This window comes from Streptomyces albireticuli (assembly GCF_021228125.1).
Classification (GTDB): domain Bacteria; phylum Actinomycetota; class Actinomycetes; order Streptomycetales; family Streptomycetaceae; genus Streptomyces; species Streptomyces albireticuli.
The window spans coordinates 1-57,671 of sequence record NZ_JAJQQS010000022.1 but is presented as its reverse complement, the minus strand read 5'-3'; the positions used below and the strand labels follow the sequence as shown (position 1 = coordinate 57,671).

Sequence of the window (57,671 nt, the reverse complement as noted above, 5' to 3'; positions counted from 1 at the left end):
TGTTCCGGAATCAGTGGGACGGATCGCGGCATGGGCGGTGCCCGGAAGGAGAGCGGAGGGAGAAAGGTCACGTCGGGAGGCGGGAGGGCGGAGCGCGGGACCGGCGCCGTGATCCCTCGCCCGGCGGCGGTACGGGCGCGGTACGGGCGGTGCCGCGCGATCTCCGCCCGTACGAGTGAGCGGAAATCGGTCCCGGACGCCCCGAGTTGCTCCGGCCGGGGTGTCAGAGGAGCGCGCGCAGGGCGCGGTCGCGGATCATCAGCGCCGCGCGCTTCCCCGGCAGATCGATCTCACCGGTCAGCCGGAAGCCCGCGCTGAGGAAAGCCGCCACGCAAGGGGTGTTGCGCAGGTCCGGCTCGGCCACGACCCGGGCGCAGGCGGGCCGGTGATCCAGGATGTGGTCCGCGACGGCCCGCAGCAGCCGGCTCCCGATCCCGCGGGCCCGGTCGGCGACCCTGCCGATCAGGAGGTGGACCCCGGTGTCGTGCGGCCGGGCGGGGTAGTGGCGGGCGAGGGGGTCGAGGTCCGCGCGGTAGATCTCCCAGTAGCTCATGGGGACGCCGCCGACCACGCCGAGGCAGGGGAGGCTGCGGCCGTCCCCGTCGAGCTGGGCGCGCAGATGGGCCTCGACGACGCTCTCGGGGCCGTCGAGCGCCCAGAAGGCGGCGACCGCCGGATCGTTCATCCACCGGGCGAGCAGCGGGAGATCACGCTCCAGCCGGACGGGGACGAGCTGGAAGCCGCCCACCGGGGTGGCGACCGGGCCCCATTCGGCGAGGGAGTCGAGGAGGTCGTGGCCGCCACGGCCGGGCCCTCGGCCGGGCCCGCCCGGGAGCCACCCGCCGGGCCCGCCGGTGGGCGCCTCCGGCTGTTCGCAGGCGATGAGCTCGACGAAGTCGTCCGGAAGCCTCAGATCGAGGGTGTCCTCGGTGCTGGAGTGGACACTGGGGTCGGTGGGTTGCACGGCACACGCTCCTTTCGAGGGCTTCCCGTCGGTCCGGAAGCCGTCGTTCCCCGGCGCGCCGGGGACCCGGGCTCCGTTCACCCGGGTCCCCGGACCGCGTTCGCCCGGGATCGGAGGCCGCCGGTCATCCGGTGGACGTGACCAGGGGGTTGGCGATGGTGACGTAGACGGACTGGGTGTCGACCGGTCCGACGAGCTCGTCGAGCCCGTGCAGTCTGGTCAGCAGATTGGCCTTGCAGCGCAGGGTGGGCGCTTCCAGGAGGCGGGCGGGCAGGGGCGAGCGGGTCGCGGCCGGTCCGGTGGCGGCACCCTTGAGGAAGCGCCGGAGCGCGGCGAGCAGGATCCGCTCGTCGGCGAGACGCTGGGCACCGAAGGCGCCGATCAGCCCGAGGACGTTGTTGATGCCGAGGTAGTAGGCGAACCTCTCGTCGGTCACCTCGTCGGAGACGAAGGTGTCGCTCTCGGTGCCGATCCCGGGGAGCAGCCGGTCGAGCGGCTCGCGGTGGGACTCGCGGAAGTAGTAGCCCTGGTTGTCGCGGTAGCGCCCGCCGACCGGCCAGCCGTCCCGGTCCAGGAGCACGAGGATGTTCTGCTGGTGGGCCTCCAGGGCGATGCCGGCCTGGCCGTCGAGCCACAGGACGGGGCGGACGACGGCTTCCAGATAGCGCAGGAACCACTCCGCGGAGACGGCTCCGGCGGGCCGGCCGGTACGCAGGACGAGCCGGGCGACAAGATCGGCGAGCCGTGAGTGCATGGTGAGGTGTCCCGCGGGGCCCGGTGGTTCGGGGCCGTCCGCCCAGGGGCGCGGCGAGACGATCCCGGCCAGGCAGGCGGCGTCGTCGCCGGGGCCGAAGGGGTTGTGCCGGATGACGGCGTCGAGGCCGGTGAGCGGGGTGCCGTCCGGGGCGTCGACGGCGAGCCAGGCCGGGTCGCGGACGATGTCGAAGCCCAGCCCGCCCGCGCAGGCCGCGCGCCAGCGCTCGGCGAGCCCGCTGCGCAGCAGCCGGTGCACCTCCACGCCCCGCCACAGCTCCTTACGGAGGTTCTCCCTGCGGGAGTTGGTGATGCGCAGCCCCAGGGAGAGCTTGAGCATGGCGGGCGCGCCGGGGCGGTGCACCGTGCGAACGGAGGAGGTGGGGTACCAGGACTCGCCGAAGGGGCCGAGGTCGCGGAGGAGTCCGGCGTCCATGAGCGCGGTCACGGCGGGACGGCTGTGGAGGTCGCGCGCCTGCCAGGGGTGGAGCGGCAGCGGCACGGTGTCCGGGGGCACGCGCAGCCCCGGGCCCGCGAGCCGGACGGCCAGGGTGACGGCGTCCACGGCGCGGCCGCGCTCGGTCCAGGCCGAGTCGGTGGCGAGCAGGGAGCGGTGGACGGCGAGCCAGTGCAGCGGGAAGGACCCGCGCGCCTCCGGGGAGAAGCGGTGGGACTCCGCTTCGGAGAGCCCTTCGCGGCTCTTGGGAGCCGGGTGGAGGGGATGCCCCAGGAGCAGGGACTGCTCGGCGTGGAGGAAGAGGTCCCTGGTGTCGGGGTCGGCGGGCCGCTCACGGCGGGCCGCCAGGAATCCGGCTGTCCTGCGCGCCGAGTCCGCGACCCGGCCGACGAGTTCGGCGCCGTCCTCGGTGGGGGTGCCGCCGGCGCGCGTGGCGTGGTGCGCGGCCTCGCGGGTGAGGAGGGCGGCCAGAGTGACGGCGTCGACCGCCGGGGCGTCGGCGGGGCCGTCCGCCAGGGCGGGCGGGCCGAAGCGGTGCCAGCCGACGGCGGACCAGTGACGCACGGGCACGCGCAGAGTGGTGCCGCTGGCGGTGAGGGGCACCGTAAGGGCGTCGCCGTCGGGACGGGCGAGGTCGTTCTCCCGGACCCAGCAGCGCAGGAGGCCCTCCACCGTGGCGGCGTCCGCGGCGGTCTTCGGATCGGGGTGTTCCAGGGGGTCCGGGGCGGCCTTGGGGGGCTCGCCGGGGTGGCCGCTCTGGCGGGGCAGCGCGGGGGCCACGGGCCCGGGCGGCCGGCCCGGCTCGCGCTCCTGGCCGGCGGTGGACGCGTCCGTCCCGTGGGGTGCGTTCATGCGGTGTGCGGCGGGCATGCCACGGCGTCAGGCCGGGTATGCGGCGCCTGCCTCCTTCGGCGTGCTCAGGGTGGCTGCGCGGTGGCCCGTCCGGCAGACCGCGGCGATGGCGTCGGCGAGCCGGTCGAGGACCGCTTCGGCCTGCTCGTCGGTCAGGGTGAGCGGGGGCAGGAGGCGTACGACGCAGGAGTGACGGCCGCCCAGCTCCACGATCAGGCCCCGGCGCAGGCACTCCCGCCGTACGGCGGCGGCCAGCTCCGGGGCGGCGGGCAGCGGGCCGGGCCGGGTGGCCGCGCGGAAGCCGGCCTGCTCCGCTCCCGGGCCGCCCGCGCACCCCGGCCGCCCGTCGGTCTGCGGCGGCACGGCCGGGGCGGACTGCCCGGCGCCGCCCGGCGGAGGGCCCGCCAGCCAGAGGCCGTCCGCGAGCAGATCGGACTCCGGACGCCCGCTGTCCGCGCCGCGGCCGGTCGCACCGCCGCGCTCACCTTCGAAGGCCGTCCGACCGGCGGAGCCGTCGGGGCGCACGAACTCGACGCCGATCATGAGCCCGAGGCCGCGCACGTCGCCCACGCAGTCGTGCTCGCGGCCGACCTCGCGGAGGCGGCGGAGCATCCGCTCGCCGAGGACCGCGGCGCGCTCGGCGAGGCCGTTCTCCCGGACGTGGCGCAGGGTCGCGGTGCCGGCCGCCATCGCCAGCTGGTTGCCCCGGAAGGTGCCCGCGTGGTCGCCGGGCTCCCAGGCGTCGAGGTCGGCGCGGTAGACGACGACGGCGAGCGGGAGGCTGCCGCCGATCGCTTTGGACAGCACCATCACGTCGGGCACGATCCCGCTGTGCTCGACCGCCCAGAACGCCCCGGTGCGGCCCACGCCCGTCTGGACCTCGTCGGCGATCAGGGGGATGGAGCGGGCGGCCGTGAGGGCGCGCATCCGGCGCAGCCAGCCGTCCGGCGCGGGGATGACCCCGCCTTCGCCCTGCACGGGTTCGACGACCATTCCGGCGGGGACCCGGACGCCGCTCTTGGGGTCGTCCAGCAGGCTCTCGGTCCAGTGCGCGGCCAGGCGCGCCCCGTCCTCGCCACCGACGCCGAACGGGCAGCGGTAGTCCTGCGGGAAGGGCAGCCGCGTCACCCGGACGCCGGGCGCGCCGCCGGAGGCGGCCATCGCCCCTTCCGTCATGCCGTGGTACGCGCCGGTGAACGCCAGCAGGCCGTCGCGGCCCGTGGCGGTGCGGACGAGCTTGAAGGCGGCCTCCACGGCGTCCGTGCCGGCCGGGCCGCAGAACTGGATACGGGCGGAGTCGGCCAGCTGACGGGGCAGGGTGGCGAACAGCTCGCTGGTGAAGTCGTCCTTCACGGGCGTGGCCAGGTCGAGGACGTGCAGCGGCGCCCCGGAGTCAAGGACGGCGCGGATGGCTTCGAGCACGACCGGGTGATTGTGCCCCAGCGCCAGCGACCCGGCGCCCTGGAGGCAGTCCAGATAGCGGCGTCCGTCGGCCCCCTCGATCGTCAGACCCCGGGCGCGCACCGGCACGATGGGGAGGGAGCGGGCATACGTCCGAGCGGCCGACTCCCGCGCCGACTGCCGCCGGAGAATGCCCTCGTGGGCCGTGGACGACGGTGCCGTCGGCGGTAGCTGGGTCACGGCCACGGCTTCGGATCCTCCTGCTGCTGAACGCCGGTCGGTTCTCCCCCGTACGTACCAACGACGCCGCGAGCCACGGAACACGGCTCGAGGTCAAGATCCTTCCTTGCGGAACCGGGGACCCGGCCTCCTCCGTCTCCCCTTCCACCGGCATAGTGGGGCCCTGCTCCTCCACTGGGGCGGTGCATGACAACTTCATAGGGTGTTCCGCGCAGAACGGGCACACCGTCACACAGCAGAACGATCAGGGGGAACCCACTCCATGCCTTCCATCCGTCGGCCCGCGCTGGCAGCGGCCGCTCTGTCCGCCGCGCTGGCCCTGACCGCCACCGCGTGCGGCCCTTCCGAGGACAAGGCCGCCGGCGGCGACAAGCCCAGCGCCTCGGCCGCGCAGCCGGGCGACGACGTCATCCAGCTGCCCAAGAACCTCCCGTCCTCCCTCAAGGACCTGGACAAGTGGAAGAACGGGGCCTGGAAGAACTGGGACAAGGAGCAGTGGCTCCGTGAGGCACGCGACTTCATCAACCCGATGATCAAGGGCCACTGGAAGCCCGACACGATGAAGGACGCGCGCTCCAGCGACAAGACGCTCGCCGGCAAGGGCGCCCCCGGTACGGCCCCGGGCGCCTCGGGCGACCAGGGCGTCACCGACCCGGAGCCAGCCCCGGTCAAGGCCAAGTCGGTCAACCTGCCGTACCACAACTACGCCGCCCCGGTCGGCAAGGTCTTCTTCGACAGCCCCCAGGGCCACATGGTCTGCTCGGCCACCGTCGTCAAGGACCCGGCGCACCCCGGCAAGTCCAACATGGTGTGGACCGCGGGCCACTGCGTGCACGCGGGCAAGAAGGGCGGCTGGTACCGCAACATCGCCTTCGTGCCCTCCTACAACGACAAGGGCCTCTCCGGCGCGCAGGTGAACACCGCCCCGGTGCAGGACGTCGCCCCGTACGGCGTGTGGTGGGCGGACTGGGCGCAGACGTCCGGCCAGTGGATCACCCAGGGCTCGGAGACCGGTGGCGCGGGCGCTCCTTACGACTTCGCCGTGCTGCACGTGAAGCCCGAGGCCGGGTCCGGCAAGTCGCTGGAGGAGACCGTCGGCAACGCCCTTACGGTCGACTTCGACGCCCCGCAGGTGAAGTCCATCCAGTCCATGGGCGCGTGGGGCTACCCGGCCGCGCCGCCCTTCGACGGCCAGAAGATGTACGACTGTGTCGACCGGCCGGGCCGGCTGACGATCGAGCCGTCGCAGCCCACGATGTACCGCATCGGCTGCACCATGACCGGCGGTTCGTCGGGCGGCGGCTGGTTCGCCAAGCGCGACGGCAAGGTGGTGCTGGTCTCCAACACCTCCATCGGCCCGTCCGACAGCACCTGGCTCGCGGGTCCGCGGCTCGGCACCGAGGCGAAGGGCGTCTACGACGCGCTCAGCCAGAAGTTCGCCAAGCGCTGAGGAACCGCTCGGAGCCTGCCGCGCGGTCCTGAGCGCCGGCCGCGGAAGCGGCCAGGCGAAACGATCATCCCAAGGCCGAAGGCCCGCCCCCGGGACCGGGGGCGGGCCTTCGCGTACTCGACGCCCGGGAGGGACCGGTCAGTCGCCGGCCGTCCCGCAGCGCTGGAGCTCGGCGGCGAGCTCCTCGTGCACCCGCGCCTTGATGAGGGTGCCCTCCTCGGTGTGCTCCTCGGAGATCACCTCACCGTCGGCGTGGACCCGCGCGATCAGCGAGCCCTGGGTGTAGGGCACGAGTGTCTCGATCTCGACGGCCGGCCGGGGCAGCTCGGTGTCGATCAGGGCCAGCAGCCGCTCGATGCCCTCGCCGGTGCGCGCCGAGACCGCGAGGGAATGCTTCTCGACCCGCAGCAGACGCTGGAGGACCAGCGGGTCCGCGGCATCCGCCTTGTTGATCACCACGATCTCGGGCACGTCGACCGCGCCGACCTCGCGGATGACCTCGCGCACGGCCGCCAGCTGCTCCTCCGGCGCCGGGTGCGAGCCGTCCACCACGTGCAGGATCAGGTCGGAGTCGCCGACCTCCTCCATCGTGGAGCGGAAGGCCTCGACGAGGTGGTGCGGCAGGTGCCGGACGAATCCGACGGTGTCGGCCAGGGTGTAGAGCCGGCCGGTGGGCGTCTCGGCCCGGCGCACGGTCGGGTCCAGGGTGGCGAACAGGGCGTTCTCCACCAGCACGCCCGCGCCGGTGAGCCGGTTGAGCAGCGAGGACTTGCCCGCGTTGGTGTAACCGGCGATGGCGACCGACGGGATCTTGTTGCGGCGGCGTTCCTGGCGCTTGATGTCGCGCCCGGTCTTCATCTCCGCGATCTCCCGGCGCATCTTCGCCATCTTCTCGCGGATCCGCCGGCGGTCCGTCTCGATCTTGGTCTCACCGGGGCCACGCGTGGCCATGCCACCGCCGCCGCCACCACCCATCTGCCGGGAGAGCGACTGACCCCAGCCACGCAGCCGCGGCAGCATGTACTGCATCTGGGCGAGCGCGACCTGGGCCTTGCCCTCTCGGGACTTGGCGTGCTGGGCGAAGATGTCGAGGATCAGGGCGGTGCGGTCGACCACCTTGACCTTGACGACGTCCTCGAGGTGGATGAGCTGACCGGGGCTGAGCTCACCGTCGCAGACCACGGTGTCGGCGCCGGTCTCCAGGACGATGTCCCGGAGCTCCTGGGCCTTGCCCGAGCCGATGTACGTGGCCGGGTCCGGCTTGTCGCGGCGCTGGACGACACCGTCGAGGACGAGGGCACCGGCGGTCTCGGCGAGGGCGGCGAGCTCCGCGAGGGAGTTCTCCGCGTCCTGCACCGACCCGGAGGTCCAGACACCGACCAGCACCACGCGCTCCAGGCGCAGCTGGCGGTACTCGACCTCGGTGACGTCCTCCAGCTCGGTGGAGAGACCCGCGACGCGGCGCAGTGCCGCGCGCTCGGAGCGGTCGTACTGCTCGCCGTCGCGCTCCCCGTCGATCTCGTGGCTCCAGGCGACGTCCTCTTCCATCAGGGCGTCGGCCCGAAGGCTGTCCGGGAGGCTCTGCCGGTCCTGGGGAAGGGAAGAAGAGGAGGTCATTTGATCCTTACGTCGTTGGGAAGGGGTGGCGCCTGACCGGAGCCACACCGTCGACAACGCGTGACGACGCCCGGAGATTCCCGGGCCGGCGGCCGCGCCGACCCGTCGATCGTGCCACGCCGTGGCCTGGTCGTCACGCGGATTTCGAGACGGGCTTCCAGTCCGGGTGACCAGGCATGGGCGGGGTCGTTGGTTCGTACAACCACGCCCTCAGGAACTGTGTCAGGTCCTGGCCGGAGACCTGCGAGGCGAGCGCGACGAAGTCGGTCGTGCCGGCCGTGGAGTCGCGGTGGCCCGCGACCCACTCCCGCTCCAGGCGTTCGAAGGCGGGTGCGCCGATCTTCTGCCGCAGGGCGTAGAGCACCACGGCCCCGCCGTCGTAGACATTGGGACGGAAGATACTGGTCTTCCTCCCCGGCTGGGGCACCTTGGGTGCGGCGGGCGGGCCGCCGTCGGCGCGCCAGGTGTCCGACTGCTCGTAGGCGGAACGCATCCGGGTGGTGAACCGGCGGCCGCCCTTCTCCTCGGCGTACAGCGCCTCGTACCAGGTGGCGTGGGCCTCGTTGAGCCAGAGGTCGGACCAGGCGCGCGGGCTGACGCTGTCGCCGAACCACTGGTGGGCGAGCTCGTGGACCATGATGGACTCGAGGTACCAGTCGGGGATGTCGGTCCTGGTGAACAGGTCCCGCTCGAAGAGCGAGAGGGTCTGGGTCTCCAGCTCGAAGCCGGTCGAGGCGTCGGCCAGCAGCACCCCGTAGGTCTCGAAGGGGTACGGGCCGACCTTCCGCTCCATCCAGGTGAGGTGGGCGGGCGTCCTCGCCGTCCACTTCTCCACTTGGCGGCTGTCGGCGGCGGGCACGACGTCACGGAGGGGCAGCCCGTGCGGGCCGGTGCGGCGGGCGACGGCGGAGCGGCCGATGGAGACCTGGGCGAGCTCGGTGGCCATGGGGTGCGGACTGCGGTACGCCCAGGTGGTCTGCGCGCCCCGGGTCGAGCGGCCGTCGGGCAGCCCGTTGGCCACCACGGTCAGGTCCTTCGGCGCGGTGACGCGGAAGGTGAAGCGGGCCTTGTCCGAGGGGTGGTCGTTGCCGGGGAAGACGCGGTGGCCCGCGTCGGCCTGATTGGCCATGACCAGGCCGTCGCTGGTGGGGACCCAGCCGCTGCCGGCGACGCGCGGATCGCTGGTGTGGTGGACGGTGACGGTGAAGTGCCCCTCGTCGGGCAGGGTCACGGCCGGTGTGACGGCCAGGTCCTCCTTGACGGGGGTGTACTCGGCGGGCAGGCCGTTGACCGTGACGGACCGGACGGTGCCGCCGGCGAAGTCGAGGTTGAAGCGCTCCAGCCGGTCGGTGGCCTCGGCCTGGAGGGTGGTGACGGCGTCGAGCGGCTTGTCATTACCGTGATAGGTGAAGGCGATGTCGTAGGCGATGACGTCGAAGCCGGGATTGCCGAGCTCCGGGAAGAGCCGGTCGCCGATGCCCTGCGAGGTCGCGGACGGCGGCGCGGCGGCGCCCAGGAGGAGGGCCGAGACGGCTGCGGCGAGGGCGGCCCGGCGGCTCGCGGACCGCCAGGGGATCGGGGAGCGTCTCCCGGGTGTGTGGGGCATGCGTCCACCGCTACCAGCGCCGGGGCCCCCGCCGTCGGCGGCACGACGCCGCCCCACCCGTATGAGCGTTCCGGAAGGATGTGCGGCCGCCGGGCGGGCGGTCGGGCCGCCCCCGGGTCACAGGGGAGCGCCCGCGACCGCCCGTCCGGCCCGCTCGACGTCGTAGACCCCCGGTACCCGGCGCATGGCCCGCATCAGCTCCGGCAGCCGGCCGGCGTCGGTGAGCTGGAGGGTGTAGGTGTGGCGCACCCGCTGTTCGTGCGGCGGCTCGACGGCGGCCGAGATGACGGCCGCGCCCTCGGCGGCGATGGCCTCGGTGAGGTCGGCGAGGAGGTGCGGCCTGCTGAACGACTCGGCCCGGAGCGTGACGCGGTAGTCGCAGGCGCCCGCGCTGTCGGGCGCGCCCCAGCGCACGCCCACGGGCTCGCGCCCCGAGGCGGTCATGCGCTGCACCGCCGGGCACTGCGCGCGGTGCACGGTGACGTTGCCGCCGCGCACGGCGAAGCCCGTGACCTTGTCGGGCGGCACGGGCGTACAGCAGCCGGCCAGCCGGACGCTCGCGGCGGCGAGGTCGGCGCCGTCGGCCGCGACGACGACCGGCCAGCGCAGGGCCGGGGCGGTCGAGCGCGGCGGCGGGCACGGGCGGTCCGCGGCCTGCGGCACCGGCGGGGTGGCGGGGTCCGGCGCCGGGTGGGTGGCCAGCCAGCGCTCGATGGCGATCCGCGCGGCGGGCGTACGCGCGTGCTCCAGCCAGTCGGGAGAGGGGCCGGACACGGTGTCCCGGGACATCAGCAGGTGCAGGGTGTCGCCGTCGCGCAGGACGGTGCTGAGGGTCGCCAGGCGGCCGTTGACCCGCGCGCCGATACAGGCGTGCGCCCCTTCCCCGTGCTGGGCGTAGGCGGCGTCGACGCAGCTCGAACCGGCCGGCAGGCCGATGGTGCCGCCGTCGGCGCGGAAGACGGTGACCTCACGGTCCTGGGCGAGCTCGTCGCGGAGCGAGGTCCAGAAGGTGTCGGGGTCGGGGGTGGCGCGCTGCCACTCCAGGAGCCGGGAGAGCCAGCCCGGGCGGGTCGGGTCGACACGCTCGCCGTCCGTCGCGTCGGGCGTCTCGGGTGCCGCGTAGGGGTTGCCGAGGGCGACGACGCCGGCCTCGGCGACCCGGTGCATCTGATGGGTGCGGATGAGGACCTCCGCGGGCTCGCCGCCCGGGCCTGCCACCGCGGTGTGCAGCGACTGGTAGAGGTTGAACTTCGGGACGGCGATGAAGTCCTTGAACTCGGAGACGAAAGGCTGGAAGCACGTGTGCAGTTCGCCCAGGACGGCGTAGCAGTCGGCGTCCTCCCCGACGAGGACCAGGAGTCTGCCGAGGTCCGATCCGGTCACCTTGCCGCGCTTGAGGCGCACCCGGTGGACGGAGACGAAGTGCCGGGAGCGGACGAGGACGTCGGCGGCGATGCCCGCGTCACGCATGACGGAGCGGATCCGCTCGGCGGTCACCTCCAGGGGGTTCGGCCCGGCCACGTGGGAGAGGACGAGGTCGCGGGTGCGGGCGTACTCCTCGGGGTGGAGGATCGCGAAGACGAGGTCCTCCAGCTCGGTCTTGAGGGCCTGCACGCCCAGCCGCTCGGCGAGGGGAATGAGCACATCGCGGGTGACCTTGGCGATGCGTACCTGCTTCTCGGGGCGCATCACGCCGAGGGTGCGCATGTTGTGCAGCCGGTCGGCGAGCTTGATGGACATCACCCGGACGTCGTTGCCGGTGGCGACGAGCATCTTGCGGAAGGTCTCCGGCTCGGCCGCCGCGCCGTAGTCGACCTTCTCCAGCTTGGTCACGCCGTCGACGAGGAAGCGGACCTCTTCACCGAACTGGCCGCGCACCTGATCCAGCGTCACCTCGGTGTCCTCGACGGTGTCGTGCAGGAGGGAGGCGGTCAAGGTGGTCGTCTCGGCGCCCAGTTCGGCGAGGATCAGGGTCACGGCGAGCGGGTGCGTGATGTACGGCTCGCCGCTCTTGCGCGTCTGGCCGCGGTGCGAGGACTCCGCGAGGAGGTAGGCGCGGCGGAGGATGTCGAGGTCCGCCCCGGGGTGGTGGGCGCGGTGGACCTTGGCGACGTGGTCGATCGCGTCCGGCAGCCGGCCCCGGGAGCCGGAGCCGCTCAGCGCCGCCCGCCCCAGCCGTCTCAGGTCGAGACGGGCCCGGCCGCGCCAGCGGCCGGGAGCACCGTCGTTCGGGGCGTCTGCGCTCATGGGCACCTCCGGCAGCGTCGACCGGCGGTCGGCTCACGCCTCCGGACCGGTGCTTGATGCTACCGAGCCCATCACGCGCTGCTCGCCCGCTCTCGCCCAGAGTGAAACGGATCACCCATTCGAGCGAGCCACGCTGCCGGTCGTTCGGCAAACGGTCCCGGTCCGGGGTAGTGCGCCGGTGGCGGGTGGGCCTCAGCCGAGGACGGTGCGCAGCCAGGACGCGTCGAACACGCCCTCCGCGACGATCACCGCGGGTCCGGTCATCTCGACGGAGCCGTCGGGCGTCTCTGATATCTCCAGGCGCCCGCCGGGGAGGTCCACGGTGTACGTGACGGGCAGGCCGGTGACCGCCGGGTCGAGGCCGTCGCGGCGTGCGGTCGCGACCATCACGGCGCAGGCGCCGGTGCCGCAGGAACGGGTCTCGCCGGATCCGCGCTCGTGCACCCGCATGGCGACGTGACGCGGGCCGCGGTCCACGACGAACTCGACGTTGGCGCCGTCGGGGTACGCGCCCTCCGGGGCGACGGCGGGGGCCGTGAAGAGGTTGCCGGCGTCGGCGAGGTCCTCGACGAAGCAGACCGCGTGCGGGTTGCCCATGTTGACGTGGAGGGCGGGCCAGCTGCGGGCGCCGACGGTGACCGTGACGGGGCCCGCGGGCAGCAGGGCCTTGCCCATGGAGACGGTGACGCCGCCGCCGGCGCTCTCCTTGGCGATGTGCGCGCGGCGGACGCCGGCGCGGGTGGCGACGGCGAGGTCGCCCTCCTCGGCCAGGCCCGCGTGCCGGAGGTAGCGGGCGAAGACGCGGACGCCGTTGCCGCACATCTCGGCGACGGTGCCGTCGCTGTTCCGGTAGTCCATGAACCACTCGGCCTCGTCGGCCATGGCGCGCGCCTCGGGGTGGGCCGCGGAACGGACGACGCGCAGCACGCCGTCCGCGCCGATGCCCGCCCGGCGGTCGCACAGGCGGGCGACGGCGGCCGGCGACAGCTCGATCCGGCCGTCGTAATCGGGGACGATCACGAAGTCGTTCTCCGTGCCGTGGCCCTTGAGGAAGGCGATCTGTGTGCTCACGCTTCGATGGTACGGGGCCGGTGTGACATCCCTCCTGGCCAGGCCCCCGGCGGGGGCCCGTCGCCCGCTAGCGCAGGCGGGCGACGCGCCAGACGGCGAGGACGACCACCAGGGCGACGACGGCGGTGTACCCGGCGACGTACCGCCAGTCGGGGCGGCTGCCGGAGCCTCGGGGCGGCAGGCCGGGCCAGGTGTAGCCGACGCGGCGGGCGGCCATCACGCCCCAGCCGGCCGCGCAGCAGCTGATCAGCAGGCCGAGCATGGCGACGACCGGGCCGCCGTCGCCGAACTCGAAGGCGAGCGGGAAGGCGAACATCAGCGAGCCGACGGCCGCGAGGACCACGATGGGCGCGATCTGCCAGACCCGCATCCTGCGCTGCGGGCGGAGCTCCCGGAAGGAGGCGGGGGCGGCCGTGTCAGGGGTGACGCCGTCCGTCTCCCCGGTGTCCTCGGGGCCATCCGGAGTCAGAGCCTCCGAATCTCCCCCGGCCACCGCCGGGAGGTGTCCCCTCCGGGGCGGCTGCTGCGGTCTGTCACGAGGGCCGGCCTCCATCGCCACGCGCCCTCCCAACTCGGACTTCACGGCTCGATCGAAGCTTGATGATGGCACGCTCCCGCAGGCCGCAAGGGCGTGCATAGCGTCCCGATGCCATCACGTGATCAGGCTGTGACCGCCCGTTCGACCAACCTCAGCGCTTCCCCGGGGAGTTCCGCCCGGTGGCCGGCCGCGCCGCTCAGCCAGTGGACGCGCTTGTCCTTCCGGAACCACGAATCCTGCCGGCGCGCGAAGCGCTTGGTGGCCCGCACGGTCTCGAGGCGCGCCTCCTCCTCCGTGCAGTCCCCGGCGAGGAAGGAGAGCACCTGCTGGTACCCGAGCGCGCGGGACGCCGTACGCCCCTCGCGCAAGCCCTCGCGCTCCAGCGCGCGCACCTCGTCGACGAGCCCCGCCTCCCACATGCGGTCCACGCGGACGGTGATCCGCTCGTCGAGCTCGGGGCGCTCGACGTCGACACCGATCTGCAACGCGTCGTACACGGGCTCCTCACCCGGCAGGTTGGCGGTGAAGGGCCGTCCGGTGAGCTCGATGACCTCCAGGGCGCGCACGATGCGGCGGCCGTTGCCCGGCAGGATCGCGCGGGCGGCGGCCGGGTCGGCGGCGGCGAGCCGGGCGTGCAGCTCGCCGGGGCCCCGCTCGGCCAGTTCCTCCTCCAGGCGGGCGCGTACGGCCGGGTCGGTGCCGGGGAAGTCGAGGGCGTCGATCGTGCCCTTGATGTAGAGCCCGGAGCCACCGACGAGCACCGGGGTGCGGCCCTCGGCGAGCAGCTTGTCGATCTCGGCGCGGGCCAGCCGCTGGTACTCGGCGACGCTCGCGGCCTCCGTGACGTCCCAGATGTCGAGCAGGTGGTGCGGCACGCCCTGCCGCTCTTCCGGCGTCAGCTTGGCCGTACCGATGTCCATGCCCCGGTAGAGCTGCATGGAGTCGGCGTTGACCACCTCACCGCCCAGGTGCTGGGCGAGGGCGACGCCGAGATCGGACTTGCCGGCCGCCGTGGGGCCCACGACGGCGATGACCCGCGGTACGGGAACTGCGTTTTTCACCGGGTTTCTCACCGGATCAGTCTCGCAAACCTTTGCAGTACCCCACGAACGAGCGACGTGACGCGACGCTGCCGGTTTCGTTGCCTGTTGCGAGGTTCCGAGAGCCGGTTCACAGGTCGGTGTCCGGAAGCGGCGCAATGGACCGCCCCGGGCGACGCGGGATTTCGCTCACACCAGTAAGGTAATGGAGTAGATATGGGCGTGTTTTCAAGGTTTCGCCGTAAGAAGGCCGAAGCGTCAACCGAAGAGGCGGCGACAGCCACTCTGACGACGGAATCGGCCGACGACGCCGGGACCACCGAGACCGCCGAGGCCGAGCCGGAGCAGTCCGGCGAGGCCAAGGCGGAATCCGCGGCGGCCGAGGGAGTCGAGATTCCCAAGCAGCAGTCCGCGGAGAAGGCGGCCGACAGCGAGGCCGGTGAGGGCGCCCGTAAGTAGCTTTGACGAGGAAAGACGAGGGAAGACGCCATGGGCCTGTTGGACAATCTCAAGGCCAAGCTCGGTCCGGTGAAGGACAAGGTCGGCGACCTCGCGCAGCAGCACGGGGACAAGATCGAGCAGGGGTTGGAGAAGGCCGCCAAGGTCGTCGACGAGAAGACCAAGGGCAAGTACAGCAGCCAGATCCAGACGGGCACCGGCAAGGCCAAGGACGCGATCGACCGCCTCGCCGAGAAGGACGGCAAGGACGGCGGCACGGGCTCCACGGCCCACTGAGACCTCGTCGGCGACGGGCCGCGGAGCGGGTGCTCCGCGGCCCGTCGCCGTTCGCGCCCCCGAGCCCGTGTACGCCGCTCTGACGGCCGTACGGGCGCCAGGGTGCCGGGAATGAGTCCGGGCGCCCGGTGGCCGCCCAGAAGGGTCGCGAAGGGGGTTCGCGGGGGCTCTCAGGACCAGGTGGCCACGAAGTAGCCGACGCCGTAGGGCGCCTCGTCGTAGAGCAGCTCGCCGGTCAGATCCGCGGCCTCGCCCGCGCCCGCGAGCACCTGCCAGGGCGTCCGCCCCGCGGCCTTCAGCTCGTGGGCCAGCTCGCCGTCCATCGCCGCCAGGGCGGCGCTGTCGGCGGCGCCCAGCGCCCGCGCGGCCGCCGCGTCGAAGCCCTCGGCCCGTGGATCGAGGTAGCCGGGCGCCTTGAGGGTGCGGCAGGCGCTGCCGTCGCCCATCACCAGGAGCGCGAGCCGCTCGTCGGTCGCGGCCAGCTCGCGGCCGACGGCCAGAGCGCGGTCGGACTCCAGCGGCTCGCCGACGCCCAGGCCCTCGACGGGCGCGGCGGCCCAGCCCGTACGGCCCAGCAGCCAGGCGGCCACGGCCAGGGACTGCGGCAGCGCCCTCTCCCCCGCGACCCCGCCCCGCCCCAGCCGCACGTCGACGTCCACGCCGAAACCGCGGAACGATCCGGCGGCGCCCTGCGGGTGCGGGCCCAGGCCGGAGACGCCGGCCGGGCCGATGACGACGAGCCGGTCGGGCCGGGCGGCGGCCAGCACGCCCACGGCGTCCAGGCAGGCGGCGCGCAGGCCGTCCAGCTCGGGTGCGGCCCCGGCGGCGACCTCGGGGACGAGCAGCGGCGGACAGGGGCATACGGCGGCGGCGACAAGCATGATCCGCAGCCTAGTGGGGCGGCGGGTCCGGGTCGCGGCGGGCACCCGGGGCGCCGGGAGGTTCCCCGGGGGCGCCTCCGGACGGATGCGGCCCACGGGCGGACGGACGCGGGTCCGGAAGCGGTCGTGGCCGCCCCCGGACCCGGGTCACGTCAGACGATGCTGCAACCGCCCGTCGGCGCCGGCAGCGGGGCCGGGACGCCGATGCCCGGAAGGCCCAGCATGACGCCCGCGCCCTTGTCGGCCTGGGCGGCGTTGCGCTTCTCCCAGGCGTCGCCCGCGCGCGTGCGGCGCACGCCCTTGGCGGGGCCCTCGGCCAGCAGGTGGTGCGGGGCGGCGTAGGTGATCTCGACGGTCACCACGTCGCCGGGGCGCACGTCCTCGTCCGGCTTGGTGAAGTGCACCAGGCGGTTGTCGGGGGCGCGGCCGGACAGGCGGTGCGTGGCGCCGTCCTTACGGCCCTCGCCCTCGGCGACCATGATCTCCAGGGTCCGGCCGACCTGCTTCTTGTTCTCGTCCCAGGAGATCTCCTCCTGGAGGGCGACGAGACGCTCGTAGCGCGCCTGCACGACCTCCTTGGGGATCTGGCCCTCCATGGTCGCGGCGGGGGTGCCCGGGCGCTTGGAGTACTGGAACGTGAAGGCGTTCGCGAAGCGGGCCTCGCGGACCACGTGCATGGTCTGCTCGAAGTCCTCCTCGGTCTCGCCGGGGAAGCCCACGATGATGTCGGTGGAGATGGCGGCGTCCGGCATGGCGGCGCGCACCTTCTCGATGATGCCCAGGAAGCGCTCCTGGCGGTACGAGCGGCGCATGGCCTTGAGCACCGGGTCCGAACCGGACTGGAGCGGCATGTGCAGCTGGTGCATCACGTTGGGCGTCTCGGCCATGGCGGCGATGACGTCGTCGGTGAAGTCGCGCGGGTGCGGCGAGGTGAAGCGGACGCGCTCCAGGCCCTCGATCTGCCCGCAGGCGCGCAGCAGCTTCGAGAACGCCTCGCGGTCGCCCATGTCGGAGCCGTAGGCGTTCACGTTCTGCCCGAGCAGGGTGATCTCGCTGACGCCCTCGGCGACGAGCGCCTCGACCTCGGCCAGGATGTCGCCGGGACGGCGGTCCTTCTCCTTGCCGCGCAGTGCCGGGACGATGCAGAAGGTGCAGGTGTTGTTGCAGCCGACGGAGATGGAGACCCAGGCCGCGTACGCGCTCTCGCGCCGCGTGGGCAGCGTCGAGGGGAACGCCTCCAGCGACTCGGCGATCTCGACCTGCGCCTCCTCCTGGACGCGGGCGCGCTCCAGCAGGACGGGCAGCTTGCCGATGTTGTGCGTACCGAAGACGACGTCGACCCAGGGGGCCCGCGTGACGATGGTGTCACGGTCCTTCTGGGCGAGGCAGCCGCCGACGGCGATCTGCATCCCGGGCCGCTTCGTCTTCATCGGGGCCAGCCGGCCGAGATTGCCGTACAGCTTGTTGTCGGCGTTCTCCCGCACCGCGCAGGTGTTGAAGACGACCACGTCGGCGTCGCCCTCCGGGGTGCCTTCGGGCGCGCGGACGTAGCCCGCGTCCTCCAGCAGGCCGGACAGCCGCTCGGAGTCATGGACGTTCATCTGGCACCCGTAGGTGCGCACCTCGTATGTCTTCGCACTCATCTCAATCGACCAGGGTACGTGGTCACCCGGACAGACCGCCTCTTCCCTTCCCTTTCCCGCCTCCTTCCCGCACGCCCACCCCACGTGCGGCGCCCCGCGGCCCGTCCACCGGTCCGGGTGGAGTCCTGTGTCAAGGCACTGCCCAAGCCCGGCCGGGCCTGGCAGTATCCGCCCATGGTTCCCCGACTCCCACGCCTCGGCGGGCGCCGTGCCGTACGGGCCGGCGCGGCGGCGGCCCTCACGCTCGCGCTGTTCCTGTGGTGGCTCGTGTCCCTGCACGGCACGTCGGCGCCCACGGGCCGGCTGTCGTTCGCGACGGGGGTCCCGACCGGGGTGTACGCGAAGTACGGCGACCTCCTGAAGGAGGACCTGGGCCACGACATGCCCGACCTGGAGGTGCGGCTCAGGGGCAGCCAGGGGTCGCTGGACAACCTCCAGCAGCTCACGTCAGGCAAGGCCGACTTCACCCTGGCCACCGCCGACTCGGTCGCCACCTACCAGGACCGGAAGCAGCCGGGCGCGGAAGGGCTGCGGGCGTGCGCGCGGCTCTACGACGACTACATCCAGCTGGTGGTCGAGAAGGAGTCCGCGGTGCGGTCGGCACGGGACCTCAAGGGGCTGCGGGTCGGCGTCGGCACCGACGACTCGGGCGTGCAGCTGATCACGCGGCGGCTGGTGAAGGCCGCCGGGCTCGACTTCGACAGGGACATCACGCCGGTGCGGGTCGGCATCGACCGGATGCCCGGCCTGCTGGAGAACGGGGAGCTCGACGCGTTCTTCTGGTCCGGCGGCCTGCCGACGAACGCCGTGTCGGCGCTCGGCCGGCGGCTGTCCATCCGGCTCGTCCAGCTGGGCGACCTGGTCGGCCCGCTGCACGCGCTGGGGCCGGAGACGCGCTTCTACCGGGCGGCGGTCATGCCGGTGGACGCCTATCCGGAACTGCGGGCCTCGCAGTCGGTGAAGACGATAGCGGTCGCGAACCTTCTGATGACCATGGACAGCGCGGACCCGGAGCTGGCGGAGAGCGTCACCCGGTCGGTGATGAACAGTCGCGACCGCATAGGGCAGAAGGTGCACGCCGCGCAGAAAGTGGACCTCCGGACGGCGATTTTCACGGACCCCCTGAACCTCCACAAGGGAGCCCGCCGCTACTACCTGTCGGTGAAGCCTTAGAGGGCCGTGAAGCCTTAGAGGGCCGTCGGCTCGGCTTCACCGGATCACCGCCCCACAGCCATGCCCGGCGATGTTCACTTGCGCGAAGATGGGCCTTTGCTCCCCTTACCGGTCTCGCCGCCGTCGCGCGGCACCCTGATCACCGCCCGCAGCCCCCGCGGCTCGTTCGGCGCGTAGGAGAGGGTGGCGCCGCCGGCCGCGAGGAGGGCGCGGGAGATCGACAGTCCGAGACCCGAGCCCGAGACGTTCTGGTGCCGGCCGCTGCGCCAGAAGCGGTCGCCGATCCGGGTCAGCTCGTCCTCGGTGAGGCCGGGGCCGCCGTCGGCGACCGTGATGCCCACCGTGTCGCCCTCGACGGCGACGCTGACCTCGACGTGGGCCTCCGCGGGCGTGAACTTGAGGGCGTTGTCGACCACGGCGTCGAGGGCGCTGGAGAGGGCCACCGGGTCGGCCCAGCCGGTGGCCGCGGCCGGGCCGCGGTAGGTGAGGGTGACCCGCTCCCGGTCGGCGACCGGCGACCAGGCGCCCACCCGGTCGGTGACGATCTCCGCTATGTCCGCGAGCTGGAGGTCCGCCGCCGCGTGCTCGGCCAGGGCCAGGTCCAGCAGGTCGTCGAGGACGCGGGCGAGGCGGTTGCCCTCGGTCCGGACGGAGGCGATCTCCTCATGGTCGTCGGGCAGGTCGAGGGCGAGCAGCTCGATGCGGAGCAGCAGGGCGGAGAGGGGGTTGCGCAGCTGGTGCGAGGCGTCGGCGACGAAGGCGCGCTGCTGCTCCAGGACCGTCTCGACGTTGTCGGCCATCTCGTTGAACGACCGGGCCAGGCGGCGCAGCTCGGGTGGCCCGCTGTCCACCGCGACGCGGGAGTTCATCCGGCCCGTGGCTATGCCGTGGGTGGCCGCGTCGAGCGTCCGTACGGGCCGCAGCACCCAGCCGGTGAGGCGGAAGGCGGCTGCCACCGCGACGAGCATGGCCGCGGTCTCCCCGGCCACCAGGAGCAGCCAGGAGTGCAGGATCCTGGAGCGCAGCGCCCCGGTCGGCGAGTCGGTGACGACGACGGCGACCACGTCGCCGTCGCGGATGACCGGCGAGGCGACGGTCAGCCGGGTATGCCGTAATGGCCAGACCTGGCTGGGGTCGTGGCTGCGCCGTCCCGCCAGGGCCTCCTGGAAGGCGCGCTGTCCCTCGCCCTCGGGAGGTACGGACCAGCCCGCCGGGGCGACAGCCATGGCCCGCCCTTCGCGGTAGAAGATGCCCACCTTGATGTCGTAGACGTCCTCATAGCGCAGGAGTTCGTCGCGCAGGGTGTTGAGCCGCTCGTCGTTCCCGGCGTCGGGGTCGAAGGGCCGGGCGGTGACGTACTGGGCGAGCGAGGCGAAGCGGGCCGTGTCGTCGATGCGGTCGACGACCAGCCGCTGCTGCTCGGCCGCGGCGATGCTGCCGGCCAGCGGGAAGCCCAGGGCCAGCAGGACGCCCGCGAGCAGGATGATGAGGAGCGGGAGGAGTCGGGTGCGCACGGGTCGGGCCGGCCCCTCACGCGGCCGGGACGACGATTTTGTAGCCGACGCCGCGCACCGTCTCGATGAGGGCGGGCATCCGCAGCTTGGCGCGGAGCGAGGCGACGTGCACCTCCAGAGTGCGCCCCGTGCCCTCCCAACTGGTGCGCCAGACCTCGCTGATGATCTGTTCCCGGCGGAAGACGACGCCCGGGCGCTGGGCGAGCAGGGCCAGCAGATCGAACTCCTTACGGGTGAGCGGGACGGTGGCGCCGCCCACGGAGACCTGGCGGTTGGGGAGCTCGATGGTGAGCGGGCCCAGGCGCAGGGGCTGCGGCTCCTCGGTGCCGCGCTGCTCCTCCGGGCCGCCGCTGTCGGTGGGCGGGGTGCGGCGGGCCACCGCGTGGATGCGGGCGAGGAGTTCGCCGGTGTCGTAGGGCTTCACCACGTAGTCGTCGGCGCCGAGGTTGAGGCCGTGGATCTTCGACCGGGTGTCGGCGCGGGCGGTGACCATGATGACGGGCGTGGTGGTGCGCTTGCGGATCTTGCCGCAGACCTCGAAGCCGTCCTGGTCGGGCAGGCCGAGGTCGAGCAGGACGACGGCGAACGGCGCGCCCGCGTCGGGCAGCAGCGCGCGCAGGGCCTCCTCGCCGCTGCGGGCGTGCGTGACGTAGAACCCGTGCCGGGCGAGGACGGCCGCCAGCGCCGCGGCCACGTGATCGTCGTCCTCCACGAGCAGAAGTCTCATCCGCCTCCCTCCGTACGGCCCGCGTGCGGTTGTGGCAACGCTGTGGCAACACCGCATCCACGCTGATGGACGCCCACCTCGTCAAGGGGGTTGTAGGTGTGAGGGCGCTTCCGTTATGCAGCCGGTACGCCCGCACAACCCTTGTACACACCGTGCGCCCCCTTCACGCAGTGTGTCCCTTTGCGGCCGGATCGTTATGCTCAATTTCAGCTCAGATGTAATGACGCTGGTAGTTCACGCTCATTAGGGTCCTCCCCAACCGAGGAGGATGGAGCGAGGAACGCCGATGAGCGAAGTATCGGTGACCAAGGACGCCGCGGCGGCCCCCGCGGACCCGCTGGTCGTCCTGCACAACGTGAACAAGCACTTCGGCGCGCTGCATGTGCTCCAGGACGTCGACCTGACGATCGCGCGCGGCGAGGTCGTCGTCGTCATCGGGCCCTCGGGCTCCGGGAAGTCGACGCTGTGCAGGACCATCAACCGGCTGGAGACGACCGATTCCGGATCGATCACCATCGACGGCAAGCCCCTGCCCCAGGAGGGCAAGGAGCTGGCGCGGCTGCGCGCCGACGTGGGGATGGTCTTCCAGTCGTTCAATCTCTTCGCCCACAAGACCGTCCTGGAGAACGTCACCCTGGGGCAGGTCAAGGTCCGCAAGACCGACCGCAAGCAGGCCGAGCAGAAGGCCCGCGCCCTGCTCGACCGGGTCGGGGTGGGCGCCCAGGCGGAGAAGTACCCGGCGCAGTTGTCGGGTGGTCAGCAGCAGCGGGTGGCGATCGCGCGGGCGCTGGCCATGGATCCGAAGGTGATGCTGTTCGACGAGCCGACGTCGGCGCTGGACCCGGAGATGATCAATGAGGTGCTGGAGGTCATGCAGCAGCTCGCCCGGGACGGCATGACGATGGTCGTGGTCACCCATGAGATGGGCTTCGCGCGCTCCGCCGCGAACCGGGTGGTCTTCATGGCGGACGGCCGCATCGTCGAAGAGGCGCGGCCGGACCAGTTCTTCAGCAACCCGCGCAGCGACCGGGCCAAGGACTTCCTGTCGAAGATCCTTCATCACTGACCGGCCACGCGCCCTCTTATCACCACCCGACGGACCGCCCGGCTCCGGAGGTGTCCGACGCCTGCCGGCCCGGCGGCCACCCGCCGCCGCACCGGCCGTCCCGTCATACCCGTAGACGCAAAGGATGTTCACCATGAAGCTCCGCAAAACCGCCGCAGCGGCCGCCGTGGTGCTGGCGCTCACCGCGACCGCGACCGCCTGCGGCAAGTCGGGGAGCCCCGACGACAAGAGCGACAAGGCCGGCGACAACAAGTCCGCGCCGCCCACGCCGACCTACAAGGTGAACACCGCCGCCGACGTCAAGGACTCGCCCGTCTTCGAGAAGATCAAGGGCAAGACCATCACCATCGGCACCAAGGCCGATCAGCCCGGCCTCGGTTACGAGAACCCCGGCACCAAGAAGCGCACCGGATTCGATGTGGAGATCGCCCGCATGATCGCGGCCGACCTCGGCTTCGACGAGGCGCACATCAAGTGGCAGACGATCCCCTCCGAGGCCCGTGAGACGCAGATCGCCAGCGGTGGCGTCGACCTCTATGTCGGCACGTACACGATCAACGACGAGCGGAAGAAGCAGGTCGGGTTCGGCGGCCCGTACTACATCGCCGGACAGGACCTGCTGGTGAAGGCCGACAGCGACATCAAGGGCCCGGACGACCTCAAGGGCAAGAAGGTCTGCTCGGCGAGCGGTTCCACACCGCTCAAGCGGATCAAGGAGCCCAAGTACGGCGTGGCCGAGGCCAAGGCGCAGCAGACCTACCAGCTCTGTGTGCAGGAGGTCGTCAACGGCACGGCGGACGCCCTCACCACGGACGACTCGATCCTCAAGGGCTACGCCGCGCAGAACAAGGGCGCCTTGAAGGTCGTCGGCAACCCGTTCTCCAAGGAGCCCTACGGCGTCGGCCTCAAGAAGGAGGACAAGGCGCTGCGGAACGCCGTCAACGACGCCCTGGAGGCGCACATGAAGAACGGCGACTGGAAGAAGGCGTACGACGCCACGCTCGGGCTCTCCGGCGTCGCGGCCTCGAACCCGCCGGCGGTCGACCGCTACTGACCTGCGGTCGGCGTCCGACCGGTCCCGCGGCGGCGGCCGGAGCCCTGGATCCTCCCGGTCCACGGGGCTCCGGCCGCCGGGGCCGCTGATACCCGCCTCGCGATTCCCGGAGACTTGACTTGAACGTTTTGTCGGACAACTTTGCGATGTTCCGCGAAGGCTTTCTCGGCACCGTGGAGCTGACGGCGCTCAGCGCTCTGCTCGCCCTCGTGCTGGGCACCTTGATCGCGGCGTTCCGCGTCTCTCCGGTGCCCGCCCTGCGCGTCTTCGGCACCGCCTGGGTGACGTTGCTGCGCAACACCCCACTGGTGCTGCTCTTCCTCGTGGTCACCCTGGGCCTGCCGGCCCTCGGCCTCAAGGGGTGGGACTCCTTCTGGCTCGCCGTGATGGCGCTGGGCTGCTACACCTCGGCGTTCGTCTGCGAGGCCATCAGGTCCGGCATCAACACGGTGCCGGTGGGGCAGGCGGAGGCGGCCCGTTCGATCGGGATGACCTTCAGCCAGACGCTGGGCCAGATAGTGCTGCCCCAGGCGGCCCGGACGGCGATCCCGCCGATCGGCAGCCTGATGATCGCGCTGGCCAAGAACACCGCGATCGCCTCGGGCTTCAACGTCACCGAGCTCGGCTCGGTGCAGAAGACCCTCAACGCCGACGCCGGCTACAACATCTACGTGATCTTCGCCTGGATCGCGGTCTGCTACATCATCATCACTTTCGCGATCAGCGGCCTCTTCCGGCTGCTGGAGAACCGGCTGGCGGTGGCCCGATGAGTGCGAGCGTCCTCTACGACGTACCCGGTCCGAAGGCGAGGGTGCGCAACCGGATATACGGCGGGCTGTCCACCGTGGCCCTCCTCGGGCTGCTGGGCTTCATCGTCTACAAGCTGGACGACACCGGTCAGTTCCAGGCGGAACTGTGGGACGACTACGAGTACAGCAACACCCACGAGCGGATCCTCGACGGCCTGCTGACCACGCTCAAGACCTTCGCCGTCGCCGCCGTGCTCTCGCTGGCGCTCGGCGCGGTGCTGGCCTCGGCCCGGCTCTCCGACCACCGGCCGGTGCGCTGGCTGGCGACCACGGTGGTGGAGTTCTTCCGCGCCATGCCGCTGCTGATCATGATCTTCCTGCTGTTCGCGGCGGTGTTCACCTCCGAGCCGATGTGGGCGCTGGTCATCGGGCTCACGCTGTACAACGGCTCGGTGCAGGCGGAGATCTTCCGGTCCGGCATCAACGCCGTGCCCAAGGGGCAGAGCGAGGCCGCGTACGCGCTCGGCCTGCGCAAGACCCAGGTGATGACGAGCGTCCTCATCCCGCAGGCCGTGCGCTCGATGCTGCCGTCGATCATCAGCCAGCTCGTGGTGACCCTGAAGGACACCTCCCTCGGATTCATCATCCTGTACGAGGAGCTGCTGTTCGTCGGCCGCGCGTTCGCCCAGCAGACCGAGCCGGTGAACGGCGTCTACGCCTTCATCCCGATGGTCATCGTCTTCGGTTCGATCTACATCCTGCTGTGTCTGGCCCTGTCGTCGCTCGCGACCTGGGTCGAACGGCGCACGAAGCGCTCGCGCAAGGGCGCTCCGCCGGCCATGCCCGCGAACGACGCCGCCCTCGTCGCGGACGCCGGACAGGGCGGATGACCGGTTCCGGTCAGGGCGCCTCCGGCGTGCGGGGTGCCCTGACCCGCCGGGCGCCCCGCGCCTGACGCCCCGTCGGCCGGCACGGCCTACGGGGCGCGCCCGCTCCGGCGCACCTCGGCCGGGCGCCTGATCGCTTGACGCGGGCACCCGCAGTGGGTTGCATACGTTCTGTGATCGAGCCCCGTGTTCCCTCCTCCGGCGACCGTACGCCCCACGCGTCGCGTACCGCGCGTACGCGACGCGGCGCCCGTGGCGGAGCCGCCCGCAGGCCGGGGACGGCGCGGTGAGCCGTGTCGTGGATCCGGTGATCGTCGTCGGGGCCGGCCCGGTCGGCCTCACGCTCGCACTCTCCCTGGCCCGGAACGACGTGCCGGTGGTCGTCCTCGACGAAGCCTCCGGGGAGGGCGGGACGGAGGAGCGCCTCGCCCGTAGCGCCGTGCTGCGGCCGGACACCGCCGCCCTGCTGGAGCGGCTGGGGTGCGCCACGGCCGGGGGGACCCGCTGGACGGGCTGGCGCACCCTGCGCCGCCGCGCCGAGGTCGCGCGGGTGCCGTTCGCGGCTCCGGCCGCGGAGAGCCGGGTGTCCGAGGAGGAGCCCGGCGAGGAGTACGAACGGCAGGACGGCGCCGTACCTCCGCTGCACCTGCCGCAGCACGTCCTGACGCGGGAGCTGCGGGCCGGGCTCGCCCTCCACGAGAAGGTGCGGATCGTCCCCGGCACCCGGGTGGACACCCTGCGGCAGGACGTGGCGGGGGTCAGCGTGCACACCCGGGGGGACGAGGGCTCGCACTGGCGGGGCAGCTATCTCGTCGGCTGCGACGGCGCCCGGTCGACCGTCCGCAAGCTGCTGGGCGCGCGTTTCCCGGGGCGTACGGCCGTCGAGCGGTACGCGGTCGCCGCGCTCCGCGCCGAACTGCCCTGGCCCGGCGAGGCGGTGCTGCACCGGTCGCCGCCGCGCGGCCCGGAGGTGACGGCGCGTCCGCTGCCGGACGGGGTGTGGCGGCTGGACTGGCTGCTGCCGCCGGGCGGCGACCTGGTCACCCCCGACGCCCTCCTGACGCTGGTGCGCGACACCCTGACCTCGTGGTGCGGCGAACCGCCGCCGTACGAGCTCCTGGACACCGGCGTGCACGCCGTGCACCACCGGCTCACCCGCAGGATGCGCACGGACCGGGCCTTCCTCGCCGGGGACGCGGCCCATCTGCTCGGCGCGCTCGGCACCCAGGGGCTCGACGAAGGGCTGCGGGACGCCGAGAACCTCGCCTGGAAGCTCACCCTGGCCTGGCACCAGGGAGCCTCCGAGACCCTGCTCGACAGCTACGAGACGGAGCGGCGCGGCGCGATCGTGGCCCGGCTGCGGGCCGCCGACCGGGCGCTGCCGGCCCTGCGGGGCGAGGGCGGCTGGAGCGCGGTGCGGCGCACTCTGGTGCCGGGCGCCGTGCGCGGGCACGACGAGCTGCTCGCGGACGGGCACCTCGGCCGCGGCTCCCTGGGCGCGCCCGTGTTCCCCGCCCGCACGCCCCTGGCTCCCGCGGGGCCGCCGACCGGCTCCGTACCGGTGGGCACGGCGGTGGGGGAACAGGTCGAGGACATCCCGGTGACGGCGCCGGACGGGTCGGCGGCGCTGCTGCGGGACCGGCTGGGCGGCGCTCTGCTCGTGGTGCTCGTCGCGCCCGGTACGGGCGTGTGGGAGCGGCGGCACTGGCTGGGCGCCGGGCTCATGCCCCGGCTGGCCGCGGCCGTCGGCGCCCTGCCGATGCCGGCCGAGCTGCTCGTCGCCGAGGGGTACCCGGGGGCGGCGGCCCACACCGTGCTGCTGGTGCGGCCGGACGGGTATCTGGTGGCGGCACTGGCCGGGGTGCGGGCGGCGGAACTGGCCGTGTGCGCGGACGCGGTACGGGGCGGGGCCCCGGGCGGGCCGTCGGCGCCGGGGACGGCCGACGGCGATACGGACCGGGGCGCGGAACCGGACGCGCGGAGCGACGGCGGGGGCGCCGAGCGCACGACCGCGTCCGACGCGGCTCCCAGTGAAGCCACGGCCAACCGTTGACCCGCTCCTGACCGTCGTGGTGGACTACTCACCGTGACTGACAGCGGCGTGCGCTTCTGGCGGAGGGTCCATCTCGACCTCGTCCGCTACGCGGGCTGTGTCTGTCGTCCGTCCTGCTGATCCGCTCCCCGCCGCGTGGCCGCGTCGAGTGCCGCGCGCTCCTTCACGATCACTCAGGACGGTCTTCCGTGTCTTTCCCCGCGTCTCCTCCCTCGTCTCCCCCCGCGTCTCCCCCTGCCCGTACGACCGCGCCTCCCGGTGCGGTGGCCCCGGCCTCGCCCGGTGCGCCCTCGGCCGCCGAGCTCCTCGACTTCGCCCGCCGGACGGCCGGCGATCCCGCGCTCGTCGCCGCGCTCCCCCTCGATCCCCAAGGCCGTACCTGGATCCGTCTGGAAGGGCCGGGCGGCAGTGAGGCGTGGTTGATCGGGTGGCCGCCGGGCAGCGGCACCGGCTGGCACGACCACGGCGGCTCCCACGGGGCCTTCGCCGCGGCGGCGGGTGTGCTGACCGAGCAGTCGCTCGCCGCGCAGCTGCCCACGGAGGGCTGGCGCACGCTGGAGCTGGTCGACGGCGTCGACCGTGAGCGGCAGCTGTCCGACGGGCGCGGCCGGGCCTTCGGCCCGCACCATGTGCATCAGGTGTTCAATCCGTCGCCGGACCGGCACGCGGTGTCCGTGCACGCCTACCACCCGCCGCTGCCGATGATGCGGCGGTACAGCCGCTCGGGACAGGTGCTGCGGCTGGAGCAGGTCGAGTGGCCGGAGGAGTGGGCATGAGGGTCGAGGAACTGCTGGCGGCCGCCCGGGCGGGGCTGGACCGCCTCGGTCCGGCGGAGGCCGCCGCGGCCCGGGCCGAGGGCGGGCTGCTCGTCGACATCCGCTACGCGGCGCTCCGGGAGCGCGACGGGGTCATCCCCGGTGCGCTGATCGTCGAGCGCAACGAGCTGGAGTGGCGGCTGGACCCGGCGTGCGAGCACCGCGCGCCGGAGGCCACCGGGCACGATCTGCGCGTGGTCGTGATCTGCAACGAGGGCTACGCCTCCAGCCTCGCCGCCGTCTCCCTGCGCGGCCTGGGCCTGCACCGGGCGACGGATCTGGTCGGCGGCTTCCAGGCCTGGCGGGCGGCGGGGCTGCCGGTGGCGGGCCCGCCGGGCCCGCTCCCGTAAGCGACGGCTCCGCAAGGGGACCGCCCCCCGTCGGGTCGACGCCGGACGGTCCGGATGCCTCGGTCGAGGGTCGGGGCCCTGGACGCCGAAGGCCGGGGCTCGGAGGCCGGGGCCCTGGGGTCCGGGGTCCTGGGGTCCTGGGGTCCGGGAGTCCAGGACCTGGAGATCCGGGCGGCGGGGGTCCGGCCATCCGCATCTGAGCCGGCTCGGCGAAGCCCGGTGCGGTTCGGCGGCGTCCCGAAGGAGCGTGGGAAACCGCGCGACCAGCCACGACGCACCCGCGGATGACTCGCCGGAGTTCCGGCGAAGTGCTCAGGCATCCGGCAGATAGTGCTCCAGCAGCTCCGGCTCCTCGCCCTCCTCCTCCAGGGCCCGGCGCACCACCCGGAGGGCGAGACCCTCGGGGTATCCCTTGCGGGCCAGCATTCCGGCGAGGCGGCGGAGCCGCTTCTCCCGGTCCAGCCCACGGGTCGCCCGCAGCTTGCGGTCGACGAGCTCGCGGGCGGTGCGCTCCTCCTGCTCGGAGTCGAGCCGACCGACGGCTTCGTCGATCACCGCGGCGTCCACGCCCTTGGTGCGCAGCTCGCGCGCCAGGGCGCGGCGGGCCAGGCCCCGGCCGTGGTGCCGGGACTCCACCCACGCGCCTGCGAAGGCCGAGTCGTCGATGAGGCCCACGTCCTCGAAGCGGGCGAGGACCTCTTCCGCCACCTCGGCCGGGATGTCCCGCTTGGCCAGCGCGTCCGCGAGCTGTTTGCGGGTGCGCGGGGATCCGGTGAGCAGGCGCAGGCAGATCGCCCGCGCCTGCTCCTCGGGTCGCGGTGGCGCTCCGCCCCCGGCCCTCGACGAGGACGGGGCGTCACCGCGGGTCGGGTCGGCCGGGAGCGGGTCCGGCCGGTCTCCCCCGGCACCGGGCAGGGGGTATTCCGATCGCCGTGTCACGGATCAGCTCTTGGCGGCCGCGGCCTTGGTCGCCTTGCCCGTGGACTTCGCCGGAGCGGGCACCGACTTGGCGGGCTCGGCCGCCGCGGCACCGGCCGCGTCCGCGCCGGGCTCGGCCGCCGGGGACTCGGGCCGGACGCCCACGCCCAGCTTCTCCTTGATCTTCTTCTCGATCTCGTTGGCGAGGTCGGGGTTGTCCTTGAGGAAGTTGCGGGCGTTCTCCTTGCCCTGGCCGAGCTGGTCGCCCTCGTAGGTGTACCAGGCACCGGCCTTGCGGACGAAGCCGTGCTCGACGCCCATGTCGATCAGGCCGCCCTCACGGCTGATGCCCTGGCCGTAGAGGATGTCGAACTCGGCCTGCTTGAAGGGCGGCGAGACCTTGTTCTTCACGACCTTGACGCGGGTGCGGTTGCCGACCGCCTCCGTGCCGTCCTTGAGGGTCTCGATGCGGCGGATGTCCAGACGCACGGAGGCGTAGAACTTCAGCGCGCGGCCACCGGTCGTCGTCTCCGGGGAGCCGAACATGACGCCGATCTTCTCGCGGAGCTGGTTGATGAAGATCGCGGTGGTCTTGGACTGGTTGAGCGCGCTGGTGATCTTGCGGAGCGCCTGGCTCATCAGCCGGGCCTGGAGACCGACGTGCGAGTCGCCCATCTCGCCCTCGATCTCCGCGCGCGGCACCAGGGCGGCGACGGAGTCGATGACGATCAGGTCGAGGGCACCGGAGCGGACCAGCATGTCCACGATCTCCAGCGCCTGCTCGCCGGTGTCCGGCTGGGAGAGGATGAGGTTGTCCGTGTCGACGCCGAGCGCCTTCGCGTACTCCGGGTCGAGCGCGTGCTCCGCGTCGACGAAGGCGACCGTGCCGCCCGCGCGCTGGGCGTTGGCCACGGCGTGCAGGGTCAGGGTCGTCTTACCGGAGGACTCCGGGCCGTACACCTCCACGACGCGGCCGCGGGGCAGTCCGCCGACGCCGAGGGCGACGTCGAGAGCGGTCGACCCGGTGGGGATCACCTCGATGGGCTCGTTCGGCCGGTCGCCGAGGCGCATCACGGCGCCCTTGCCGAATTGGCGTTCAATCTGTGCGAGAGCGGCGTCCAGCGCCTTCTCGCGGTCGGTTCCTGCCATGGGTTCCACCCGGTTTGCTTGAGTCGATCGCTTCACGTCAACGACGCTAACGCCTGCCACTGACAATGGCCCCGGGCACCGCCCCAGCCTGTGGATAACTCGCCTCTCAGGAGGCCCGGTAACACCCATGAGAATGGATGTTCGATTTTGGTGTCAAGCAGGCCCCTCCTGGACACGCGGGTCGTCCGTGACGTCGTACCGCTTCACGTACGCCCCCAGGAAACCCTGGAGCGTCGCGGTCGCCGGAATGGCGATCAGCGCGCCCACCGCGCCGAGCAGCGCGGTGCCGGCGACCACCGAACCGAAGGCCACGGCCGGGTGGATGTCCACGGTCCTGGCGGTGATCCGGGGCTGGAGCACATAGTTCTCGAACTGCTGGTAGACCACGACGAAGCCGAGCACCCACACCGCGTACCAGGGGTTCACGGTGAAGGCGAGCAGCATGGGCAGGGCGCCCGCGAGGTAGGTGCCGATGGTCGGGATGAACTGGGAGACGAGGCCGACCCAGATCGCCAGCGCCGGGGCGTAGGGCACGCCCAGGACCTCCAGCAGAACATAGTGCGCGACGCCGGAGATCAGCGCCATCAGCGCGCGCGAGTAGAGGTAACCGCCCGTCTTGGTGACGGCGATCTCCCAGGCCCGCAGCACCTCCGCCTGCCGGCGGGGCGGCAGCACCGAGCACAAGGCGCGCCGCAGCCGGGGCCCGTCCGCGGCGAAGTAGAAGGAGAACAGCAGGACCGTCAGCAGCTGGAACAGCCCGCCGAGGACGGTGGCGGAGACGTCCAGCACCCCGCCGGCGCTGCTCTTCAGGTACTTCTGGAGCCAGTCCGAGTGCAGCACGCTCTCCTGGACCTCGACCCGGGAGAGGTGGGTGCGGAACGTCCGGTTGATCCACCTGATCACCGAGTCCAGGTAGGAGGGGAAGTTCTCCACCATGGTGATGATCTGATCGGCGAGCATCGAGCCGAGCAGGGTGAAGAACCCCGCCGCGACGACGGTGACGCCGAGGAAGACCAGGCCCGTCGCGAGCCCCCGGCGCATCCCGCGCGCGGCCATCCGCGCCACGGCCGGCTCGATGGCCAGGGCCAGGAAGAAGGCGATCAGGATGTTCAGCAGCAGCCCGATGAGCTGGTGGAATGCCCACGCCGCCAGCTGGAAGCAGGCGAAGAGGGCGAGCGCCGCGACCATCGCGCGGGGCAGCCAGCGCGGCATGCGGGCACCGGCGTCGGGCGCGGGCGAGGGAGTGGAGGAGTCCGGAGCCGTGTCGTCTGCTGCCACGGGCTCAGTGTGGACCATGGGGTGGAGCGGGCCGGGGAACGCTCCCGGACCCCGGCCGGGTGAGGCGCCGGACGGACCAGCCGGCCACACCCCGGCTCCCCGACCGGGGGGGTGATCAGGGGGTCACGGGAGCAGGACGTCAGCGGCGGTCGTCGGGGATCTCCAGCGCCCGGCACACCCCTCGCCAGACGTCCTTGGCGTTCCAGCCCGCGTCCAGCGCTTCGTGCACGGTCCTCCCGCCGAGCTCGGACATCACATGATCGCGCGCGAAGGAGTCGGCGTACGCCGCACCGAAATAATCCGCCATCCGCTGCCAGAAGACCGTCAACCGCATGAGACCAGTATCCCGCCCCTGAGGGTGCTGCCCCGCACGAGCCGCTGACCGGCGGCGCTTTCCGTCCTACGGTCGGTGCATGGCCCGATCCGGAGCATCCCCCGCAGCCCGTGCCGAGCAGTTCGTCTGGCTGACCGCCCGCGCCCTCGAACAGCGGAGATTCGCTTTCCATTTCCTGGACGGCGGCCCCGACGCCGTCGAGACGGCCCTGAACGCCTATCTGGGAGACGACGGGGGGTACGGCCACGCCCTGGAGCCCGACCTGCGCGGCCCGGTCAGCCAGCCGCTGCACACCGCGCACGCGCTCCACGTGCTCGACGAGATCGGCCGCTGCGGCGACCGCCGGATGGAGCGGGTCTGCCGCTATCTGACGTCCGTCTCCACCCAGGACGGCGCGCTGCCCGCGCTGCATCCTTCGCTGCGCGGCTATCCCGCGGCCCCCTGGCTCCCCGTGACCGACGACCCGCCGAGCGACCTGCTCGCCACCGGCCCCGTCGTCGGCCTGCTGCACCGCAACGCCGTGTGGCACGCGTGGCTGTTCCGTGCGACCGACTTCTGCTGGGAGGCCGTCGACGCCCTGGGGGACGGCGCGAAGACTCACCCGTACGAGGTCCAGGCGGCCGTCGCCTTCCTCGACGGCGCCCCGGACCGGGCCCGCGCGGAGGCGGCCGCCGAGCGGCTGGGCCGGGTGGTGCGGGAACAGCGGCTGGTCGTCCTGGACCCCGGCCGGGTCACCGGCCATCCCGTCGCGGACGGCTACGCGCCGGGCGAGCTCCACTTCCCGTACGACTTCGCCCGACGCCCCGGCTCCCTGGCCCGCCCCTGGTTCACCGACGCCGAGCTGGAGCGGTCGCTGGACTTCCTCACCGCCTCGCAGGAGGAGGACGGCGGCTGGCCGATCCGCTGGCGCGCGTGGGCGCCGGGCACCCGGCTCGAAGGCCGGCCGATGGTGACGATCACCGCGCTGCTGACGCTGCGCGCGTACGGCCGGACCGTCTGACCCACGGCGGCGCGCGGAGCCCCGCGAAGGGCCCGCCGGCCGGTCCACACCCCCGCCGGCCTGCGGTTCCGGGGCGTTGTCAGTGGTGCGGTGCACGATGGGGTGCATGGCGGACGACGTGGCGGCCGGTACGGCGGCGGATGCGGTGGGGGACCCGGCCGAGGGCCTCGCGGGGTTCTCCCCCGCGACGCGTTCCTGGTTCACGGGGGCGTTCACCGCGCCCACGGCCGCGCAGAGCGGCGCGTGGCGGGCGATCGGCCGGGGTTCCGACGTCCTGGTGGTGGCCCCGACGGGTTCGGGCAAGACGCTGGCCGCCTTCCTCGCCTCCCTGGACCGGCTGGCGAGCACCCCGCCGCCCGCCGAGGCCCGCAAGCGTTGCCGGGTGCTCTACGTCTCCCCGCTCAAGGCCCTCGCCGTCGACGTCGAGCGGAACCTCCGCAGCCCGCTCACGGGGATCCGGCAGGAGTCCGTGCGGCTGGGCCTGCCCGAGCCGGAGGTCCGGGTGGGGATCCGCTCCGGCGACACCCCGCCGGCCGAGCGCCGGGCGCTGGTCAACCGCCCTCCGGACATCCTGATCACCACCCCGGAGTCCCTGTTCCTGATGCTCACCTCCGCCGCGCGCGAGGCGCTCACGGGGGTGGAGACTGTCATCCTGGACGAGGTGCACGCCGTCGCCGGCACCAAGCGGGGCGCGCACCTGGCGCTGTCGCTGGAGCGCCTCGACACCCTGCTGGCGCGCCCGGCCCGGCGCATCGGTCTCTCCGCGACCGTACGGCCGGTCGACGAGGTGGCCCGCTATCTGTCGCCGCAGCGCAAGGTCGAGATCGTCCAGCCGCCCTCCGGCAAGGAGTTCGACCTCTCGGTCGTCGTCCCGGTGGAGGATCTGGGGGAGCTCGGCGCCTCGCCCGTACAGGAGGGCGACGCCAAGGAGAAGCCGTCGATCTGGCCGCACGTGGAGGAGCGGATCGCCGACCTCGTCCAGGCCCACCGCTCCACGATCGTCTTCGCCAACTCCCGCCGCCTCGCCGAGCGGCTGTGCAACCGGCTCAATGAGATCGCCTACGAGCGGGCCACCGGCGAGCCCCTGCCCGAGCACCACTCCCCCGCGGAGCTGATGGCCGAGTCCGGCGCGGCCCGGGGGGCTCCCCCGGTGCTGGCGCGCGCCCACCACGGCTCGGTCTCCAAGGAGCAGCGGGCGCTGGTCGAGGAGGACCTGAAGGCGGGCCGGCTGCCCGCCGTCGTCGCCACCTCCAGCCTGGAGCTGGGCATCGACATGGGCGCGGTGGACCTGGTCGTCCAGGTCGAGTCGCCGCCCTCGGTGGCCTCCGGGCTCCAGCGGGTCGGCCGCGCTGGGCACCAGGTCGGCGCGGTCTCCACCGGCGTGGTCTTCCCCAAGTACCGCGGCGACCTGGTGCAGGCGGCCGTCGTGACGGAGCGGATGCGCGCGGGGGCCATCGAGGCGCTGCGGGTGCCCGCCAACCCCCTGGACGTCCTGGCCCAGCAGATCGTCGCCATGGTGGCGGTCGACACCTGGGAGGTGACGGAGCTGCTCGCCGTGGTGCGGCGCGCGGCCCCTTTCGCCGCGCTGCCCGAGTCCGCCTTCACGGCGGTGCTCGACATGCTCGCCGGGCGCTATCCGTCCGACGCCTTCGCGGAGCTGCGGCCGCGCCTGGTCTGGGACCGGGTGGCCGGCACGCTCAGCGGGCGCCCCGGGGCGCAGCGGCTCGCCGTCACGTCCGGCGGCACCATTCCCGACCGCGGCCTCTTCGGCGTGTTCCTGGCGGGCGCCGATTCCGGGAAGGGCGCCAAGGGCGGCCGCCGGGTCGGCGAGCTGGACGAGGAGATGGTGTACGAGTCGCGGGTGGGCGACGTCTTCACCCTGGGCACGACCTCGTGGCGGATCGAGGACATCACCCGTGACCGGGTCCTGGTCACGCCGGCGCCTGGGGTGCCCGGCCGGCTGCCGTTCTGGAAGGGCGACCAGCTGGGCCGCCCGCTCGAACTGGGCCGGGCGCTGGGCGCGTTCCTGCGGGAGGTCGGCGGCCTGGCGCCGGAGGCCGCCCTGGAGCGGCTCGCCGCGGCCGGTCTCGACACCTGGGCGGCGGACAACGTCCTGGCGTATCTCGCCGAGCAGCGCCAGGCCTGCGGCCATGTTCCCGACGACCGGACGGTCGTCGTGGAGCGCTTCCGCGACGAGCTCGGCGATTGGCGGGTCGTCGTCCACTCCCCCTTCGGCGCGCAGGTGCACGCCCCGTGGGCCCTGGCGCTCGGCGCCCGGCTCACCGAGCGGTACGGCATGGACGCCCAGGTGATGCACGCCGACGACGGCATCGTGCTGCGCCTGCCCGACGCCGATCTGATGGGTCTCGACCTGCTGGACGCCGACCCCGCCCGGCAGGGCGCGGAGTACGACGCGGAGCGGTCCCCCGTCGGAGCCGCCGACGTGACCTTCGACCAGGGCGAGGTCGCCCAGCTCGTCACCGACCAGGTGGGCGGCTCGGCGCTGTTCGCCGCGCGGTTCCGGGAGTGCGCCGCCCGCGCCCTGCTGCTGCCCCGCCGCAACCCCGGCAAGCGCACCCCGCTGTGGCAGCAGCGCCAGCGCGCGGCCCAGCTGTTGCAGGTGGCCGAGGAGTTCGGCTCGTTCCCGATCGTGCTGGAAGCCGTCCGCGAGTGCCTCCAGGACGTCTTCGACGTCCCCGGCCTGACCGAGCTGATGGGCGATATCGAGGCCCGCCGCGTCCGGCTGGTGGAGGTGACGACACCGGAGCCCTCGCCGTTCGCGCGCTCACTGCTGTTCGGTTATGTGGCCCAGTTCCTCTACGAGGGCGATTCCCCGCTCGCCGAGCGCCGGGCGGCCGCCCTCTCCCTCGACTCGAGGCTCCTCGCCGAGCTGCTGGGCCAGGCGGAGCTGCGGGAGCTGCTCGACCCGGAGGTGCTGGCCGAGCTGGAGCGCGAGCTCCAGTGGCTGACCGACGACCGGCGGGCCAAGGACGCCGAGGGCGTCGCCGACCTGCTGCGGCTCCTGGGCCCGCTCACCGACGCCGAGCTGGCGGAGCGCGGCGCCGAGCCGGAATGGGTGCGGGAGCTGGCCGGCGCGCGCCGCGCGCTGGGTGTCCGCATCGCCGGGCGGGACCACTGGGCGGCGATCGAGGACGCCGGACGGCTCCGCGACGCCCTGGGCACGGCCCTGCCCGTGGGCGTTCCGGAGGCGTTCACCGAACCCGTCAAGGACCCGCTCGGCGATCTCCTCGCCCGCTACGCCCGCACCCACGGGCCCTTCACGTCGGCGCGGGCCGCCGACCGCTTCGGGCTGGGGCCCGCGGTGACCGACGGGGCGCTCCAGCGCCTCGCGGCGAACGGCCGGGTCGTGCAGGGGGAGTTCCACCCCTCCGGCATCGGCCAGGAATGGTGCGACGCCGCCGTCCTGCGCAGGCTGCGCCGCCGCTCCCTCGCCGCGCTGCGGCACGAGCTGGAGCCGGTGCCGCCCGCCGCGCTCGCCGCCTTCCTCCCCCAGTGGCAGCACGTCGGCACCCACAGCCTGCGCGGTGTCGACGGCCTGGTGCGTGCCGTCGAGCAGTTGCAGGGCGCGCCGGTTCCGGCCTCCGCCCTGGAGAAGCTGGTGCTGCCCTCGCGGGTGGCGGACTTCTCCCCGGCGATGCTCGACGAGCTCACGGCGGCGGGCGAGGTCGTCTGGGCGGGGGCGGGCGCGCTGTCCGGCAAGGACGGCTGGGTGTCGCTGCTCCTGGCCGACGCCGCGCCCCTCCTGCTGCCGGAACCGCATCCGCTGGAGCTCTCGCCCGTGCACCGCGCCGTGCTCGACGCCCTGTCGGGCGGGTACGGCCTGTTCTTCCGTCAGATCGCCGACCGGGTGCGCGCGGAGTCCCCCGAGAGCACGGATCCGCAGATCGCCGACGCCGTCTGGGACCTCGCCTGGTCCGGCCGGCTCACCAACGACACCCTCGCCCCGCTCCGCGCCTATCTGGGGTCGGGCCGGACGGCGGGCTCCACGGCGCACCGCGCCAAGCGGGCGGTGCCCCGCGGGCGTTACGGCTCGTTCGGCGCCCGCGGCGGGGTGCCGCTGCGCCCCACCGCGTCCCGTGGCGGGCCGCCCACGGTGGCGGGCCGGTGGTCGCTGCTGCCCGCGCACGAGCCCGATCCCACGCACCGGGCCCACGCCCTGGCCCGTACGCTCCTCGACCGGCACGGCGTGGTGACCCGGGGCGCGGTGGCGGCCGAGGGCGTGGAGGGCGGCTTCTCCGCCGCCTACCGGGTGCTGTCCGTTTTCGAGGAGAGCGGGCAGGCCCGCCGGGGGTACGTCGTCGAGGGCCTGGGCGCCGCGCAGTTCGCCATGGACGGCGCGGTCGACCGGCTGCGCGCCGTCGGCTCGGCCCGTGAGCGCGCGGGCGGCGGCGCGTTCGCCGAGGAGCCGTCCGGCCCTTCCTGGGAGGGGCCCGGGTCCGCGCGGAAGCCCGCCCGGCGGCGGGCCGTCGTCCTCGCCGCCGCCGACCCGGCCAACGCCTACGGTGCGGCCCTGCCCTGGCCCGAGCCGCCCGCCGGGGCGACCCACAAGCCCGGCCGCAAGGCGGGCTCCCTCGTCGTGCTCCTGGACGGGGCCCTCGCCCTGTACGTGGAGCGCGGCGGCAAGACCCTCCTCGCCTGGCCGGGGGAGGAGAACGGCGGGGCGCCGGAGAGCGACGCCGGGCTCCGGGAAGCGGCGGCGGCCCTCGCGGACGCGGCCCGCGCGGGCGCCCTGGGCACCGTCACGGTCGAGCGGGTCAACGGCTCGCCCGCGCTCTCCTCACCGCTGGGCGCCCTGCTGGAGGCCGCGGGCTTCCACGCCACGCCCCGCGGGCTGCGGCTGCGGGCGCCCTGACCGCTCCGCCGGGAGGTCCGCACCGGGCGGGGCGGGGCGGGCCGCGAGCCGGGCGCCCCGGCCCGTACCGGCGGCGGCATCATGGGCGGCATGCCCGAAGGAGACACCGTCTGGCGCACGGCCCAGCGCCTCCACGGCGCGCTGGCGGGCGAGCCGCTCACCCGCAGCGACCTGCGCGTCCCCCGGCTCGCCACCGTCGACCTGACCGGCCGGCGCGTCCTCGACGTCCTCCCCCGGGGCAAGCACCTGCTGACCCGCGTCGAGGGCGGCCTCACCCTGCACTCGCATCTCCGGATGGACGGATCCTGGCGCGTCTTCGCCCCGGGCGAGCGGTGGCGGGGCGGGCCGTCGCACCAGATCCGCGCCGTGCTCGCCAACGCCGCCCACACCGCCGTCGGCTACCGCCTGCCCGTCCTGGAGCTGTTGCGCACGGCGGACGAGGGCGCGGTCGTCGGCCATCTCGGCCCCGACCTCCTCGGCCCCGACTGGGACGCCGCCGAGGCGCTGCGCCGCCTGCTCGCCGACCCCGCGCGCCCGCTCGGCGAGGCGCTGCTCGACCAGCGGAACCTCGCGGGCATCGGCAATGTCTACAAATCGGAGCTCTGCTTCCTGCTCCGCGTCTCCCCTTGGCTGCCGGTGGCCGAGCTGCCCGCGCCCGAGCGGCTGCCGACTCTGGCCAAGAAGCTCCTGGAGGCCAACAAGGGCCGGTCCACCCGCATCACCACGGCCGACGCCCGCAGGGACCACCAGCTGTGGGTCTACGGCCGCGCGGGCCGGCCCTGCCGCCGCTGCGGCACCGCCCTGCGCACCGCGGATCAGGGAACGCCCGGGCAGGAGCGCCCTACGTACTGGTGTCCCCGCTGCCAGCCGGACCACCCCGCTGGGCCGCCCGGGTGACGACGGTCCGGCGCATGACACGGACCGACCGGCGGCTGACACGGACCGACCGACGGATAGCGGCGCACGGACGGATCGGCGGGGACCGGCCATGGCGTGTGCGGGCACGCCCGGTCACCGGCACGTGGGCCCGCGGACACCGGCCATGACCCGTGCGACGCCGCCGGTCACCGACCGGCGGACACCGGCCGTGCCCCATGGGGACCCGTGCGGCCCGGCGGGACGACCGCTCATGACACCGGTGGCTCGCTCCGCCGCCGGGCCATAAGGGTCTCCGCGGCCGACCGGACCACCCGGGAGACCCGCCGGGGCCGCCGCCGCGTCCACGGCACACAGTGCACGGGCAGCAGGCTCAGCCCCCAGCCGCCCGCGACGACAAGCACCTCCACGGGCCCGCCCCGGCCCGGCTGCCCGAACGCCCGCAGCGCGGCCCACCACCACAGACCTCCCAGGACGAGCGCGGTACCCAGCCGCCCACGCGACCGGCAGCGGCCCCAGAAGTCACGCCGGATCATGGCTGCCTCCTTCGGCCGACGGTAGACCGGCCGCCCGTCCCGTGGGAGAGCGCACCCAGGCCCGCGGACAGCGCACGTCACACCCGTGCGCGCCCCCTCGCCCGGCGCGGAGCGCCGGCCGGACGGTCCGTCATACGGCCGGGCCGGCTCGGCCTCCCGTACGGGGGAACTCGCCCTCCCGCACGGGGGAAGCGGATCACGGGGGCCCGGCCTTGCCCCCAGGAGAACGCCGTCACGCCACCGCCGCCACCGGAGCACCCCGGACGGCCAGGGCGACCCGGACGAGCCCGGACGACGGAATGCCCCGGACCGCGAGGGTCCGGGGCATTCCGTCGGTACGAAGCCGGCAGGGGCCGGATGTTCGGCGAGTGGGCCGTTCGGCGGCCCGGGCGCCCATCGGGTCGGCCCCGTCGGGTCACCTCGGGTCAGGCGTTCTCCGCCTGGAACATCCAGTGGTGCTTCTCCAGATCACCCGTCAGACCAATCAGGATGTCCTGGGTGACCGGGTCCGGATCGCCGGTGACCTGAATACGCTCACGCATTCGAGTGATAACGGCGCCGAGCGCGTTGACCAGGATCTGCACCGCCCCGGTGTCCTTGTTCCAGCCGTCGCCGACCGCGTCGATCCCGCTGGTCTTGGCGACCGTCTCGGCCCGGCCGTCGGGCGCCACGCCGAGGGCGGAGGAGCGCTCGGCGACGGTGTCGGCGTGGATCCGCGCGCTGGCGACGACCTCGTCGAGCTGGAGGTGGACCGATCGGAAGCGTGGCCCCACCACGGTCCAGTGAACCTGCTTGGCCACCAGCGAGAGATCGACCAGATCGACCAGGGCGCCCTGGAGGGCGTCACCGACGGTCTTGCGGTCCTGCTCGGACAGCGGGCTCTTCACCACAGACATCCGCTTCTCCTGTTCGCGTGTCCGGTCCGTTCATTTGCTCCCGGTTCCTCCACCATCGCACAAAGGTGACGAAGGGGACGGAAACGCCAGGATCCCGGTCAGACATCTGACCGGGATCCTCAACGGGAAACACCTGTTTTCCAGACTGCTCTTCCTGACCGCCGTCAGGCCGCGACCACATCCACGGCCTCCGCGGGAGCCTTGATGGTGACTCGCTCCCCCGGCACGCCCGTCACGGACGTCACGGACACCGAATTGAACATGGGCCGCATCGGCGCGGGTACCGGCTCGCTCGCCGCCGCCGACTGCGCCAGCTCGGCGAGCGACAATTCATCACTCACCTCACGCATGACCTCGGACATCCGAACGTCCAGAGCGTCGCAGATTGCGGAGAGAAGCTCGGAGGACGCCTCTTTCTGCCCCCGCTCGACCTCGGAGAGGTAACCGAGCGAGACCCGGGCGGATGAGGAGACCTCGCGCAGAGTGCGGCCCTGGCGCTGGCGCTGCCGACGCAGCACGTCACCCAGCAGGCGACGGAGCAAAATCATCGGTGGCTCCCTCCTTGGACCGCGAATCCGGATCCTTCACGCCCCACCGTACCGCCTCGGGCTCCGGCCGTGCGGGGAGCTATGTCGTGTTCACTCAGGGCTGCAAACATCAATTCCCCCCGTTGTGTTCCGTATCCTTTGCGCCCGCGTTTTCTGTCAGTTCGCCCAGCAGCAGTTCCAGCACGGCTTGTACGCTTTCCGCCCGGATCCGCGCCCGGTCGCCGTCCAGGGACAGCTCCCGCACGGACATCGCGCCGTCCGGCCCCGCCGCGGCGACGAAGACCGTGCCCACGGGCTTGCCGTCCTGCGCGTCCGGTCCGGCGACGCCGGTCGTGGCGACCCCCCAGTCGGCGCCGAGCAGCGCCCGCACACCCCGCGCCATCTGCCCGGCGACCTCGCCGTCGACGGCGCCCCGGGTGGCCAGCAGCCCGCCGTCCACGCCCAGCACCTCGCGCTTGACCTCGGTCGCGTAAGCCGTGACCGAGCCGCGCACCGACCGGGACGCGCCCGGCACCGCGGTCAGCTCGGCCGCCACCAGACCGCCGGTCAGCGACTCGGCGGCGGCCACCGTACGGCCACCGTCCGCCAGCGCCCGCAGGACCGCGGCCGCCGCGCCCTCACCGCCGGAGCCGCCGGCTCCGGCGCCCGCCGCCGCGCTCACCGCACGGCTTCCCGGCCCGCCCGCTCGCGCTGCGCGGCCAGCCCGGCCCGGCGCAGCACGAGGGCCTGCCGTACGTAGTCGAGACCGGTGACCACGGTCAACGTCACGGCCACCGCCATCACCCAGAAGCGGGCAGTGGCCAACGGCCCGGTCAGCGCGAGGATGTACATCCCCACCGCCACGCCCTGCGCGAGCGTCTTCATCTTGCCGCCGCGGCTGGCGGGGATGACACCGTGCTTGATCACCCAGAACCGCATCAGCGTGATGCCGATCTCGCGGAAGAGGATCACGCCCGTGACCCACCACGGCAGGAAGGACAGCGAGGACAGGCAGATCAGCGCCGCGCCCATGATCGCCTTGTCGGCGATCGGGTCGGCGATCTTGCCGAAGTCGGTGACCAGGTTGTACATCCGGGCGAGGTGCCCGTCGAACAGGTCCGTGATCATGGCGACGGCGAACGCGGCCCAGGCGAAGGAGCGCCAGGCCGGGTCGGAGCCGCCGTCGTGGAGCATCAGCAGGACGAACCCGGGCACCAGGAGCAGCCGGATCATGGTCAGGATGTTGGCGATGTTCCACAGCCCGGCCGGGGGCCGCACGGCCGTCGCCGGGGCGTGGCCTCCTGCGGCGGAGGCCGGGACTCCGGTCATCTGCGCGCCTCCTCGGAACAGCCTCCGTCGCCCAGGGGCTCGGCGACGAGGTCCACGCCCTCGGTCGCCACCACCTTGGCCACGACCATGCTGCCGGGCGCGAACGTCCTGTCGGTGCGGATCATGACCTGGCCGTCGGTCTCGGGTGCCTGGTGGGCGGCCCGGCCGATCACACCGTCCTCCTCGTCGACGCGGTCGACGAGTACCTCCATGGTCTCTCCGAGCCGCTCCTCCGCGCGCTGGGCGGTGAGCTCCTCGGCGAGGCGCGAGACCCGCTCCAGCCGCTCCGCGACCACCTCGGGGTCCAGCTTGTCCTCGTAGGTGGCGGCTTCGGTGCCGTCCTCGTCGGAGTAGCCGAAGACGCCGATCGCGTCCAGTCTCGCCCCGGCGAGGAAGCGCTCCAGCTCGGCCACGTCCTCCTCGGTCTCGCCGGGGAAGCCGACGATGAAGTTGGAGCGGGCACCGGCCTGCGGCGCCTTGGCCCGGATCTGGTCGAGCAGCTCCAGGAAGCGGTCGGTGTCGCCGAAGCGGCGCATCGCGCGCAGCACACCGGGCGCCGAGTGCTGGAAGGAGAGGTCGAAGTAGGGGGCGATCTTCTCCGTCGACGTCAGGACGTCGATCAGGCCGGGCCGCATCTCGGCCGGCTGGAGATAGCTGACGCGGACCCGCTCCAGGCCGTCCACGGCCGCCAGCTCCGGCAGCAGCGTCTCCAGCAGGCGGATGTCGCCGAGGTCCTTGCCGTACGAGGTGTTGTTCTCGGAGACCAGCATGACCTCCTTGACGCCCTGCTCCGCCAGCCAGCGCGTCTCGCCCAGCACGTCGGAAGGGCGGCGGGAGATGAAGGACCCGCGGAAGGACGGGATGGCGCAGAAGGAGCAGCGCCGGTCGCAGCCGGAGGCCAGCTTCACCGAGGCGACGGGGTTGGTGCCCAGCCGGCGGCGCAGCGGCGCCCGGGGCCCGGACGCCGGGGCGAGGCCGTCCGGCAGATCGGCCGGCGGGGTGTCCTGCGCGTGTCCGGGCAGGGCGACCTTGCCGGCCTCGCCCGCGCCCTGGCGCTCGGCGGGGCTGATCGGCAGCAGCTTGCGCCGGTCGCGGGGGGTGTGGGAGGCGTGGACGCCGCCGGAGAGGATGGTCTGGAGCCGGTCGGAGATGTCGGCGTAGTCGTCGAAGCCGAGCACGCCGTCGGCCTCGGGCAGCGCCTCGGCGAGCTCCTTGCCGTACCGCTCGGCCATGCAGCCGACGGCGACCACGGCCTGGGTGCGGCCGTGGTCCTTGAGGTCATTGGCTTCGAGGAGGGCGTCGACGGAGTCCTTCTTGGCGGCCTCGACGAAGCCACAGGTGTTGACAACGGCCACATCGGCGTCGGAGGCGTCCTCGACGAGGTCCCAGCCATCCGCCGCCAAGCGGCCTGCCAGCTCCTCCGAGTCCACCTCGTTACGGGCGCAGCCAAGTGTGACAAGAGCGACGGTACGGCGTTCGGGCATAGGGCTCAGCCTACTTTGTCCCGGGGCCGTATCGGTTGCCGAGTGTGCACCAGTACCGAGAGGATGGTCACCCGGCGGCGTGCCGCGACCGGTTTCGGCGCCCGCTCCGTCGCTGGTCAGCCGTCCACCGGGCGGATCGGTCCGGGTCAGCCCTCCACGGGGTCACCCTTGGTGTAGCTCAGGCGCTGGACCTGCCCGTCGTCGCCCAGGTTCTTGACCTCCTTGCCGTTCACGAACAGTTGTACGGCTCCGGCGTTGCCGAGGACCAGGTCGATCCGCTTGCTGTCGGTGAAGGTCTTGGAGGCCCCCTGCCTGAGGACGCCCTCCTCCAGCAGCTTGCCGTTGTGGTCCTTGGCGGACATCCAGGTCTGGCCGTGGTCGGCGGTGAGCTTGACGGTGACCTTGTTGGCGGGCACGCCGGCGATGGCGCTCTCGGACTGCTCGGGCTTGGGGTCGGCCGGCTTGCCGGGGGTGGCCTTCTTGCTCGGGGCCGTGGACGGCTTGACGGTGGCGGGGTCCGCGGCGACGGAGCCGCCGGAGTCCTTGGCCCCGCCGTTGAAGAGCGTGAAGCCGACGAAGCCCACGACGGCGACGATCGCCGCGACCATCGCGGCCGTCCAGTTGGGGCGCCGGGGCTCGGGGCGGATGCGCTCGGCGTCGAAGAGCGGCGCCGCCGGGGTCGGCGAGGGGCGCCCGCCGTGCTCCGCGGCGTACTGCACGAGCAGCGGGGCGGGGTCCAGTCCGACGGTCCGCGCCAGCACGCGGATATGCCCTCGGGCGTACACATGTCCACCGCAGCGCGAGAAGTCGTCCTGTTCGATCGCATGGACGATCGGCACGCGTACACGGGTGCTCGAACTGACTTCTTCGACGGTCAGGCCCGCGTTGATACGAGCCTGCTGGAGGGCCCGGCCGACGGACGGCCGGTCGTCCGCGGGAGTGTCGTCCGCGGGAGGGTTGCCGAGGGACACGTGGGCGCCTTTCGAGCGTGCAGCCACCTGCTGGAGGTTCAGTCTAGGGGGGATACGAAAGCGTCGGGCAAGCGGGAAGCCGGACTTTGTACGCCATCAGATGGTTCTACGGCGCCGACGGTGGGACATCGGCCCGCCCCCTCTCCTCAACTGGGCACACCGCCGAGAGAAACGGTTGATCAGCCACCTCTTACGAGGGGTTCCCGGCGCCCGGGGAAGCCGTTCGCCGCGGCTACGCGTCCCCCCGGATCACGGCGAGCACGGCGTCCAGCTCGTCGGGCTTGACCAGCACGTCGCGGGCCTTGGATCCCTCGCTCGGGCCCACGATGTTCCGCGACTCCATCAGGTCCATGAGTCTGCCCGCCTTGGCGAATCCCACACGCAATTTCCGCTGGAGCATCGAGGTGGACCCGAACTGGGTGGAGACCACCAGTTCGGCCGCCTGGCACAGGAGGTCGAGATCGTCGCCGATCTCCTCGTCGATCTCCTTCTTCTTCGCCGTGCCGACCGTGACGTCGTCCCGGAAGACCGGGGCCATCTGATCCTTGCAGTGCTGCACGACCGCCGCGACCTCGGCCTCGGTGACGAAGGCGCCCTGCATGCGGACGGGCTTGCTCGCGCCCATCGGCAGATAGAGGCTGTCGCCCTTGCCGATCAGCTTCTCGGCGCCCGGCTGGTCGAGGATGACCCGGCTGTCGGCGAGCGAGGAGGTCGCGAACGCCAGCCGCGAGGGCACGTTCGCCTTGATCAGGCCCGTGACGACGTCGACGGACGGGCGCTGGGTGGCGAGCACGAGATGGATGCCGGCGGCGCGGGCCAGCTGGGTGATGCGGACGATCGAGTCCTCGACGTCGCGCGGCGCGACCATCATCAGGTCCGCCAGCTCGTCCACGATGACCAGCAGGTACGGGTACGGGGACAGCTCGCGGCCGCTGCCCTCCGGGGGCTTGACCTTCCCGGCCCGGACGGCGGCGTTGAAGTCGTCGATGTGCCGGAAGCCGAAGGCGGCCAGGTCGTCGTAGCGCAGGTCCATCTCGCGGACGACCCACTGGAGGGCCTCGGCGGCGCGCTTGGGGTTGGTGATGATGGGCGTGATCAGGTGCGGGATGCCCTCGTAGGCGGTCAGCTCGACCCGCTTGGGGTCGACCAGCACCATCCGCACGTCGTCCGGGGTCGCCCGGACCATGACCGAGGTGATCAGGCAGTTGATGCAGGACGACTTTCCGGAGCCGGTGGCTCCGGCGACGAGGATGTGCGGCATCTTCGTCAGGTTGGACATGACGTAGCCGCCCTCGACGTCCTTGCCGAGCGCCACCAGCATCGGGTGCTCGTCGCCCGCGGCGTCCGCCAGCCGCAGCACGTCGCCGAGGTTGACCATCTCGCGGTCGGTGTTGGGGATCTCGATGCCGACCGCGGACTTGCCGGGGATCGGGCTGATGATCCGCACGTCCGGGCTGGCGACGGCGTAGGCGATGTTCTTGGCGAGCGCGGTGATCCGCTCGACCTTGACGGCGGGGCCGAGCTCGACCTCGTAGCGGGTGACCGTCGGGCCGCGGGTGAAGCCGGTGACCGCCGCGTCCACCTTGAACTCCGCGAAGACATTGGTCAGCGCGGCCACTATGGCGTCGTTGGCGGCGCTGCGGGCCTTGCCCGGTCCGCCGCGCTCCAGCAGGTCGAGCGAGGGCAGCGCGTAGGTGATGTCGCCGGACAGCTGGAGCTGCTCGGCCCGGGCGGGGAGGCCGGCCGGGGCCTCGGGCGCGGGGCGGGTGAGGTCCGGAACGTCCTTGGTGAGGTCCGGGACGCCGTCCTCCCGCCCCTTCCCACGCGCGCCCGGACGCTCTCCGGCGTCCTGGGAGATGCCGCTGCTGAGCCCGGCGACGAGCGGGGTGGGCGGCACCCCGTGCAGCAGGGCGCCGTCGACCGAGGCGGCCGCGGCGGCGGCCAGGTCCACGGCGTCCGGCTCCCGGCCGCCCGGCGGTACGGCCTGCCCGGCGGCGCGGCGCGGTTTGCGGCGCTTGTTCAGCGCCTCCTCCTCGGCGTCCGCGGCCAGGGTCTCGTCGAGATCAAGGTGCGCGGAGGCGCGGCGGGGGCGCTTGGCGGGTGTCGCGCGCCAGTCCTCGGCGTATTCGCCGTGACCGGCGTCCTCCGGCTCGTACTCGCCGGGCAGCGGTTCGATCACCCCGAGCCGTATCCCGAGGTGCCGCAGCCGCCGGGGGATGGCGTTGACCGGGGTCGCGGTGACCACCAGGAGGCCGAAGACCGTCAGCAGGACGAGCAGCGGTACGGCGAGGACCCGCCCGACCGTCATTATCAGCGGGGTGCCGGCGGCCCAGCCGATCATCCCGCCCGCGTCCTGCAGCGCCTGGGAGCCGTCCTCCCGGCTGGGCGCGCCACAGGCCACGTGGACCTGCCCGAGGACCCCGACGACCAGCGCGGACAGGCCGATGACGATCCGTCCGTTGGCCTCCGGGCGCTCGGGGTGGCGGAAGAGCCGGAGGGCGATGACGCCGAGCAGTATCGGCACGACCAGGTCGAGACGGCCGAAGGCACCGGTGACGAGCATCGTCACCAGCTCCCCGACCGGGCCCTCCAGGCTGGACCAGGTGCCCGCGGCCACGACGAGGGCGAGCCCGAGCAGCAGCAGGGCGAGGCCGTCCTTGCGGTGCGCCGGGTCGAGGTTCTTCGCGCCGCGCCCGACGCCGCGGAAGACCGCGCCGACGCCGTGGGCGACCCCGCGGCCGACGCGGCGCACGCCACCGGGGGCGGCGGGCGCGCGGCGCGGCGCGGGCCTGGCCGCCGCCTTCTTGGCGGGAGCCTTACGGGCGGGTGCGCGGCCGGCGGGCTTCGCCGGCGCCTTCTTCGCGCTCTTGGCGGTCGCCTTGGCGGGCGCCTTCCCGGCAGCGCTCGCGGGACGCCCGGCGCGCTGCTTCGAGGGACCCGCCGTGCTCTGGGAACCCTTGCCGGACGTACGTGAGGCCATGGAGGCGAGATTACCGCCGTCGGGCGCGTGGGACACCCGCGCCCATGCGTTCACCCGTCCGTGTCGCGATCCCGCAACGCCAAGGGTGACACGGCGTCAGGGCGTCAGCTGGGCGAGGGGAGCGGGCTCGCGCCGCTGCCCGTGCCGGGCTCCAGGGCGTCCAGCGCCCGCCGCAGTCCGGTGAGTTTGCGCTCCAGGTGGGCGGCGGTGGCGATGGCGGCCGCGTCCGCGGACTCGTCGAGCTGCTTGGTGAGCGCCTCGGCCTGCTCCTCGACGGCGGCCAGCCGGGCGGAGAGCTCCGCGAGCAGCCCGGCCGGCTCCTGCGGGGTCGCCGCGCCACCGCGGCCCTGGCCGCTCTCCAGCTGGAGCCGCAACAGCGCGGCCTGCTCCCGCAGCTGGCAGTTCTTCATGTACAGCTCGACGAAGACCGAGACCTTGGCGCGCAGCACCCACGGGTCGAAGGGCTTGGAGATGTAGTCGACCGCGCCCGCGGCGTAACCGCGGAAGGTGTGGTGCGGACCGTGGTTGATCGCGGTGAGGAAGATGATCGGGATGTCCCGCGTCCGCTCCCGCCGCTTGATGTGCGCGGCGGTCTCGAAGCCGTCCATGCCCGGCATCTGGACATCCAGCAGGATCACCGCGAAATCGTCCGTCAGCAGCGCCTTGAGCGCTTCCTCCCCTGACGATGCCCGCACCAGTGTCTGATCGAGCGCCGAGAGGATGGCCTCCAGCGCCAGCAGATTTTCCGGCCGGTCATCGACCAGGAGGATCTTGGCCTTCTGCACCATGCCCCGTCCTCCTCGCCCCGGCTTGGGGTCGCCCCGGCTCGAAGAGCCGAGGGAAGCACCGGGCGCCGCCCCAGGGGACGACTCCCTTGCGCCGCCCGTCCTTGTGCCGGTCATGGTAGCCGCACCCTGCCGGTCGCCACACCCTGTCACCGCGATGTCACTGTGCACGTAGCAGAAACGTAGTGGGAGACCAGAAGGTTCCCCGGATCCCGGCCTCCCACACGTCATCGGCCACAGTCGGTCAACCGATGGTCAGGAACCTTCCGGCCATCCGTCACTCGGCGCGCATCCACTGCTCCATCACCGTCAGCAGGTGATCCGTGTCGACCGGTTTGGTGACATAGTCCGACGCCCCGGCGTCGATGCTCTTCTCCCGGTCGCCCTTCATCGCCTTGGCCGTCAGCGCGATGATGGGAAGCCCCGCGAACTGCGGCATCCTGCGGATCGCGGCCGTCGTGGCATAGCCGTCCATCTCCGGCATCATGATGTCCATCAGGACCACCACGACATCGTCGTGCTGCTCCAGGACCTCGATCCCCTCCCGGCCGTTCTCGGCGTAGAGCACCGAGAGCCCGTGCTGCTCCAGGACGCTCGTCAGGGCGAAGACATTGCGGATGTCGTCGTCGACGATCAGCACCTTCTCGCCATGGAAGCTCCTGCCGAAGCCCCGCCCGAAGCCGTGGTCCGACGGTTGCTCTGCGTCACCGACGGGCGGGCTCTGCCAGGGGTCGCCCTCCGGGACCGCCGGCTCGGCGGCCGCGGGCCGGGACACCGGGTCCACCGGCGCGGGCCACTGCCCGGCCGCCTGCGCGGCCCGCCGGCGCCGCAGGAAGAGCCCGGCCGCACCGCGCGCGGAATCCTCCACGGCCCCCGTAAGGCTCTCGGCGACGTGGTCCACATGACCGGCGAAGTCCTCGCCCGGCAGCTCCGGCACGGCGGCGACGTGGCCGCCCGGTGTGAGCTGCGGATAACCCTGGGGCGGCAGCTCACCCGCGTTCAGCGGGAGGTAGAGCGTGAAGGTGGAGCCGCGCCCCGGCTCGCTCGCCGCGTGGATCTCACCGCCGAGCAGCCGGGCGATCTCCCTGCTGATCGACAACCCGAGTCCGGTGCCGCCGTACTTGCGGCTGGTCGTACCGTCCGCCTGCTTGAACGCCTCGAAGATGACCCGCATCTTGCTCGCGGCGATGCCGATGCCGGTGTCCGTGACGGAGAAGGCGATCACCTCACCGTCCGGATCCCGCAGCGAGCCCGCCTCCAGGAGCTGCTCGCGGATGCTGTCCGGCACATCGCCGCCGGCCGGCCGGATGACCAGCTCGACCGCGCCCGTGTCCGTGAACTTCACGGCGTTCGACAGCAGGTTGCGCAGCACCTGGAGCAGCCGCTGCTCGTCGGTGTGCAGCGTCGACGGCAGCTCCGGCGAGACCCTTACGGAGAAGTCCAGGCCCTTCTCCGCCGTCAGCGGGCGGAAGGTGGCCTCCACGTAGTCGACGAGCTGGACCAGCGCGATGCGCGTCGGGCTGACGTCCATCTTGCCCGCCTCGACCTTCGACAGGTCCAGGATGTCGTTGATCAGCTGGAGCAGGTCCGAGCCCGCGCCGTGGATCGTCTCGGCGAACTCGACCTGCTTCGGGGAAAGATTGCCCTCCGCGTTGTCCGCGAGCAGCTTCGCCAGGATCAGCAGCGAGTTCAGCGGGGTGCGCAGCTCGTGCGACATGTTGGCGAGGAACTCGGACTTGTAGCGCATCGAGACGGCGAGCTGCTCGGCGCGCTCCTCCAGCACCTGCCGGGCCTCCTCGATCTCGGTGTTCTTCACCTCGATGTCGCGGTTCTGCCGGGCGAGGCGCTCCGACTTCTCCTCCAGCTCGGCGTTGGAGATCTCCAGCGCCTTCTGCCGGTTCTCCAACTCCGCCGACCGCTCGCGCAGTTGCTCGGTGAGCTCCTGCGACTGCTTGAGCAGCACCTCGGTCTTGGTGTTGACGCTGATCGTGTTGACGCTCGTGCCGATCATCTCGGCGATCTGGTTGAGGAAGTCCTTCTGGATCTGCGCGAACGGCTGGAAGGACGCCAGCTCGATGACGCCCAGGACCTGGCCCTCGAACAGCACCGGCAGCACGATCACATGGGCCGGCGGCGCCTCCCCCAGCCCGGAGGCGATCTTCAGATAGCCCGGCGGAACGTTCTCGACGAGGATCGTCCGCTTCTCCTGCGCGGCCGTGCCGATGAGCGTCTCGCCCGGCCGGAAGGACGTCGGCATCGAGCCCATGGAGTAGCCGTACGAGCCGAGCATCCGCAGCTCGTACGCGTCCTCGCCGCCCTCGCCCTCCAGCGGGTCCTCCGGCATCGCCAGGAAGAACGCGCCGTGCTGCGCCGAGACCACCGGCGTCAGCTCGCTCATGATCAGCCCGGCGACGTCCTCCAGGTCCCGGCGGCCCTGCATCAGGCCGGAGATCCGGGCGAGATTGCCCTTGAGCCAGTCCTGCTCCTTGTTGGCCAGCGTGGTCTCGCGGAGGTTGGCGATCATCGTGTTGATGTTGTCCTGGAGCTCCAGGATCTCGCCGGCCGCGTCCACGTCGATCTTGAGGTTGAGGTCGCCGCGGGTCACCGCGGTGGCGACCTCGGCGATCGCGCGCACCTGGCGGGTCAGGTTGCCCGCCATCTCGTTGACCGACTCCGTGAGGTCGCGCCAGGTGCCGTCCACGTCGCGCACCCGGGCCTGACCGCCCAGCTGACCCTCGGTGCCCACCTCGCGGGCCACCCGGGTCACCTGGTCGGCGAAGGAGGACAGCTGGTCGACCATCGTGTTGATGGTGGTCTTGAGCTGAAGGATCTCACCGCGCGCGTCGATGTCGATCTTCTTGGTCAGGTCGCCCTGGGCGATGGCGGTGGTCACCATCGCGATGTTGCGGACCTGCCCGGTGAGGTTGGACGCCATCGAGTTCACGGACTCGGTGAGGTCCTTCCACGTCCCGCTGACACCGAGGACGCGGGCCTGGCCGCCGAGGATGCCGTCGGTGCCCACCTCGCGCGCCACGCGCGTGACCTCGTCCGCGAAGGACGACAGCGTGGTCACCATCGTGTTGACGGTGTCGGCCAGCTGCGCGACCTCGCCGCGCGCCTCGACCGTCACCTTCTTGGTGAGGTCGCCGTTGGCGACGGCGCTGGCGACCTGCGAGATGTTGCGGACCTGGCTGGTCAGGTTGTTGGCCATCAGGTTGACGTTGTCGCTGAGGTCCTTCCAGATGCCGGTGACGTCCCGCACCCTCGCCTGCCCGCCGAGCTGGCCTTCGGTACCCACGTCCCGGGCGACCCGGTTCACCTGCTCGGCGAAGTCGGACAGCTGGTCGACCATGGTGTTCACCGTGGTGACGAGTTCGAGGATCTCGCCCTTGGCGTCGACCGTGATCTTCTTCGACAGGTCGCCCTTGGCGACCGCCGTCGTGACCTCGGCGATGTTGCGCACCTGCGAAGTGAGGTTGTTCGCCATGAAGTTGACGGACTGGGTGAGGTCCTTCCAGGTGCCGGAGACGCCCTGCACCTCCGCCTGACCGCCCAGGATGCCCTCGGTGCCCACCTCACGGGCCACCCTCGTCACCTGATCGGCGAACGACGACAGCTGGTCGACCATGGTGTTGAGGGTGTTCTTCAGCTCCAGGATCTCGCCCCGGGCATCCACGTCGATCTTCTGCGACAGGTCGCCGCGCGCCACCGCCGTGGCCACCTGCGCGATGTTCCGCACCTGCGCGGTCAGGTTCCCCGCCATGCCGTTTACGGAGTCCGTGAGGTCGCGCCAGACACCGGCCACGCCCGGCACCTGCGCCTGACCGCCCAGCCGGCCCTCGGTGCCCACGTCCCGGGCGACCCGGGTCACCTGCTCCGCGAAGGCGGAGAGCTGGTCGACCATCGTGTTGATGGTGTTCTTCAGCTCCAGGATCTCGCCCCGGGCATCCACGTCGATCTTCTGCGAGAGATCGCCCCGGGCCACCGCCGTCGTCACCTGGGCGATCTGGCGGACCTGCGACGTCAGGTTCCCGGCCATGAAGTTGACCGAGTCGGTCAGCTCCTTCCAGGTGCCGCTGACGCCGTCCACCCGGGCCTGGCCGCCCAGCCGGCCCTCGGTGCCCACGTCCCGCGCCATCCGCGTGACCTGGTCGGCGAACGACGACAGCTGGTCGACCATGGTGTTCACGGTGTTCTTCAGCTGGAGCATCTCGCCGGAGACGTCCACGGTGACCTTCTGCGAGAGGTCGCCGTTGGCCACCGCCGTCGTCACCTGGGCGATGTTGCGGACCTGGCCGGTGAGGTTGCGGAAGGCGGTGTTCACCGAATCGGTGAGGTCCTTCCACGTCCCCGCCGCACCCGGCACCGCGGCCTGACCGCCCAGCTCACCCTCGACACCGATCTCCCGTGCCACACGCGTCACTTCGGCGCCGAAGGCGGAGAGCTGGTCGACCATCGTGTTGACGGTGTTCTTCAGGTCCAGCATCTCGCCGGACACATCGACGGTGACCTTCTGCCCCAGATCACCGTTGGCCACGGCCTTGGTCACCTGTGCGATGTCGCGGACCTGCGTGGTGACGTTCCTGAAGGCGGTGTTCACCGAATCGGTGAGGTCCTTCCACGTCCCCGCCGCACCCGGCACCTGCGCCTGGCCGCCGAGCTGTCCCTCGGCGCCGACCTCGCTGGCCACCCGCGTGACCTCGTCGGCGAAGGTCCGCAGGGTCTCCGTCATCTGGTTGATCGTCTCGGCCAGCTGCGCGACCTCGCCGCGCGCGCTCACCGTCACCTTCTGCGACAGGTCGCCGTTCGCGACCGCCGTGGTGACCTGCGCGATGCCCCGCACCTGCGCCGTCAGGTTGCCGGCCATCAGATTGACCGAGTCGGTGAGGTCCTTCCAGACGCCCGCGACGCCGGGCACCTGCGCCTGGCCGCCCAGCTCGCCCTCGGTACCCACCTCGCGCGCGACGCGGGTCACCTCGGAGGCGAAGGACGAGAGCTGGTCCACCATGGTGTTCACGGTGTTCTTCAGCTCCAGCATCTCGCCCGCCACGTGCACCGTGACCTTGCGGGAGAGATCGCCCTTCGCGACCGCCGTCGTCACGAGAGCGATGTCACGCACCTGAGCGGTGAGCCGGGAGGCCATCGTGTTGACGGAATCCGTGAGGTCCTTCCACGAACCCGACATTCCTCGCACTCGGGCCTGCCCGCCGAGCTTGCCCTCCGTACCGACCTCGCTCGCCACCCGCGTCACCTCGTCGGTGAACGCCGACAGCTGGTCCACGAGCCCGTTGACCGTCCGGCCCACCTTGAGGAACTCGCCCCGCAGCGGGTGCGCCACCCCGTCCGGGCCGGGCGAGCGCAGGTCCATCCGCTGCTCCAGGTCGCCCTCGGCCACCGCCGACAGCACCCGCCCCACCTCGGACACCGGCCGTACCAGGTCGTCCACCAGGGCGTTCGACGCGTCGATCGCCGCGGCCCAGGCGCCCTCGCAGGCCCCGGCCTCCAGCCGTTCCGTGAGCTTTCCCTCACGGCCGACCACCCGGCGCACCCGCGCCAGCTCGCCGGTCAGCTGCATATTGCGGTCGGCGACCTCGTTGAAGACCGCCGCGATCTCGGCCATCACGCCGTCGCCGGAGACCGTCAGCCGCTTACGGAAGTTCCCGTCCCGCATCGCGGCGAGCGCCGACGACAGCCGGGTCAGCGCCGCCGTGTCGACCTCCGTCGTCCCATTGGCCCGGGACCGTCCGCCCTTCGCGCGCGTGCTCACGCCCCGCGCCTCCGCGCCAGACTCCACCGTGTCCCTCCCGCAGGGTCGATCATCCTCGTCGGGCTTTCAGTTCAATCTTTCCCAGTGTTTCACCCTGGCCCGGCCAGGCCATAACAGTTCGGCAGCATCGCACACGGTCCGCGGGCACTCCCAAGGTGGAATCAGCGCGCACCGCCCTCCGCCCGTGCGATGAAGGTAAGTAACCTGGCATCCGGCCAGGGCAATGGAGGGGCGCTGCGACATGGGTGAGCAGATCGCCGAGACGTACACGAGGAGACCTGTGATCACCGCGCGGGCTGCCGCCACCTTCGAGCCGGTCGGACGTTCGGTAGCCGCCGCCCGGGCCTTTGTCAGGGACACACTCCAGGGCTGGGGTTTTCCCGACATCATCGATGACGCGGTCGTCCTCACGAGCGAGCTCGTCACCAACGCCGTCGTCCACGCCGGCACCGCCGCGGACGTCCTGTGCATGCGCACGGGGGACGGCGTGCGCGTCGAGGTCGCCGACCGCTATCCGGAGCGCGAGGTGCCGCTCCAGAGCTCGCCCCGGCGCATCGGCGGCGTGGACCGCGAGGGCGGCCGCGGCCTGCTCCTGTGCGCCGCGCTCGCCGCCCGCTGGGGCGTCGAGTACACCCCCACGCACAAGCAGGTGTGGTTCCAGCTCGACCTGTCCGACCGCCCGGCCGGCACCCGCTCCGCCGGTCCCGCCCTGCCGGCCGAGGCCCTTCCGGTCGCCGACCCCCGGGTCAGGGTCGCGGTGGTCCAGATCGACCGCACGGGCGCCATCAGTTCCTGGAACGACGACGCCGACGTCCTCTTCGGCTTCCCCGCCGACCAGGTGATCGGCAAGCCCCTCACCGACTTCGCCGCCTGGCCGCACACCCCCGGCACCTCCACGGGGGTCGCCGAGGCCCTGCGCCTCTCCCGCTGGGAGGGCTCCTACGGCATAAGGGGAGCCGACGGCCGCATCACCCCCGTCTACGCCTCCCACCTGCGCGTACGGGACATCGCCGGCGCTCCCTCGACCGTCTGCCTGCTCGTCCGGGAGGACGAGCGCGCGGTCCTCCAGAGCCTGCAGCGCACCCCCGCCGCGGACAGCGCCACCAGCGAGCGGGGCCCGGCGACCGATCCGTTCGAGGTCTTCATCGGCTCCCCGGCCCCCGACGACCTCGACGGCCTGCTCCAGCGCACGGTCGAGCGCGCCCGCGACATGCTCGACGGCGACGCCGCCTATCTGCTGCTCGCCACCGACGACGAGACAGAGCTGGAGGTCCGCGCCTCCACCGGCCTGCCCTCGGCCCGCCAGCGCTTCGCCCGCGTCCCGGTCGAGGCGGGCACGGGCCGCTACGGCTCGGCCCGGATGCCCGCGGTCCACGAGGACCTCGCCGTCCTGCCCGGCGCCGTGCCGCTGCTCGCCGACACCGGAATGCGCTCGGTCGTCACCGTCCCGCTGAAGGTCGAGGGCCGTCTCACGGGCTCGCTGGGCGTCGCCGCCGAGGCCCCCGGCCGCTACACCAACGAGGAGGCCCTCCGCCTCCAGTTCGCCGCCGACCGCATCGCCCTCGCCGTCGAGCGGGCCCGGCTCAATGAGCTGGAGCGGCTCCGCCGGGGCTCCCTGTCCTTTCTCGTCGAGGCTTCCGACCTGCTGGCCGGCACCCTGGACCGGGACCAGACGCTGGCCCTGATGGCCCAGATGACCGTCCCCACCCTCGCCGCCTGGTGCGCCGTCTACACCGTGGCCGACCCCGCCTCGGAGCCCGAGCTGTCGTACGTCCTGCACGAGGACGAGGACCGCATCGACGGTCTGAAGACGCTGCTCGGCAAGCTCGACCCGCCGGAGCCGGTGCCCACGCCCGGCGCTCGTGTCTGGACGGCCCCCGCGGAGGCCGCGCACGCCGCGGCGCTGCGCAATTCCCTCCGCAGCCTGGGCCTCACCGACATCGCGCAGCAGCCGGTCGGCACCGGCACCTCGCTCGCCACGGCGACCGCCGTGGGCGGTGAGACCGTGGTGCTGCCGCTGGTGGCCCGCAACCGCGTCATCGGCATGCTCACCCTCGGCAAGCCCACCGACGACCACTTCCGCCAGGAGATCCTGGAGCTCGCCGAGGACCTCTCCCGCCGTGCCGCGCTCGCCCTGGACAATTCCCGGCTCTACAGCGAGCGCACGGCCATCAGCCAGTCCCTCCAGCGCAGCCTGCTGCCCCCGGAGCTCCCCCTCGTGCCGGGCGTCGAGGTCGACGTCATCTACCGCGCCGCGGGCGAGGGTAACGAGGTGGGCGGCGATTTCTACGACCTGTTCCCGATCCGTGACGGCGCGTACGGCTTCGCCATCGGCGACGTGTGCGGCACGGGCCCGGAGGCGGCCGCTGTCACGGGTCTGGCCCGGCACGCCCTGAGGCTCCTCGCCCGCGAGGGCTACGGCGGCCCGGCGGTCCTGGAGCGGCTCAACGCCGCGATCCTGGACGAGGGCGCCCGCAGCCGCTTCCTCACGCTGCTCTACGGGGAGCTGTGGCCGCAGGAGGACGGCAGCGCGATCCTCAAGGTCGTCTGCGCCGGTCATCCGCTGCCGCTGCGGTTGCGCCCCGACGGCGGTGTCGAGGCGGCGGCGGACCCCCAGCCGCTGCTGGGCGTGATGGAGGACCTGGAGCTGTACGAGCAGACCGTCGCCCTCGATCCGGGCGATGTCCTGCTGTGCGTCACGGACGGTGTGACCGAGCGCCGCGAGGGCACGCGCATGCTCGGCGACGACGGCCTGGCGGACGTCCTGACGACGTGTACGGGTCTGACGGCCGGAGCGGTGACGGCGCGGATTCTGCGTGCCGTGGAGCGCTTCGCGGCGGAGCCGGCGTCGGATGACATGGCGATCCTGGCCATGCGGGTGCCGGAGCGTCAGGAGTCCTGAACCGGGGGGCCGGTCCGGCCGGCCTCCGGTATCCGGTGCCCCCGGATATCCGGATACGAAGAAGGCCCCCGCCATTCGGCGGGGGCCTTCTTCTGTGGAGCCCCAATACGGAATCGAACCGTAGACCTTCTCCTTACCATGGAGACGCTCTGCCGACTGAGCTATTGGGGCCGGCAACGAGATAAAGCATACCCGACTTTCGCACGTCCTTTTGACCACCCCGGGGCACCGGCTTCAGGATGCCCTTCCGTGCCGTCCTAGACGGCCGCCGGCAGCAGTCCGCCGAGGGCGTTGCACGCCACGACGACACGGTGCAGTTCCCGCTGGGTGGCGGAGGCGTCCATGGGCAGCGCGAGGCACTGGTCCGCGGCGCGCTCGGTCTCCGTCAGCCACAACTCCCGCCTGAAGGACGGCATCCGGTGCACGGGGGTCTGTACGGGCACGTGGCAGCGCACGCCGCGGAGGCGTAGGGCCCTCGCGAACGCATCCCGGTCGGGCCGCCCGTTGCCGGGGACCCGCACCACGTACGAGCGGTAGCCGTGCGGGCCGCCCGGGGGCACGGAGGGCGTCTCCACGCCCCGCAGCCGGGTGTTCAGGTAGAAAGCGTTCTCCTGCCGCCGCCGGGTGTTCTCGTCGGCGGGCGCGGCCGGCTCGTACTCGACGACGAGCAGCCCCCGCTTCTCGGCGACGGCGCGGAGGCCGGCCAGGTCGGCATGTCGCCCGAAGAGGTGTACGGGCATCACGGCCGCGGTGCGCAGGGTCAGGGTCGCGGCGACCGAGGCCGGGTCGAGGCAGAGGCTTTGCGGGTCGATGTCGGCGAACACCGGCGTCGCCCCGGCCCGGCGGACGGCCTCGGCGGCGTCCGTCGTGGCGTAGGAGGGCACGACGACCTCGTCACCTGTGCCGATACCCGCTGCGGTCAGCATCTCCACGGTCCCCATGGAGGGAGGGTTACCGCGCGACGTTAACGCGGGGTGACGCTCCGCAGTTCATCGTGAAAACAAAAAAGCTCTGTTGTCTGAACCGAAGTTCAGACAACAGAGCTTTTTCTAAAATTTGTTCGGCGGCGTCCTACTCTCCCACACGGTCCCCCATGCAGTACCATCGGCGCTGAAAGGCTTAGCTTCCGGGTTCGGAATGTAACCGGGCGTTTCCCTAACGCTATGACCACCGAAACTCTATG

At 72.6% G+C, this 57,671-nt stretch carries 44 protein-coding genes, 1 tRNA gene and 1 rRNA gene; 16 read left to right on the top strand and 30 right to left on the bottom strand.

Annotation, left to right across the window (positions count from 1 at the left end; genetic code table 11):
• Nucleotides 1-223: 223 nt before the first annotated feature.
• The 3 genes from LUZ64_RS31295 to LUZ64_RS31285 all read right to left on the bottom strand — a co-directional run bounded on the left by LUZ64_RS31295 (nt 224) and on the right by LUZ64_RS31285 (nt 4,673).
• Nucleotides 224-964, bottom strand: a complete 741-nt coding sequence (locus LUZ64_RS31295) for a GNAT family N-acetyltransferase (RefSeq protein WP_095579926.1) — start codon at nt 962-964, stop codon at nt 224-226.
• 124 nt (nt 965-1,088) lie between these two features.
• Nucleotides 1,089-3,026, bottom strand: coding sequence for an IucA/IucC family protein (locus tag LUZ64_RS31290; RefSeq protein WP_232390448.1), 1,938 nt, complete (start codon nt 3,024-3,026; stop codon nt 1,089-1,091).
• A 27-nt stretch (nt 3,027-3,053) separates the two neighbouring features.
• Complete coding sequence (locus LUZ64_RS31285; RefSeq protein ID WP_095578957.1) at nt 3,054-4,673, bottom strand: diaminobutyrate--2-oxoglutarate transaminase family protein; 1,620 nt, start codon at nt 4,671-4,673, stop codon at nt 3,054-3,056.
• A 256-nt stretch (nt 4,674-4,929) separates the two neighbouring features.
• Here LUZ64_RS31285 and LUZ64_RS31280 point away from each other — a divergent pair, with 256 nt between their 5' ends.
• Nucleotides 4,930-6,117, top strand: coding sequence for a trypsin-like serine peptidase (locus LUZ64_RS31280; protein ID WP_095578958.1), 1,188 nt, complete (start codon nt 4,930-4,932; stop codon nt 6,115-6,117).
• 138 nt (nt 6,118-6,255) lie between these two features.
• Here LUZ64_RS31280 and hflX read toward each other — a convergent pair whose 3' ends face one another.
• The 6 genes from hflX to miaA all read right to left on the bottom strand — a co-directional run bounded on the left by hflX (nt 6,256) and on the right by miaA (nt 14,257).
• Nucleotides 6,256-7,734 (bottom strand): GTPase HflX, encoded by a 1,479-nt coding sequence (gene hflX / locus LUZ64_RS31275; RefSeq protein ID WP_095578959.1) that lies wholly within the window; start codon nt 7,732-7,734, stop codon nt 6,256-6,258.
• 133 nt (nt 7,735-7,867) lie between these two features.
• Complete coding sequence (locus LUZ64_RS31270) at nt 7,868-9,340, bottom strand: M1 family metallopeptidase (protein WP_211304921.1); 1,473 nt, start codon at nt 9,338-9,340, stop codon at nt 7,868-7,870.
• Between the two features lie 117 nt (nt 9,341-9,457).
• Complete coding sequence (locus LUZ64_RS31265) at nt 9,458-11,587, bottom strand: RelA/SpoT family protein (RefSeq protein WP_095578960.1); 2,130 nt, start codon at nt 11,585-11,587, stop codon at nt 9,458-9,460.
• A 192-nt stretch (nt 11,588-11,779) separates the two neighbouring features.
• Nucleotides 11,780-12,658, bottom strand: coding sequence for a diaminopimelate epimerase (gene dapF, locus LUZ64_RS31260; protein WP_095578961.1), 879 nt, complete (start codon nt 12,656-12,658; stop codon nt 11,780-11,782).
• 67 nt (nt 12,659-12,725) lie between these two features.
• The gene (locus LUZ64_RS31255) at nt 12,726-13,211 is read right to left on the bottom strand and encodes a hypothetical protein (protein WP_095578962.1); all 486 of its coding nucleotides are present in this window, start codon (nt 13,209-13,211) and stop codon (nt 12,726-12,728) included.
• A gap of 107 nt (nt 13,212-13,318) precedes the next feature.
• Nucleotides 13,319-14,257, bottom strand: a complete 939-nt coding sequence (gene miaA / locus LUZ64_RS31250) for a tRNA (adenosine(37)-N6)-dimethylallyltransferase MiaA (RefSeq protein ID WP_095578963.1) — start codon at nt 14,255-14,257, stop codon at nt 13,319-13,321.
• Nucleotides 14,258-14,452: 195 nt separating this feature from the next.
• Between miaA and LUZ64_RS31245 the strand changes: the two genes are divergently transcribed.
• Nucleotides 14,453-14,695 (top strand): hypothetical protein, encoded by a 243-nt coding sequence (locus LUZ64_RS31245; protein ID WP_095578964.1) that lies wholly within the window; start codon nt 14,453-14,455, stop codon nt 14,693-14,695.
• 30 nt (nt 14,696-14,725) lie between these two features.
• Nucleotides 14,726-14,971 carry an antitoxin gene (locus tag LUZ64_RS31240; RefSeq protein ID WP_095578965.1) on the top strand — a complete coding sequence of 82 codons (246 nt, stop codon included), beginning with the start codon at nt 14,726-14,728 and terminating at the stop codon, nt 14,969-14,971.
• 170 nt (nt 14,972-15,141) lie between these two features.
• Here LUZ64_RS31240 and LUZ64_RS31235 read toward each other — a convergent pair whose 3' ends face one another.
• Together LUZ64_RS31235 and miaB are read right to left on the bottom strand one after the other, a co-directional pair.
• The gene (locus LUZ64_RS31235) at nt 15,142-15,852 is read right to left on the bottom strand and encodes a class III extradiol dioxygenase subunit B-like domain-containing protein (RefSeq protein ID WP_095578966.1); all 711 of its coding nucleotides are present in this window, start codon (nt 15,850-15,852) and stop codon (nt 15,142-15,144) included.
• 152 nt (nt 15,853-16,004) lie between these two features.
• A complete protein-coding gene (gene miaB / locus LUZ64_RS31230; protein ID WP_095578967.1) occupies nt 16,005-17,495 on the bottom strand; it encodes a tRNA (N6-isopentenyl adenosine(37)-C2)-methylthiotransferase MiaB in 1,491 nt (496 codons plus the stop codon).
• Nucleotides 17,496-17,669: 174 nt separating this feature from the next.
• Between miaB and LUZ64_RS31225 the strand changes: the two genes are divergently transcribed.
• The gene (locus tag LUZ64_RS31225; RefSeq protein ID WP_095578991.1) at nt 17,670-18,668 is read left to right on the top strand and encodes a TAXI family TRAP transporter solute-binding subunit; all 999 of its coding nucleotides are present in this window, start codon (nt 17,670-17,672) and stop codon (nt 18,666-18,668) included.
• A 74-nt stretch (nt 18,669-18,742) separates the two neighbouring features.
• Here LUZ64_RS31225 and LUZ64_RS31220 read toward each other — a convergent pair whose 3' ends face one another.
• Both LUZ64_RS31220 and LUZ64_RS31215 read right to left on the bottom strand, forming a co-directional pair.
• The gene (locus tag LUZ64_RS31220; RefSeq protein ID WP_095578968.1) at nt 18,743-20,182 is read right to left on the bottom strand and encodes a sensor histidine kinase; all 1,440 of its coding nucleotides are present in this window, start codon (nt 20,180-20,182) and stop codon (nt 18,743-18,745) included.
• Nucleotides 20,183-20,198: 16 nt separating this feature from the next.
• Complete coding sequence (locus LUZ64_RS31215) at nt 20,199-20,909, bottom strand: response regulator transcription factor (RefSeq protein WP_095578969.1); 711 nt, start codon at nt 20,907-20,909, stop codon at nt 20,199-20,201.
• Between the two features lie 286 nt (nt 20,910-21,195).
• Here LUZ64_RS31215 and LUZ64_RS31210 point away from each other — a divergent pair, with 286 nt between their 5' ends.
• From LUZ64_RS31210 to LUZ64_RS31180, 8 genes are all read left to right on the top strand, one after another.
• Nucleotides 21,196-21,975, top strand: coding sequence for an amino acid ABC transporter ATP-binding protein (locus tag LUZ64_RS31210; RefSeq protein ID WP_095578970.1), 780 nt, complete (start codon nt 21,196-21,198; stop codon nt 21,973-21,975).
• 133 nt (nt 21,976-22,108) lie between these two features.
• Nucleotides 22,109-23,029 (top strand): glutamate ABC transporter substrate-binding protein, encoded by a 921-nt coding sequence (locus LUZ64_RS31205; RefSeq protein ID WP_095578971.1) that lies wholly within the window; start codon nt 22,109-22,111, stop codon nt 23,027-23,029.
• A gap of 119 nt (nt 23,030-23,148) precedes the next feature.
• A complete protein-coding gene (locus tag LUZ64_RS31200; RefSeq protein WP_087925939.1) occupies nt 23,149-23,799 on the top strand; it encodes an amino acid ABC transporter permease in 651 nt (216 codons plus the stop codon).
• Nucleotides 23,796-24,668 carry an amino acid ABC transporter permease gene (locus LUZ64_RS31195; protein ID WP_095578972.1) on the top strand — a complete coding sequence of 291 codons (873 nt, stop codon included), beginning with the start codon at nt 23,796-23,798 and terminating at the stop codon, nt 24,666-24,668. The genes LUZ64_RS31200 and LUZ64_RS31195 overlap by 4 nt, the downstream gene beginning before the upstream one ends.
• Before the next feature lie 295 nt (nt 24,669-24,963).
• On the top strand, nt 24,964-26,718 hold the full coding sequence (locus LUZ64_RS31190) for an FAD-dependent monooxygenase (RefSeq protein WP_095578992.1): 1,755 nt from the start codon (nt 24,964-24,966) through the stop codon (nt 26,716-26,718).
• Nucleotides 26,719-26,751: 33 nt separating this feature from the next.
• On the top strand, nt 26,752-26,838 hold the full coding sequence (locus tag LUZ64_RS37875; RefSeq protein WP_361280649.1) for a putative leader peptide: 87 nt from the start codon (nt 26,752-26,754) through the stop codon (nt 26,836-26,838).
• A gap of 143 nt (nt 26,839-26,981) precedes the next feature.
• Complete coding sequence (locus tag LUZ64_RS31185; RefSeq protein WP_232390447.1) at nt 26,982-27,494, top strand: cupin domain-containing protein; 513 nt, start codon at nt 26,982-26,984, stop codon at nt 27,492-27,494.
• Complete coding sequence (locus tag LUZ64_RS31180) at nt 27,491-27,883, top strand: rhodanese-like domain-containing protein (RefSeq protein ID WP_095578974.1); 393 nt, start codon at nt 27,491-27,493, stop codon at nt 27,881-27,883. Before LUZ64_RS31185 ends, LUZ64_RS31180 begins: the two co-directional genes overlap by 4 nt.
• A gap of 312 nt (nt 27,884-28,195) precedes the next feature.
• Here LUZ64_RS31180 and recX read toward each other — a convergent pair whose 3' ends face one another.
• From recX to LUZ64_RS31160, 4 genes are all read right to left on the bottom strand, one after another.
• The gene (gene recX / locus LUZ64_RS31175; protein WP_095578975.1) at nt 28,196-28,822 is read right to left on the bottom strand and encodes a recombination regulator RecX; all 627 of its coding nucleotides are present in this window, start codon (nt 28,820-28,822) and stop codon (nt 28,196-28,198) included.
• Nucleotides 28,823-28,825: 3 nt separating this feature from the next.
• Nucleotides 28,826-29,950 (bottom strand): recombinase RecA, encoded by a 1,125-nt coding sequence (gene recA, locus LUZ64_RS31170; protein WP_095578976.1) that lies wholly within the window; start codon nt 29,948-29,950, stop codon nt 28,826-28,828.
• Nucleotides 29,951-30,103: 153 nt separating this feature from the next.
• Complete coding sequence (locus tag LUZ64_RS31165; protein ID WP_095578977.1) at nt 30,104-31,246, bottom strand: AI-2E family transporter; 1,143 nt, start codon at nt 31,244-31,246, stop codon at nt 30,104-30,106.
• Nucleotides 31,247-31,367: 121 nt separating this feature from the next.
• Complete coding sequence (locus LUZ64_RS31160) at nt 31,368-31,562, bottom strand: DUF3046 domain-containing protein (protein ID WP_095578978.1); 195 nt, start codon at nt 31,560-31,562, stop codon at nt 31,368-31,370.
• A 79-nt stretch (nt 31,563-31,641) separates the two neighbouring features.
• Here LUZ64_RS31160 and LUZ64_RS31155 point away from each other — a divergent pair, with 79 nt between their 5' ends.
• From LUZ64_RS31155 to LUZ64_RS31145, 3 genes are all read left to right on the top strand, one after another.
• On the top strand, nt 31,642-32,562 hold the full coding sequence (locus LUZ64_RS31155; RefSeq protein WP_095578979.1) for a hypothetical protein: 921 nt from the start codon (nt 31,642-31,644) through the stop codon (nt 32,560-32,562).
• Nucleotides 32,563-32,668: 106 nt separating this feature from the next.
• On the top strand, nt 32,669-37,435 hold the full coding sequence (locus tag LUZ64_RS31150; RefSeq protein ID WP_211304922.1) for an ATP-dependent helicase: 4,767 nt from the start codon (nt 32,669-32,671) through the stop codon (nt 37,433-37,435).
• Between the two features lie 90 nt (nt 37,436-37,525).
• Nucleotides 37,526-38,332 (top strand): DNA-formamidopyrimidine glycosylase family protein, encoded by an 807-nt coding sequence (locus LUZ64_RS31145; protein ID WP_095578993.1) that lies wholly within the window; start codon nt 37,526-37,528, stop codon nt 38,330-38,332.
• A 230-nt stretch (nt 38,333-38,562) separates the two neighbouring features.
• Here LUZ64_RS31145 and LUZ64_RS31140 read toward each other — a convergent pair whose 3' ends face one another.
• From LUZ64_RS31140 to LUZ64_RS31095, 10 genes are all read right to left on the bottom strand, one after another.
• Nucleotides 38,563-38,847 (bottom strand): hypothetical protein, encoded by a 285-nt coding sequence (locus LUZ64_RS31140; RefSeq protein WP_095578981.1) that lies wholly within the window; start codon nt 38,845-38,847, stop codon nt 38,563-38,565.
• 425 nt (nt 38,848-39,272) lie between these two features.
• Nucleotides 39,273-39,743 (bottom strand): Dps family protein, encoded by a 471-nt coding sequence (locus LUZ64_RS31135; RefSeq protein WP_095578982.1) that lies wholly within the window; start codon nt 39,741-39,743, stop codon nt 39,273-39,275.
• A 164-nt stretch (nt 39,744-39,907) separates the two neighbouring features.
• Nucleotides 39,908-40,291 carry a helix-turn-helix domain-containing protein gene (locus tag LUZ64_RS31130; RefSeq protein ID WP_086566431.1) on the bottom strand — a complete coding sequence of 128 codons (384 nt, stop codon included), beginning with the start codon at nt 40,289-40,291 and terminating at the stop codon, nt 39,908-39,910.
• A 109-nt stretch (nt 40,292-40,400) separates the two neighbouring features.
• The gene (locus tag LUZ64_RS31125; protein WP_211304923.1) at nt 40,401-40,952 is read right to left on the bottom strand and encodes a CinA family protein; all 552 of its coding nucleotides are present in this window, start codon (nt 40,950-40,952) and stop codon (nt 40,401-40,403) included.
• A complete protein-coding gene (pgsA, locus tag LUZ64_RS31120) occupies nt 40,949-41,599 on the bottom strand; it encodes a CDP-diacylglycerol--glycerol-3-phosphate 3-phosphatidyltransferase (RefSeq protein ID WP_095578983.1) in 651 nt (216 codons plus the stop codon). The genes LUZ64_RS31125 and pgsA overlap by 4 nt, the downstream gene beginning before the upstream one ends.
• Complete coding sequence (gene rimO / locus LUZ64_RS31115; RefSeq protein ID WP_095578984.1) at nt 41,596-43,083, bottom strand: 30S ribosomal protein S12 methylthiotransferase RimO; 1,488 nt, start codon at nt 43,081-43,083, stop codon at nt 41,596-41,598. The genes pgsA and rimO overlap by 4 nt, the downstream gene beginning before the upstream one ends.
• 146 nt (nt 43,084-43,229) lie before the next feature.
• Nucleotides 43,230-44,081: a helix-turn-helix domain-containing protein gene (locus tag LUZ64_RS31110; protein ID WP_232390446.1), complete on the bottom strand. Its 852-nt coding sequence runs from the start codon at nt 44,079-44,081 to the stop codon at nt 43,230-43,232.
• 205 nt (nt 44,082-44,286) lie between these two features.
• A complete protein-coding gene (locus LUZ64_RS31105; protein ID WP_095578995.1) occupies nt 44,287-47,034 on the bottom strand; it encodes a DNA translocase FtsK in 2,748 nt (915 codons plus the stop codon).
• Between the two features lie 104 nt (nt 47,035-47,138).
• A complete protein-coding gene (locus LUZ64_RS31100) occupies nt 47,139-47,822 on the bottom strand; it encodes a response regulator (protein ID WP_095578986.1) in 684 nt (227 codons plus the stop codon).
• A gap of 274 nt (nt 47,823-48,096) precedes the next feature.
• Nucleotides 48,097-53,613 (bottom strand): HAMP domain-containing protein, encoded by a 5,517-nt coding sequence (locus LUZ64_RS31095; protein ID WP_095578987.1) that lies wholly within the window; start codon nt 53,611-53,613, stop codon nt 48,097-48,099.
• Between the two features lie 214 nt (nt 53,614-53,827).
• Here LUZ64_RS31095 and LUZ64_RS31090 point away from each other — a divergent pair, with 214 nt between their 5' ends.
• The gene (locus LUZ64_RS31090; RefSeq protein ID WP_095578988.1) at nt 53,828-56,488 is read left to right on the top strand and encodes a SpoIIE family protein phosphatase; all 2,661 of its coding nucleotides are present in this window, start codon (nt 53,828-53,830) and stop codon (nt 56,486-56,488) included.
• Nucleotides 56,489-56,583: 95 nt separating this feature from the next.
• Here the strand turns inward: LUZ64_RS31090 and LUZ64_RS31085 are convergent.
• The 3 genes from LUZ64_RS31085 to rrf all read right to left on the bottom strand — a co-directional run bounded on the left by LUZ64_RS31085 (nt 56,584) and on the right by rrf (nt 57,663).
• Nucleotides 56,584-56,659: transfer RNA gene (locus LUZ64_RS31085), tRNA-Thr, on the bottom strand.
• Nucleotides 56,660-56,745: 86 nt separating this feature from the next.
• Nucleotides 56,746-57,429: a DegT/DnrJ/EryC1/StrS family aminotransferase gene (locus tag LUZ64_RS31080; RefSeq protein ID WP_095578989.1), complete on the bottom strand. Its 684-nt coding sequence runs from the start codon at nt 57,427-57,429 to the stop codon at nt 56,746-56,748.
• Between the two features lie 117 nt (nt 57,430-57,546).
• Nucleotides 57,547-57,663 (bottom strand): 5S ribosomal RNA (gene rrf, locus LUZ64_RS31075).
• Nucleotides 57,664-57,671 lie beyond the last annotated feature (8 nt).

Coding starts and splice junctions, on each gene's coding strand:
- LUZ64_RS31290 (WP_232390448.1), bottom strand. CDS start 3,026: ATGAACGCACCCCACGGGACGGACGCGTCCACCGCCGGCCAGGAGCGC.
- LUZ64_RS31280 (WP_095578958.1), top strand. CDS start 4,930: ATGCCTTCCATCCGTCGGCCCGCGCTGGCAGCGGCCGCTCTGTCCGCC.
- hflX (WP_095578959.1), bottom strand. CDS start 7,734: ATGACCTCCTCTTCTTCCCTTCCCCAGGACCGGCAGAGCCTCCCGGAC.
- LUZ64_RS31270 (WP_211304921.1), bottom strand. CDS start 9,340: ATGCCCCACACACCCGGGAGACGCTCCCCGATCCCCTGGCGGTCCGCG.
- LUZ64_RS31265 (WP_095578960.1), bottom strand. CDS start 11,587: ATGAGCGCAGACGCCCCGAACGACGGTGCTCCCGGCCGCTGGCGCGGC.
- LUZ64_RS31255 (WP_095578962.1), bottom strand. CDS start 13,211: ATGGAGGCCGGCCCTCGTGACAGACCGCAGCAGCCGCCCCGGAGGGGA.
- LUZ64_RS31245 (WP_095578964.1), top strand. CDS start 14,453: ATGGGCGTGTTTTCAAGGTTTCGCCGTAAGAAGGCCGAAGCGTCAACC.
- LUZ64_RS31240 (WP_095578965.1), top strand. CDS start 14,726: ATGGGCCTGTTGGACAATCTCAAGGCCAAGCTCGGTCCGGTGAAGGAC.
- LUZ64_RS31235 (WP_095578966.1), bottom strand. CDS start 15,852: ATGCTTGTCGCCGCCGCCGTATGCCCCTGTCCGCCGCTGCTCGTCCCC.
- miaB (WP_095578967.1), bottom strand. CDS start 17,495: ATGAGTGCGAAGACATACGAGGTGCGCACCTACGGGTGCCAGATGAAC.
- LUZ64_RS31225 (WP_095578991.1), top strand. CDS start 17,670: ATGGTTCCCCGACTCCCACGCCTCGGCGGGCGCCGTGCCGTACGGGCC.
- LUZ64_RS31215 (WP_095578969.1), bottom strand. CDS start 20,909: ATGAGACTTCTGCTCGTGGAGGACGACGATCACGTGGCCGCGGCGCTG.
- LUZ64_RS31210 (WP_095578970.1), top strand. CDS start 21,196: ATGAGCGAAGTATCGGTGACCAAGGACGCCGCGGCGGCCCCCGCGGAC.
- LUZ64_RS31205 (WP_095578971.1), top strand. CDS start 22,109: ATGAAGCTCCGCAAAACCGCCGCAGCGGCCGCCGTGGTGCTGGCGCTC.
- LUZ64_RS31195 (WP_095578972.1), top strand. CDS start 23,796: ATGAGTGCGAGCGTCCTCTACGACGTACCCGGTCCGAAGGCGAGGGTG.
- LUZ64_RS31180 (WP_095578974.1), top strand. CDS start 27,491: ATGAGGGTCGAGGAACTGCTGGCGGCCGCCCGGGCGGGGCTGGACCGC.
- recA (WP_095578976.1), bottom strand. CDS start 29,950: ATGGCAGGAACCGACCGCGAGAAGGCGCTGGACGCCGCTCTCGCACAG.
- LUZ64_RS31165 (WP_095578977.1), bottom strand. CDS start 31,246: ATGGTCCACACTGAGCCCGTGGCAGCAGACGACACGGCTCCGGACTCC.
- LUZ64_RS31160 (WP_095578978.1), bottom strand. CDS start 31,562: ATGCGGTTGACGGTCTTCTGGCAGCGGATGGCGGATTATTTCGGTGCG.
- LUZ64_RS31155 (WP_095578979.1), top strand. CDS start 31,642: ATGGCCCGATCCGGAGCATCCCCCGCAGCCCGTGCCGAGCAGTTCGTC.
- LUZ64_RS31150 (WP_211304922.1), top strand. CDS start 32,669: ATGGCGGACGACGTGGCGGCCGGTACGGCGGCGGATGCGGTGGGGGAC.
- LUZ64_RS31145 (WP_095578993.1), top strand. CDS start 37,526: ATGCCCGAAGGAGACACCGTCTGGCGCACGGCCCAGCGCCTCCACGGC.
- LUZ64_RS31140 (WP_095578981.1), bottom strand. CDS start 38,847: ATGATCCGGCGTGACTTCTGGGGCCGCTGCCGGTCGCGTGGGCGGCTG.
- LUZ64_RS31135 (WP_095578982.1), bottom strand. CDS start 39,743: ATGTCTGTGGTGAAGAGCCCGCTGTCCGAGCAGGACCGCAAGACCGTC.
- LUZ64_RS31130 (WP_086566431.1), bottom strand. CDS start 40,291: ATGATTTTGCTCCGTCGCCTGCTGGGTGACGTGCTGCGTCGGCAGCGC.
- pgsA (WP_095578983.1), bottom strand. CDS start 41,599: ATGACCGGAGTCCCGGCCTCCGCCGCAGGAGGCCACGCCCCGGCGACG.
- rimO (WP_095578984.1), bottom strand. CDS start 43,083: ATGCCCGAACGCCGTACCGTCGCTCTTGTCACACTTGGCTGCGCCCGT.
- LUZ64_RS31105 (WP_095578995.1), bottom strand. CDS start 47,034: ATGGCCTCACGTACGTCCGGCAAGGGTTCCCAGAGCACGGCGGGTCCC.
- LUZ64_RS31100 (WP_095578986.1), bottom strand. CDS start 47,822: ATGGTGCAGAAGGCCAAGATCCTCCTGGTCGATGACCGGCCGGAAAAT.
- LUZ64_RS31090 (WP_095578988.1), top strand. CDS start 53,828: ATGGGTGAGCAGATCGCCGAGACGTACACGAGGAGACCTGTGATCACC.
- LUZ64_RS31080 (WP_095578989.1), bottom strand. CDS start 57,429: ATGGGGACCGTGGAGATGCTGACCGCAGCGGGTATCGGCACAGGTGAC.